The organism is Isoptericola sp. NPDC056605, assembly GCF_042792795.1.
In the GTDB taxonomy this organism is placed as follows: domain Bacteria; phylum Actinomycetota; class Actinomycetes; order Actinomycetales; family Cellulomonadaceae; genus Isoptericola.
This window is the reverse complement of record NZ_JBHTVT010000001.1, coordinates 260,938-317,710: the sequence shown is the minus strand read 5'-3', so window position 1 is coordinate 317,710 and position 56,773 is coordinate 260,938. Positions and strand designations below refer to the sequence as shown.

Genomic DNA, 56,773 nt, shown 5'->3' with positions numbered 1-56,773 from the left:
CCCTCCCACGGTCGCGTACGCCATGCCCTCCGGGATGGAGAACAGGCCGGTCACGAAGCCGGAGACGACGTCACGCGGGGTGGGCCTCGACACTCGCACCCCAGCACAGTGCCCCACGGCCCGGGGCACCGCGACCCGGCCGCGCGGCTGCTCAGCCGCAGTCCAGGTCCTCCCGCACCGACGCCGTCGCGTCGACGACGCCCTGGGCCTCGTCCCTGAGCGAGTCGGCGGCCTCCGCGAGGGTGGCGTCGTCGTCGACCTGGCCGAACGCGGTCACGAGGGCGTCCCAGGCCTGCTCGACGTCGTCCGTGCGGTCGTCCGACACCTCGGCGAGGCTCTCGTGCAGCGTGCGCTGCGCCTCCGCGGCCTGGTCGCGCGCGGCCTGCACGTCCTCGACGGAGGAGTCCGGGCCCAGCGTGCCCGCGAGGTTCCGCAGCGCGTCCGTGTAGGCGGAGAGGTCCTCGCACGTCTGCGTCGTGTCGTCGCCCATGGCGTCGGTGCTGGACTCGCCGCACCCCGCGAGCAGCAGCGCCGTCGCGCCCAGCGCCGTCGTACCCAGCACCGCGTGACCGTGTCGTGCCTTCGTCCGGCTCATGGTCGACTCCCTCGTCGCGCTCCGACGCCCTCACCTCGACCTTCGTCGTCCTCGGCCGCGCTCGCGAGCGCACGGCGCGATCGTGGAGGTTTCCGGGCGTTCCCGATCATTCGGATGTACCGCCGTTCAGCAGGCCTAGTCCACCGATATCTGACACCTTCGGAGTGGTGTCCGCGCACAGCGTCGCGTGCGGGCGGTTTGCACCGATGTGTGGAGGGGCACTGATGGTGGATGGTCGTAGGTCAGCGGGGGAACGACAGCGCCGCAGCGCGCGCTTGCGCGCGCGACGGCGCGTGCGTCGTGCCGCCTCGGTGCTCGGCGCCGTCGTGCTCGCGCTCGCGGGCGCGGTGATCCCGGCGACGACGGCGTCGGCCGCGACGTGGAGCATCAGCAAGGAGGCCACCACGCCCGGGCCGTACTCGCCCGGCCAGCTGGTCACCTACGAGGTCCAGATCTCCTGCTCCGACGCGAGCACGCCCTGCCAGAACACGGTGTTCACCGACGCGCTGCCCGACGGGCTCGAGCTCGTCACCGCGGAGATCATCAGCCAGCCCGCCGGGACGGCCGGAGAGCTCACGGTCGACCCCGACGGCAACGTCGTGACGGCGGTCTGGCCGAGCTTCACCAACGGCGAGCAGGCCACGATCGACATCACGGTGCGGATCGACCCCGACCTGCCGTACAGCGAGAACGGCGTTCCGATCGTCAACACGGCGAGCATCGTCGCCGACAACGCCCCCGAGAACACGGCCGACGAGTCGATCACGCCGGAGGTCGAGCTGGTGCTCGACTCCGAGACCACCAAGACGATCGACCCGGAGGGTGCCCTCGCAGCCCCGGGCACTGCGGCGACGATGACGATCGGCGCCACGAACACGTCGAACGACCCGGTCGACACGCTGGTGATCCAGGACCCGGTGGACCCGACGGCCGACCCGAACCCGTTCACGTACCTCGAGTACACGGGGACGGGTGACATCACGCTGCCGCCGAACGCCGACACGGTGGAGGAGGAGTACTGGGACGGCACGCAGTGGCTGCCGCTCGACGACTCCGTCGACCCGGCGACGGTGCAGGGCGTGCGGTACACGTTCAGCGGCGACATCCAGCCGGGCGCGACGGCGAGCATCCCCGTGGAGGTGCAGCAGAGCGAGGCCGTCACCGAGCTCACCTCGGCCACGACGGTCACCAACGACACGTCGTCGTACGTGACGCACGGGGACGACGAGTCCGACCCGACGACGGCCGACGACACGTACGTCATCACGCCGCCGAACAACAGCGTCGAGGCCTCGAAGTCGTTCGACCCGGCCACGGTGAGCGCGGGCGACCCCACCACCGTCACGATCGGCGCCACCAATACGGGCACCGCCGTGGACACGATGTCCATCACCGAGCCGACCGAGGGGGGCCCGAACCCGTTCACCGGCGACAACCCGCTGACGTTCACCGGCTTCGGCCCCGACGGCGACGGCACGGGGGTGCAGTGGCCCAACGGCGCCGACGCGGCGAGCGTGACCTTCACCTGCGCCGACGGGACGACGCCGACGCTGGACGCGACGGCCCCGGACACCCTGCCGAACCCGCCCACCGGCTGCGTGGTCGTGGGCTTCACCGTGACCTTCACCGGAGACCTGCCCACGGGCGCCGAGGCGTCGATCCCGTTCACGGCGGACACGGATCCCGACCAGGAGATCGACGACGTCACCCATCCCAACGAGATCACGGCGACCGTGCCGAACGCGGAGGGCGAGGCCTCCGCCGACCTCGTCACCCTGGTGGACCGGCTGGCGACGAACACGAACAAGCTCATCTCGCCGTCGGAGATCCCGGCGATCCCCGGCCAGAGCGTCATCGTGCAGCTCCCGACGCAGCTGCTGCCGTTCGGGCCGGACGGCTCGACCACCAATGCGGACCAGGTGGTGATCCAGGACCCGACGGACCCGGAGAACCCGGACGCGTTCTGGGATCACTTCGCGGCGACGTCGGTGCGCTCGACCAGCGTGCCCGCGAACTCGACGCTGACGATCAACTACTGGGACGGCGACGAGTGGGTCGAGGCCCCCGACTGCGGCAGCCCGATCGCCGGGGTGGCGACCGTGAGCTGTGACCTGCCGCCGGGCGCGCAGGGCGTGCAGTTCGTCTACGACTCGACCGGCAACGGGTTCCCGCCCGGGGCGGAGTTCCAGCCGAACTTCGTCGCCGAGTTCACCGGGCCGGAGGGCTGGGACGACCCGGTCGACAACTGCGGCGCCTCGAGCGCGTCCTCCGGCTCGGTGTCCCCGACCGAGCCTTCCGAGGGGTGCGCCCCCGTCGACCCGTTCCCGGTGGACGGTACGGGTGACCTCGACTTCATCACCAAGGAGTTCCTCGACGCCCCTGCGACGGTCCGAGCGCGGACCGACGACGAGGCGACGGCGCGCATCACGTGGTCGACGAACGGCTTCTCGGGCGTCGACCCGATGGTGATCTCGGACATCCAGGACCCGGAGACCACTGCGGTCGCCGACTCGTTCTACGACGCGTTCAACCTGGTGAGCATCCCCGCGATCGACGGCGATCTCGACCCGCTGATCGAGTACGACGCGATCGCCGGGGTGGAGCTCTACGACGGCACGAGCTGGGTCCAGGCGACCAACTCGACGTGCACCGCGGCGTCACCGTGCGCCGGCGGCATGCCCGAGGTGACGCTCACGCCCGAGGAGCAGGAGTCCACGATCTCGGTGCGGATCGTGTACACGGAGAACCCGAACCGCAGCACGGACGACCCGCTCGCTCCGCAGCCGGGCGACGGCGTTGCTCGCTCGACCCTGGCGGACGACCGTCACCTGGACCTCACGTTCCAGGTGCGCGACTACAAGCGCAGCGACGGCGACGTCCCCGTGCTGGGCACCGCTCACGACATCGAGTACAACGTGGACGGGGACCCGGGGGTCGTCGACGACACCGCACGTGCGACGGGCACCTTCGACGGCCAGGACTACACGGACACCGACGACGACATCGTGACGATCCTGGACGAACCGCTGAACGTCACGGTCGACAAGACCTGGTCGGGCGGCCCGATCTCCGTGCCCCCGACGGGCACCCCGCCCCAGTTCTACCCGAGCACGACCGTGACGATCACCGGGACGAACGCCTCGGCGGCGAAGGTCGAGGAGCTGCGGCTGGCCGACCCGGTGGTCCAGGGCTCGGGCGACGTGGTCACGGCCGACGGCACCCAGCCGTTCGACGCGTTCACCCTGACCGCCATCGCCCTCACGCCGCCGGAGGGCGCGACGAGCACCACGGTGACGCTGCACTACGACGACGACACCACCGCGACGTTCGACGAGGCGGGGGCCGAGGCGCTCACCCCGGCCGACCTCGTGGACGTGGTGGGCGTGGAGGTCGCGTACGACGGGCTGGTGGAGCCCGGCGCGAGCGGCACGATGAACCTCACGCTCCAGCTGCGCGCGACCGACCGCTACACGGGCGACCCCGTGACGGTCGCCTACAGCGAGGTGCCCAACCGTGCCGCGGCGACGATCGACGACCCCGGCGGCGTCACCGACCAGGACGTCCGCGAGGCCGACGACCCGGCGTCGATGGTGCTGCAGGACGCCGCGATCGACATCGCGGTGGGCAAGGAGTTCAGCCCCGACACGATCGTCGAGCCGGGCACCGGCCCGGTGACGATGACGCTCACGGGCCAGCCGCTCGGGCCCTCGCGCAGCGTCGAGATGGTGCTCACCGACGACGACCCGCAGTTCTGGAACCAGTACGACTTCGTCGGGTTCGACGGCGCGGCGCTGACGGCGCCGATCCAGCAGGTGCGCGTGGACGCGTACGTGGGCGGCACGTTCTCCGGCGACCCCGGCTCGCCCGACCCGGTGACCGTCACGGGCGGCGACTGGGTTCTGGGCGACACGTTGTCGACCTTCACCCTGCCCGACGGCGTGGCCCCCGAGGACGTGCAGGGCCTGCGGTTCACGTTCAGCCGCACGGACGGCTCCGTCTGGGAGAACCCGGCGACGCCGGTGCAGAGCGTCCCGATCTCGGTGGAGCGCCGCGAGGAGATGCGGTCGGGCGGCCCGGTGCTGCCGGACCTGGCGGCCAACCCGCCCGGGCCCGGCGAGACCGACCCGGGCGTGGCGAGCAACACGGTGCAGGGCACCACGACCGGCGCCGACCAGGTCGTCGACCCCGACACCGGCGAGCTCGGTCCGGTGACTGCCGAGGACTCCGACGACGCGTCGATCCTGTACGAGCACGCGACGAACGGCGTGCAGATCGTCAAGGACTTCGACGGCGTGGTGTCCGGCAGCGTCAAGCCGCCGAACGCGGTGTTCCCGATGAACATCACGATCACCAACACGGGGGACCGCCCGATCGTCGACCCGACGATCGTGGACGACCCGATGCCGACCGACGCCCTGGGCCCGCAGCTGCGGCTGGCCGACGTGGCCGAACCGTTCTCGTACGCGCTGACCGGTGAGGACACCGACCCGAGCACGCCGGACCTGCCCACGGACGCCGCCCAGGTGACGGTGGACCAGACGGGCGACATCGCGAGCCTCGGGTTCTCGTTCCCGGACGGGTCGGTGCTCGAGCCGGACCAGACGTACACGATCACGGTGATGGTGCGGTTCCGGGTCGGCATCGCGCCGGACACGCTGGTCGCCAACACGGCCGGCGTCGCCGGCGACCGGCCGTGGGACGAGTGCGAGACCCGGCTGAACGAGGAGACGGGGGCCTGCGAGGCGGACTCGGACGTGCGCCCGACGGAGACCGCGGTGCTGAGCCAGTCGAAGTTCGTCAAGGCGACGGACGACGACGAGCTCGACGTCATGATCGACCCGGACTACACGGGGCCGGACGTCGAGTGCACGCCGAACGCCGCCGGCTTCTACGCCTATCCGTGCGTGCCGGTCATCGCGCCGGGGCACGACCAGACCTGGCGCGTCCGCATCGACAACGTCGGGAACAACCCGTTCACCAAGGTGGTCGGGTACGACCGGTTCCCCACGCCCGGGGACACGGGCTCGTACGACACGTCGGAGCGCGGGTCGGCGTGGGCGCCGATCCTCACGGCCGACCCGCCGCCGCAGCTCGTGAACGCCCCGCCCGGCACGCAGGTCGCGTTCTCCTACACGACGGCGGACGACCTGTGCCGCGACGACATCGAGGACCCGCTCAACGAGCCGATCTGCCCGGCGGACCCGGAGACGGGGTGGGAGCCGTTCGTGCCTGGGCTGCCCGAATCGGTCTTCGAGGACATCACCGCGATCAAGTTCGTCCTCACCTTCCCGGAGGACCAGCCCTTCGAGCCCGGCGAGTTCGTGGCCATCGAGGCCACGTCGACCACCCCGCCGGAGGTCCCCGCGGCCGGCGACCGCTCGATCGCGTGGAACTCGGCCGCGGTGTCGGCGGCGTACGAGCGGTCGGACGGGACGATGCACAGCCTCCTGCCCACCGAGGGCCAGAAGGTCGGCGTCGCGACGGCGTCCGGGCCCCTCGAGGTGGACAAGTTCGTCACGGGCGACGGGCAGCAGTACGCGCCGGACTCGTTCGAGGTGCAGGTGCAGTGCACGTCCGCGGTGGGGACGTGGGTCGAGAAGGAGCTCGACCCGGTCACGGTCACCGTCAGTCCGGGCGAACCCGTGACCGTGCCGAACCTGCCGTACGGCGCGGAGTGCACGCTCACCGAGGACGCGTCGGTGAACGGGCAGACGAGCTTCACGGTCACGCCCGAGTCGGTGACGATCGGCGAGGAACCGGACCTCTCCCGGATCGCGATCACGAACGCGTACGACCTCGGTGGGCTGGTCCTGTCGAAGTCGGTGGAGAGTGACGCCGTCGACCAGGACGGGAACCCGGTCTCCTACGGCCCGTTCGAGGCGACTGTGGAGTGCACCTTCCTCGGCGAGCCGGTCTTCGCCGACGGGTACGACGCGGACACCCCGATGGTCGTGGAGCTGACCGAGGACGGCACGCCCGTCACCCTGACCGGCCTGCCCGTGAACTCCGAGTGCACCGTCACCGAGACCAACGCCGCGAACGCGGCGGGCACCACCATCACGGTCACGACGCCGGGCGAGGACCCGGTCGAGACCGACGGCACGTCGGCCGACGTCACGATCGTGCCCGACGCGGACGGTACTGCCGGCGCCCAGGTCGCGCTGGAGAACACGTTCGACGTCGGCGCGATCAACCTGCAGAAGGTGGTCGACGGCGAGGGCGGGCCCGCGTACGGCGCCGGCCCGTTCACGATCCAGGTGGTGTGCACCTACGACGCCGACGGCGACGGCCCGGGCGGCACCACCACGGTCTACGACGGCACGGTCGTGCTGGGCGGCGCCGGGCCGCTCGACGCGCAGATCGCCGACCTGCCGGTGGGCGCGGAGTGCACCGTCACGGAGACCGACGACAGCGGCGCGACCGATGCCGTCGTCGTGCCGGACACGGTGACCGTGGACGCCGACGAGCCCGCCGAGGTGGTCATCACCAACACGTTCGACGTCGGCACGATCCAGGTGGACAAGGAGCTCGCGGGCCTCGGCGCCCTCTACGGTCCCGGGCCGTTCGAGGTGACCCTGCAGTGCTTCTACCAGGACGTGGAGCTGACCATCCCGGGCGGCGCGGTGCGGGAGTTCACGGTCCTCGAGCCCGCGATCTACGAGGGTCTGCCCGTCGGAGCGCAGTGCACCGTGACCGAGACGGACGACTTCGGCGCCTCGTCGACGACGGTGAGCGTGGACGGCGGTGACCCGGTCGACGGGAACAGCGTCGACGTGGTCGTGCCTCCGGCGGACGACGGCGACCCCACGACCGTCACCGTGACGGTGACGAACACGTTCCGCACGGCCCCGCTGCTGGTGCAGAAGGTGGTCGACGGGGACGGTGCGGCCTTCGCGCCGCCGATGCCGGACCTGCCGCCGTTCCCGGAGATCCCGGACCCGCTGCCCACCGACCCGGACGAGCTCCTGGCGCTCCTGCAGCAGGTGCTGGAGTACCTCGACCAGGTGCCGTTCGACGAGTTCCCGTACCAGGTCTCGCTGGAGTGCACCACGTCGCAGGGAGCCCCGGTGGACGTCATCCTCGGCGGGCCGGAGCGCCGGTTCGGCCCGGGCTTCCCGGGGGTCTACTTCGGGCTCCAGGACGGCGACACGTGCACCGTCACGGAGACGGACATCGCCGGCGCGACGAACGTGACGGTCGATCCGGACCCTGTCGTCATCGACGCCGCCGGGACGGAGGTCCAGACGGTCACCGTGACCAACACCTACGACGTGGGCTCGATCCAGGTCGAGAAGGTGGTGGACGGCGACGGCGCGGGCTTCGTCACGGCGCCGTTCGAGGTCTCCCTGGCCTGCACGTTCCAGGGGCAGGAGATCGAGGTGCCCGGCGGGGCGACCCGCACGGTGACGCCGGACGAGCCGGCGACCTACGACGGGCTGCCCGTCGGCGCGGAGTGCGTGGTCACCGAGACGGACGCCGCGGGCGCGGCGTCGTCGACGGTCTCCACGACCGTCGAGGGCGGCGACCCGGGCCAGGTGGTCGTGCCGGGCGCGGACGCCGACCCCGCGGTGGTCACCGTGACCAACACGTTCGACGTGGGGTCGGTCGCGGTGGAGAAGGTGGTCGACTTCGAGGGCAGCTCCTACGACGTGGGCCCGTTCGAGGTGACCCTCGCCTGCACGTTCCAGGGCGAGGACATCGAGATCCCGGGCGGCGCGGCACGCGAGATCGCGGCGGACGACACCGTCACGTACGACGGGCTCCCGATCGGCGCGGAGTGCGTCGTGACGGAGACGGACGACGGGGGCGCGGCGTCCTCCACGGTCTCGACCGTGGGCGACGGCGACCCGGGCGCGGTCACCGTCGCGGCGGACCCGGCGTCGGTCACGGTGACGAACACGTTCGCTCCGCCCCCGCCGCCCGCGGGCGGCGACGGGACCGATACCGGCGGGGGCGGCTGGCTCCCGACCACCGGCGCGGACATCGGCCTCTGGGTCGGCATCGCCGTCCTGCTGATCGCGGCGGGCGTGATCGCCATCGGGATCCGGAGGCGTCACCAGTCCTGACGGCGCCCACGGCGGCGCCGACCCTGGTCACACGGGTCGGCGCCGTCGGCGTCCAGGGGGCGTGCAGCGGGAGTCCGCCGTACGTTCGTTGCGGGCGCGACCTGCGCCGTCGTCGAGGAGGGGAGCAGCACCGTGACCGCCACGGGAATCATCACCGCGATCATCATCGGCGCGATCATCGGGGCCCTCGGGCGCCTGGTCGTCCGGGGCAAGCAGAACATCTCGATCCTCGTGACGATCATCGTCGGGATCGTCGCGGCTCTGCTCGGCACCTGGATCGCGAACCTGCTGAACGTCAACGACACGAACGGGTTCGACTGGCTCGAGCTGATCTTCCAGGTCGTGCTGGCCGCGATCGGCGTCTCGATCGTCGCCGGGATGGGCGGTCGCAAGCAGACGACCCCCTGACCCAGCCCGAGCATCATCCCGCGCGGGTACCGCCACCGGGAGCGCGAACGGGCCGGCCGTCCCTGGACGGCCGGCCCGTTCGCGAACGGTCTATCGCTTACGCGCCTTGACGGTGGTCTCGGCAGTTCTCTCGCGCTTCTGCGCGCGCTTCTCCTTGAGGGTGAGCGCCGGCTGCTTCTTCGAGTTCTTGGTCACGGGAGTTCACCTCCACTCGCCTCCAGGTGGGTCGATGAACCGGCCACCATAGCAACGTCCCGCCGGGGCCGGGCGAGGCCGGTCGGCGGGACGTCGGGGTGTCGTGAGAGATGCCGTGCGCGGGGTCAGGCGGCCGTGCCGAAGTCCTTCCGGCGGCGTTCGCCGTGGGCCGTCTCGCCGTCGGGCACGATCGCGTCGGGCGGCACGACGACGCCGGACGGCACACGGCTGTCGGTGCCGAGGCGGGAGCCGGACCCGACCCGGGCGTCGTCGCCGACGACGCCGCGGACGCCGACGTGCACGTTCTCGTCCACGCGGGCTCCGCGCCCGACGACGGCGTCGACGTCGACCCAGCTGAACCGGCCGACCTTGGCGTGCGCGCCCACGCGGGCGCCGGCCTCGACGTACGCGCCGGGCCTGATGGTGGCGTCGGGGTGGACGCTCGCGTGCGGCGAGACGAAGCCCTCGCCGTTGTCGTGCCGGAGGTACCGGGTGAACTTCCCCGGCTCGTGCTCGACCTCGACCTTTCGGGGGATGCGTCGCAAGAGTGCTCCTCATGGTGCGGGTGAATCTTGTGACATAACGCGCAAGCGGCGTCTGGTGTTCCCGACGGCCGGGCGACGCGGGGTGTCGCGGCCTCAGCGGCGCGACGACCGGGCGGCCGCGACCAGCTCGCGCGCGTGCACGTCGGGCAGGTAGCACCGCACGAGGGCGAGCCCCACCAGGGGGAGGGTCGCGGGCTCGGTCACCACGAGGTAGAGCGGCGCGTCCCGCGGCTGGAACTTCATCTTGAAGCGGTGCAGCGACTCGAAGCCGTACAGGGGCTCGAGCCGCTCCGCGAGGCGGTCGAGGACGGCGTCGAGACCCCCGGGAGAGGGGTGCTCGCCGCGGGCGAGCGGGCTGCCGGACAGCGAGGCCTCCAGGGCGCCCTCGTCCCGGAACGTCGTGAGGGCGGACGCGATGAGCAGCTCCATCGTGTAGCGGAACGAGTCCGGCCCGCGCCGCATGACGTCGAGGGTCCACCCGACGACCTGCCCGTCCGGGGCGTGCACGGGGAGCCAGCTCGTCACCCCGTGCACCCGCCCGTCGCCGTCCACCGCGAGGCCCACGCGCACCTCCGGGTCGAGGGCCTCGCGGACCCCGCCCAGCGTGAAGGCCATCTCCGGCAGGTCGCTGTCGCCGAGCCACGCCTCGGAGATCGCCCGCACCTGTGCGAGCGTCTCGGGCGGTTCGTCGACCAGCCGCACCAGCCGGTGCTCCATGCCCTGCTTCGCGGCCTGGTTGAGCGCCGTGCGCACGTCCTGCCACTTCTTGCCCCGGAACTCCAGCCCCGGCAGGTCGATCACGGCCTCCTGCGCCACCGGCACGAGGGTCCAGCCGCGCGCCCGCCCGATCGACGCGACCTCCTCGCTCGCGGAGAAGAAGCACGACCCGGCGCCCGCCGTCGACGCCGCCCCGACGAAGGCGTCCACCAGCTCCGCGCGGCCGTCCGGTCCGTCGCCGACCGGGTCCGTGAGGACGACGACGACGCCGGCGTGCGCCTGGTAGGCGACGTACCCGTCCTGGCCCTCGGGCGCCCACCGTTCGAGGCCGTCCCAGGTCGTCATCCAGGCCAGCCGCTGCCCCGCCCCGAGCCGGCGGAGCGTCGCGCGCGCGTCGTCCTGGTCCAGCCGGGCCCCGGTCGACGGCCTCGCGTGGCGGCGAGCGCGGAACGACGACCGCCGGACGACCAGCAGGGCCAGCGCACCGAGGTCGAGCAGGAGCATGAGGAGCACGAGCGGCAGCTCGTCCGGCAGCACGAGGGACGCGGCCAGCGCGAAGAGCGCCTCGCCGACCACCCCGAGCAGCGTGAGCACCACGGCCAGCCGCCACCAGGAGCGCCTGCCCCGCAGGAGGCCGACGGCGAGGACCAGGTCGACCGCGACGGCGAGGACACCCGTCGGCCAGCTGCCGCTGCCGACCTCGCCCAGCGGCCCCTCGCGGGGACCGGCGGCGAAGCTCGTGAGCACCACGAGCAGGGCCGAGATCGCGAAGTACCCCGCGGCCGTCGCCCGGTCGCGCTGCAGACGCCCGGCGCGCGTGCGGCGTCCCAGCCTCGCGCCCAGCACGGGACGGGCGACGACGAGGCCGGCGATCCACCCGACGACGTGCTCGACGTCCGCGATGCCGCCCCAGATCACGAGCGCGGCCAGGACGTAGATCGCGATCAGGGCGCTCGCCCGGAACCGCCACGGTGGCGCCAGGCTCAGCGCCGTCACGGTCACCGCCCCGACGACCCCCGCGCTGAAGCCGACGTCGAGCACCCGGGCCAGGTGCTCCGCCCAGTCCCAGCCCGTCCGGGCCAGGAGGGCGAGGCCGCCAGCGGTCCCGACGACGCCGACGAGCTGGCAGGTCACCGCCGTGACCACCGCGCGCCGGGTCCCGAGCCGGAGCTCCGTCCAGCCGACGAGCAGGAGGAAGACCCCGGCGACGGACACGTACTCCCACGGCTCGAGGGCGAAGAGCGAGCCCGTGGCGGGCGTCCACCACCGTCCGTCGGCGAACGCCGGGGCGCCGAACGCGACGTCGTCGAACCACGGGTGGTCCTCGAACGGGGACCACAGCGCGCCGGTGACGACGCCGAGCACGAGCATCAGCGCGACGACCCCGAGCGTGAACGGGACACGCCTCGCCGTGCGGAGCAGCCGCAGCGTCGGAGAGGCGGTCGAGGGGGTCGCTGCCTCGTCGGTGGCGCCGGTCACGCGTGACTCCTCACCTCGGTTGAGGGAATCATTCCGCGGGCGGCGCCCCGGCGCGCGCCGTCCGGTCGCCGCGGTGGTGGCCCGGAGCGGGGGCGATCGGGGATCATCGGCGGGATGAGCGGCGAGCGGGCAGGACGAGGCCGGCGTCGGCGTGCGCTGGCGGTGGTCGCCGGGGCCGTCGTCGTGCTGCTGGGCGTGCTGGCGCTGCTGGTGTGGAACGGGGTGCTCTGGCCCAACCGCCTGGCCGCCGACCGGTACGCCGTGCACGGCGTCGACGTGTCCGCCTACCAGGGCACGATCGACTGGCCCGTGCTGGCGGCGCAGGACCTGGACTTCGCGTTCGTCAAGGCCACGGAGGGCTCCGCCCACGTGGACGAGCGGTTCGCGGCCAACTGGGAGGGCGCCCGGTCCACCGACCTGCTGGTCGGCGCCTACCACTTCCTCAGCTTCGAGAGCCCCGGGGCGGACCAGGCGGCACACCTGATCGACGTGGTGCCCGCCGAGAGCGGCACCCTGCCGCCCGTCGTCGACGTCGAGCACTACGGCGAGTTCGCCGCCGACCCGCCGACCGTCGACGAGCTGCGGGGCATCCTCGACCCGATGCTCCACGCGCTCGAGGAGCACTACGGCGTGCCGCCGATCCTCTACACGACCCAGCAGATCCGGGCGGACTACCTGGGCGACGACTACGACCGGTACCCGCTGTGGATCCGGTCGGTCGCCTCCACCCCTGACCTGCCGCGCCGCGACTGGGAGTTCTGGCAGTACTCCGACCGCGACACGCTCCCCGGCTACGTCGGCGAGGAGGATCACATCGACATGAACGTGTTCGACGGCACGATCGGCGACCTGAGCGCGCTGACCCAGCCATAGCCGCATACCGTCGGCGGCGTGATCGATCGATGGACATGGCCGGCCGTGGTGGGCGTCGGCTTCGGGGTGCTGGTCTTCCTCGGGGTGCTGATCCCCGTGCTGCTGGTGCAGCAGCGGCGGTACGGGCGGCTCGACGCGCGGCGGGTGCTCGGCGCCGCGGCGCTCGCGGTGTACGTCGTGACGCTGCTCGCGTACACGCTGCTGCCCCTGCCCTCGGGGGACCTGACCGCGTGGTGCGCCGCGCACGGGGTGTCCGGCGCGGAGCTGGTGCCGCTGCACTCGCTGGACGACATCCGCCGGGACGCCGCCGGCCTCGGCACCCTCGCCACGCTGCGCAGCGCCGCCGTCCTCCAGGTGGCGTTCAACGTGCTGCTCTTCGTGCCCTGGGGCGTGCTGGCGCGGCGGTACCTCGGATGGGGCGTGGCCGCGTCCACCCTGAGCGCGCTCGTCGCGTCGGTCGCGATCGAGACCGTGCAGTACACGGGCATCCTCGGGCTCGTCCCGTGCTCCTACCGCGTGGCCGACGTCGACGACGTCCTCACCAACACCCTCGGCGGTCTCCTCGGCGCGCTCGTCGCGCCGGTGGTGCTGCGCTGGATGCCGCAGGCGCGCGAGCTCGCCGCCGCGCGCCTGGAGCCGCGGCCGGTGACGTTCTGGCGCCGCTTCCTGGGGATGGTCACCGACCTGCTCGCCGCGTTCGTCCTGGGGGCGGCGCTGCAGCTCGCCTACCGGGTGGCCGTGCTGGCGTCGGGCCACGACGTCCCGTCGGTGACGACCTGGCCGGACGTGCTGCTGGGCACGGTGGTGCCGGCCGTCGTCGTGTTCCTCCTGCCGCCGTGGGTCCGCTCGGGCGCGTCGCTGGGGCAGCGGGCGGTGTGGCTGGAGCCGCGCTGGCCCGACGGCGCGGGCGTCCTACGACGCGGTTCGCTCGCGCGCCGTCTCGCCCGCGGGTACCTCCTGCTCGGTCTGTACGGGGTGCTGGGGATCGTGGAGGCGGTGCCGCCCGGCGACGCGTCGAACGCGTGGGCGGGGGCGCTGCAGAACGTGGTGGCGCTCGCGGCCCTGGTCGGCGTCGTCGCGACCGGCGACCGGCGCGGCCTCGCCTGCGTGCTGACGGGCGCGCGGATGGTCGACTCCCGCGCGCCCGCCGAGCCCGTCAGACGTGCGTCGTCACCGGCCGGTCGGTGAACGCCTGCTTCGGCACGACGACCAGGAGCGCCGCCGCGACCAGGGCCGTCCCGCCGCACACCACCCACACGGTGACGTAGCCGGCGAACGAGCCCGCGGTGCTCTCCGCGGCCCCGGCCGTGCCGGCCCCCGCGGCACCGAGCAGCGCGATCCCGAAGACGCACGACGCGACCGCCCCGCCGAGCGTCTTCACCGAGTTGGTGAGCCCGGTCGCGACGCCCGTCTGCTGGGGCGGGGCCGCCGCGGCGGCGGCCGACGGGAGCGCCGCCACGAGGGCGCCGGACCCGATGCCGACGACCACCATGTTCACCACGACCTGCAGGTACGTGGCGTGGAGCGGCACGAACAGCAGGAACCCGATCCCCACGCACGTGGCGGCCCCGACCAGCGTGATGCGCGGCGTCACGAGGCGTGCCACGCGGGGGAAGGTGAGCGCGCCGACGATCATCGCGACCAGGTAGACGCCGATGAGCAACGACGTCTGGAATCCCGTGGTGCCGAGGCCGTAGCCGTGCAGCGCCGGGTCGGTGCGGGCGAACGTCGACAGCGGCGCCTGGGCGCCGAGCACGGACACCCCGAACAGACCCGCCGTGAGGAACACCGGGCCGAGCGCGGGGGAGCGGAACATCCGCACGTCGACGAGGGGGTCGGGGTGGCGCAGCTCCCAGCGGGCGAACGGCCACAGGAGCAGGAGCCCGAGGGCGACCATCGCCCACGCGAGCGTGGACCCGACGCCGTTCAGCCGGAGCATGCTCAGCCCGCCGGTGAAGGCGAGCAGCGCGAGGGACAGCAGCACGAGGCCGCGCAGGTCGAGGCGCCCGCCCGCGGGCCGGGGGGTCTCGGCGACGCCGAACCAGACGACGACGAAGCACGCCGCCACGAGGACGCCGGGGACGAGCAGCACCACCTGGAGCGGGAGCGCGTCGACGAGCGCACCCCCGGCGAGGGCGCCCGTGATGGCGCCGACCTCGAGCGCGGCGACCAGGATCCCGGCGGCCTGCGCCGTGAGCGCCGCGCTGTTCGGGAGCCCGCGCGAGCGGCTCCACACCAGGGCGATCTCGAGCGGCAGCCACGCCGAGTAGAAGCCCTGGACCGCCCAGGCGGCGAGGAACAGCCCGAACGAGGGCATGAACGGCAGCGCGAGCGTCGCGACGGCCGTGACCCCCGACGACACGAGGAGCATGCGCCGGTGGCCGACCATGTCGCCGAGCTTGGCCAGCACGGGGACGACGAGAGCGGACACCATGAGCTGCGTGCCCTCGAGCCAGTTCACGTCGGCGTCGTGCACGCCGAGGTGGCGGGCGATGTCGGTGAGCATGGGCGTGTAGTAGCCCTGGATGACGCCGCTGGTGAGCTCGACGAAGGCGAGGAAGCCGACGACGGCCGCCATCGTCCCGCCGGCCGCGCTCACGGCCCGGGGCGCACGGCGCAGGCTGGTCACGGCAGACGCTCCAGCAGGGTGCGGTGGAACAGCTCGCCGCGCGCGAGCTCGCCGACCTCGACCCGCTCGTCGACGCCGTGGATGGACTTGCGCTGCGCGGTGGACATCGCGAGCGGGGCGAAGCGGTAGACGGCCGGCGAGAACTCGTGGAAGTACCGGGAGTCCGTCGCGGCCATGACGACGTACGGCACGGTGAGCGCGTCCGGGTGGGAGACGCCGACGGCTTCGGCCAGCAGGGCGAACCGGTCGTCGTCGGTGGGCGACTCGGGCGACGGCTCGCTGGACTCGATGACCTCGATCTCGACGAGAGGGTCGCGGATGCGCCGTCGCAGGCGTTCGACGGTCGAGGCGACGGTCTCGCCGAGGGCGATGCGCAGGTTGACGGTGGCCGACGCCTGCGACGGCAGGACGTTCGCCGCGGTGCCGCCCGCGAGCATCGTGGGTGCGACGGTGGTGCGCACGAGCGCCGCCGTCTCGCCGCCACGGGCGACGAAGGCCTGGGCCGTCGCCGCGGGGACGCCGGCCATGGTGGTCAGGGCGGCCCTGGCGGGCCCCTCGGCGCGGCCGGCGAAGATGCGCAGCATCTGCGAGATGGCACGCGGGGTGCGGGCGGGGAACGTGCGGGGGCCGATCCGGTCCACGGCGCGCGCGACCCGGCGCACCGCCGTGGTGGTCGGCGGCATGGACGCGTGGCCGCCGTCGCCGCGGGCCTTGAGCCGCACGTTCATGACGCCCTTCTCGCCGACGCCGACCATGGCGGCCCTGCCGGGCACGAACGGGAGAGGGGAGTCGACGACGGCGCCGCCCTCGTCCACCACCATCCAGGGCACGACGCCGCGCTCGCGGAACGTGGCGGCGATCGCGGCGGCGGCGGCGCCGTGCGACTCCTCGTTCCCGCCGAAGGAGAGGTAGACGTCGCGGGCCGGGGTGAAGCCGGCGGCCAGCAGGTTCTCGGCGGCCTCGAGCACGACGACCAGCGGTCCCTTGTCGTCGAGGGCCCCGCGGCCGTAGACCCAGCCGTCCTCCACCCGGCCCTCGAAGGGCGGGTACGTCCAGGCGTCGGACTCGTCGACGGGGACGACGTCGAAGTGCGCCATGAGGACCAGGGGACCGTCGGGGGCCTCGGTCCGGCCCCGCCACCGGTACACGAGCCCGAGGTCGCCGTGGCGCTCGAGCTCGAGCCGCTCGTGCACGAGCGGGTACAGCTCGGGGAGCAGGGCGACGAGCTCCTGGAAGGGGCCGAGACCACGGGTCTCGAGCTCGGCGGACACCGTGGGCAGCTGGATCAGGCGCGACAGGCGCTCGTCAGCACCCGGGCGGGGAGTGACCGGGGTCACGACGGGCTGATTCATGGGCACACCGTAGAGCCTCCGTGTCACGAGCAGGGACCAGGTCTGCGACGCGGTCTCACCCTCCCTCGACACCGGTGCTCATCTGTGCCGCGATGCCTGCTCGTTTGCTACGTTGGTGGCTCTCGCACCCGACGGAGCAAGGACCCACCATGACCGCACTCAGCGCAGAGACCGTGTCGTCGCTGGCGGGCGGCGACCTGCCGCTCGCCGTGCCCTCCTACGACCGCACCCGGCTGCGCGCCGGCATCGTGCACCTGGGCGTCGGCGGGTTCCACCGGGCGCACCAGGCGATGTACCTGGACCGGCTGATGAACGCCGGCGAGGCGCTCGACTGGGCGATCTGCGGCGTCGGCGTGCTGCCGCACGACGCCCGCATGCGCGACGCGCTCACCGCGCAGGACGGGCTGTACACGCTGGTGCTCAAGCACCCCGACGGCACGCTCGAGGGCCGGGTGATCGGCTCGATCGTGGAGTTCCTGCTGGCCCCGGACGACCCGGAGGCGGTGCTGGAGAGGATGGCGTCGCCGGAGATCCGGATCGTGTCGCTGACCGTCACGGAGGGCGGCTACAACGTCAACCCGGTCACGGGGGAGTTCGACGCCGAGGACCCGGCCGTGCGCGCCGACCTGGAGCCCGGCGCCGTGCCCGCCACGACGTTCGGCCTGGTCACGGAGGCGCTGCGCCGCCGTCGCGACCGGGGCGTGCCGCCGTTCACCGTGCAGAGCTGCGACAACATCCAGGGCAACGGCGACGTCGCGCACCGGATGTTCACCGCGTTCGCCCGGCTCAAGGACCCGGAGCTCGCGGCGTGGATCGAGGAGCACGTCCCGTTCCCCAACTCGATGGTCGACCGCATCACGCCCGTCACCACGGAGGACGACCGCGCCATGGTGGCCGAGCGGTTCGGGGTCGACGACGCGTGGCCGGTCGTGGCGGAGCCGTTCACGCAGTGGGTGGTCGAGGACCGGTTCGCCGACGGGCGCCCGCCGTACGAGAAGGTGGGCGCGCAGCTCGTCGACGACGTCGAGCCGTACGAGCTGATGAAGCTGCGCCTGCTCAACGCCAGCCACCAGGCCCTGTGCTACCTGGGCTACCTCGCCGGGTACCGGTACGCCCACGAGGTCTGCGCGGACGAGACGTTCGTGCGCTTCCTGCGCGACTACATGGCCCGCGAGGGCGCCCCGACGCTGCTGCCCGTGCCGGGCGTGGACCTCGAGGAGTACCAGGCCACGCTGATCGAGCGGTTCGCCAACCCGCACGTGCGCGACACCCTCGCCCGCCTGTGCGCGGAGTCCTCCGACCGCATCCCGAAGTGGCTGGTCCCCGTGATCCGGGCGAACCTCGCCGCCGGCGGCGAGGTGCACCGCTCGGCCGCCGTCGTCGCGGCCTGGGCGCGGTACGACGAGGCCGTGGACGAGCAGGGCGAGCCCATCGCGATCGTCGACCGCCTCGCGGACCGCCTGAAGGCCGCGGCGGCGCGGAACCGGGAGGACCCGCTGGTGTTCGTCCGCGACGAGGAGCTGTTCGGCGACCTGGCGTCCGAGCCGCGGTTCGTCGAGGCCTACACCGCCGCGCTGGACTCGCTGCACACGCTCGGCGCCCGGGCGACGGTGGAGTCGCTGGTCGCCGGATAAGCCGTCACGCGTCGTCGCGGGCCGCGGCCTCCCGGATCTTGCGGGCCTCGGCGACGGCGTCGCGCCGCTTGCCGGCCTTCTTGTCGCTGGCCTTGGTGTCGCGCGGCGGGAGCTGGATGTTCTCCTCCGCGGCGATGCCGCCCTGCAGCTGCCGGCTGCGCTCGAGCTCGGCGTCCAGCTCCGCGCCGAACAGCAGCGCCAGGTTGGTGATCCACAGCCACAGCAGGAACACGATGACGGTGCCGAGCGTGCCGTACGTGGAGCCGTAGCTGCCGAACTCCGCCACGTAGAAGCCGAACGCCGCGGAGGCGATGACCCACACCACGATCGCGAGCAGGGCCCCGATGCTGATCCAGCGGAACTTGGGCTGCTTCACGTTGGGCGTCAGGTGGTACAGCAGCGCGACGACGACCACCACGAGGAACAGCGCGACGGGCCACTTGGCGATGCTCCACACGGTCAGGGCGACGTCGCCCAGGCCGATCGCCTCGCCGACCGCCCGTGCCACCGGCCCGGACAGCACGAGGCTCGCGACGACGACGGCCGCGAGCACGACCACCACCAGGGTGACGAGCAGCATCATCGGGCGCAGCTTCCAGACCGGGCGCCCCTCCTCGACCTCGTACACCCGGTTCATGGCCCGGCCGAACGCGTTGACGTACCCCGACGCGGACCACAGGGCGATGACGAGGCCGACGACCAGGGCCAGGCCCGCACCCGTGGACCCGACGGCATTGGTGACCAAGGGCTCGACGATGGTCAGCGTCTCCTCGGGGAGGAAGCCCTCCACCGTCGACATGATCGAGTCGATCGCCGCCTCGGCGTCGCCGACGAAGCCGAGCAGCGACACGAGCGCCAGCAGGGCGGGCGCGGACGCCATCACCGCGTAGTAGGTCAGGCCGGCCGCGAGGTCGGTGCAGTCGTCGTCGGAGAACTCCCGCACGGTGCTCTTGAAGGCCAGCTTCCACGACGGCTTCTTGAGGTCCGGCGGAGACTCGGGCTTGCGCGGGTCGTCGGGAGCCGGCTCGGTGCGGGGCTCGTGCGTGTCGGTCACGGGACCTCCTCGGGCGCGGCGGCGGGTTCCGCCAGGGTCACCACCAGGCTCGATGCGTCCGCGGATGCCCGCAATCGGGCGTCACGTGGTCGCGGCGTCCAGCAGCTCCTCGAGCGCGCCCGCGGCGGCGTCGTCGCACACGACGGTCGTGGCGATGCCGCCCGCGACGGCGGCGCGCAGGCCCGGCGCGGCCTCGCGCCCGTAGCCGGCGGTGACGACCTCGGGGGTGCGTACCAGCTGGTCGAAGGTCACGCCCACGACGCGGGCGTCGAGCGGCGTGACGACGCGGCGGCCCTCGGCGTCGAAGAGCCGTCCGGAGCACTCGGCGACGGTGCCCGCGGCGGTGGCGGCGCGCCGCTCGTCGCCCGTGACCCGGGGGAACACGGTGGACCCGGTGGCCGTCCACGCGCCGATCGCGACGACGGCGAGGTCGAGGTCGTCGGCGCGGTCGAGGGCGGCGGCGATCTCCGGCTGCCGCCGCATGCCGGCGGCGGTGCCGGGGTCGGCCACGAGCAAGGGTGACCAGACCGGCCAGGTGCGCACGCCCGGCATCCGGCGGAAGCCCTGGATCATGTCGAGCGAGTCGCCCGACCCGTCCACCGGCAGGGCGCCGACCAGCTGGACGACGTCGCACGCGGGCAGAGGGGCGAGGTGGCGCACCGCGATCTCGATGGTGCGCGACCAGGAGACGCCGAGGGTGGCGCCCTCGCGCACGTGCGCGGAGACGACGCCGGCGAGCGCGCGGGCGACCGACTCCCGCGTCGCGGCGGGGGTGCCGGCCGCGCCGGCGATCACGACCTCGCGTGCGCCGAGCCGCTCCGCCAGGCGTCGGGCGCGGCCGGTGTCCAGGTGGGCGGGCGGGGAGATCTCGATCCGCACGACGCCGCTCTCGCGCGCCTCGGCGAGCAGCCGGGCCACCTGGAAGCGGGAGATCCCGCGGGCGGAGGCGATGTCCACCTTGGAACGGTTGTCGAGGTAGTAGTCGCGGCTCACCTCGACGAGGAGGCGGGCGTGCTCGGCGTCGGTCACGGGATCATCCTCCTCGCTGGTCGGGCCGCCGCGCCACTCTGAGCGCTCGGGCCTTGCTCGCCTGAGCATCACCCACTACTGTCCAAACAGATGAGCGCAGCGCCGCATCTCATCTGTGCGCGCCGGGGCTCGTCGAGACACCCACCGATCGAACCGACGACGTGAGGACAGCGATGTTCCGACCACGAACCCGGAGGCTCGCCGCCGCGGGCGGTGCCGCCGTCCTCGGGCTCTCCCTGGCCGCGTGCGCGGGGGCGGGAGCCGTCGGCGGGGGAGACGGCGAACAGATCGTCGTCGCGATCGTCTCCAACCCGCAGATGCAGGACGCGATCTCCCTCCAGGACGAGTTCCGCAAGGAGCACCCCGGGATCGACGTGCGCTTCGTGTCCCTGCCGGAGAACGAGGCCCGCGCCAAGATCACCGCGTCCGTCGCCACCGGCGGCGGGGAGTTCGACGTCGTGATGATCTCCAACTACGAGACGCCGATGTGGGCCGAGAACGGCTGGATCGAGAACCTGCAGCCGTACGCCGACGCCACCGAGGGGTACGACCCGGACGACTTCGTGCCCAGCGTGCGGGAGGCGCTGTCGGTGGACGGCGACCTCTACTCGGTGCCGTTCTACGGCGAGTCCTCGTTCCTCGCCTACCGCAAGGACCTCTTCCAGCAGGCCGGCCTCACCATGCCGGACCGCCCCACCTGGGACGACGTCCGCGAGCTGGCCGCCGAGCTGAACGACCCGTCGCAGGACTTCGCGGGCATCTGCCTGCGCGGCCTGGCCGGGTGGGGCGAGGTCATGGCCCCCATGACGACCGTGCTGAACACCTACGGCGGGCAGTGGTTCGACGAGGGCTGGAACGCCCGCCTCGACTCGCCCGAGGTGCGCGAGGCCGTCGAGACGTACGTCGACACCGTGCAGCGGTACGGGCAGCCGGGCGCCGCGACCTCCGGCTTCGGCGACTGCCTCACCCGGTTCGCGCAGGGCCAGGCGGCCATGTGGTACGACGCGACCTCGATGGTCTCCTCGGTCGAGGACCCGGCGTCGTCGACCGTGGCCGGCAAGACCGGCTACGTGCCCGCGCCGGTGAGCGAGACCGACGCGGCGGGCTGGCTGTACTCCTGGTCGCTCGCCATCCCGTCCACCAGCGAGCACAAGGACGCCGCCTGGGACTTCGTCTCCTGGATGACCGACAAGGACTACATCGAGCTCGTCGGCGAGCGGCTCTCCTGGGAGCGGGTGCCGCCCGGCAGCCGGCTGTCCACCTACGAGCTGCCGCAGTACGCGGAGGTCTCGGAGGCGTACGCCGACGCGACCCTCACGGCGATGAGCGAGGCGACGCAGGAGAAGACGATGGTGGCGCCCGTGCCGTACCCGGGCATCCAGTTCGTCGGCATCCCCGAGTTCCAGGACCTCGGCACCCGCGTGGGGCAGCAGATGTCGGCCGCGATCGCGGGCCAGAAGTCCGTGGACGCCGCGCTCGAGCAGTCGCAGCAGTACGCCGAGACCGTCGCCGAGACGTACCGCAAGGAGAACGAGCGATGACCGCCGTCACCACGCAGGCCGGGAACCTGCGGCGCGCGCAGGCCCAGCGCGCCGCCCGCGCCGACAAGCACCGGTACCCGCGCGCCGAGCGGTGGCGCCGTCGCGGGCCGCTGCTGCCCGCGCTGATCTTCACGATCGTCGTCACGCAGATCCCGTTCCTGGTGACGATCTGGTACTCGCTGCACTCGCGGAACCTCCTGCGCCCCGACTCCGACCTCTTCGTCGGGCTGGCCAACTACGTCGACATCGCGCGCGACTCGGTGTTCCGCCAGACGGCGCTCAACTCGGTGATCATCACGCTGGGCTGCGTGCTCGTCGCGATGGTGCTGGGCATCGTGCTCGCCATCCTGCTCGACCGGCCGTTCCGCGGCCGCGGCGTGGCCCGCACGCTGCTCATCACGCCGTTCCTCATCATGCCGGTGGCCAGCTCGGTGCTGTGGTCGATGGCGATGCTCAACCCCACGTACGGGCTGTTCAACTGGACGCTCGGGCTGGTCGGCATCGACCCCGTCGACTGGACCTCGACGTACCCGATCGTCGCGATCCTCATGGCCCTCGTGTGGCAGTGGACGCCGTTCATGATGCTGCTCGTGCTCGCCGGGCTCCAGGCGCAGCCGAAGGACGTGCTCGAGGCCGCCGCGATGGACGGCGCCGGCTGGTGGCGCACGTTCGGGTCGATCACGCTGCCGCAGCTGCGCCGGTACATCGAGCTGGGCGTGCTGCTCGGGATCATCTACGTGGTCAACACGTTCGACCAGATCTACCTCATGACCGCCGGCGGCCCCGGGACGGCGAGCGCGAACCTGCCGTTCTACATCTACCAGCGCGCCTTCCTCGGCTTCGACGTCGGGCAGGCCGCCGCGATGGGCGTCGTCGTCGTCATCGCCACGATCATCGTCGCCTCCGCCGCGCTGCGGCTCATCTTCCGCAGCTTCGACGTCAAGGAGTGAGCATGACCGCCACCACCACGGCCCCGCGCACGACGGCGGCCCCGCCCGTCCGCCGCGAGGCCCGCCGCGGCCGCGTCACGGACGGCCTGCTCACCACGCTGACCTGGATCCTCGCCCTCGGGTTCTTCTTCCCCGTGGCGTGGATGGCGATGACCGCCTTCAAGCAGGAGAACCAGGCGTCGTCCGACCCGCCCACGTGGTTCTTCAGCCCGACGCTCGACCAGTTCCGGGCCGTGATCGGGGAGTCCGGGACGTACGTGGCGAACTCGGCGATCGCCACCGGCGTCTCGACCGTCCTCGTGCTGCTGCTCGGCATCCCGGCGGCGTACGCGCTGTCGATCCGGCCGGTGGAGAAGGTCAGCGACGTGCTGTTCTTCTTCATCTCCACCAAGATGCTGCCCGTCGTGGCCGTCATCGTGCCGATCTACGTCATCGCCGGGCAGCTCAAGGTGCTCGACAACATCTGGACGCTCGTCGTCCTGTACACGGCGATGAACCTGCCGATCGCGGTGTGGATGATGCGGTCGTTCTTCCAGGAGATCCCGGCCGAGGTGCTGGAGGCCGCGGCGGTCGACGGCGCGGGGCTGATGAAGACGCTGCGCTCCGTGCTCATCCCGATGGTCGCGCCCGGCATCGCCGCGACGGCGCTCATCTGCGTGATCTTCGCGTGGAACGAGTTCTTCTTCGCCCTCAACCTCACGGCGTCGCGCGCCGCCACCGTGCCGATCTTCATCGTGTCGACGATGACGAGCGAGGGCCTGTTCCTCGCACGGCTCTGCGCGGCGGCGCTGCTCGCGTCGCTGCCGGTGATCCTCGCCGGGTGGATCGCGCAGAAGCAGCTGGTGCGCGGGCTGTCGATGGGCGCCATCAAGTAGCGCCGGGCATCCTGGGGCGCATGGCACCGGAGGGGGCGCTGACCGCGCCGGACGACGGGACCGAGCCGCCTCGGCCCGGCTCGTCGCGCCGTCGCCTCCTCGCCGCCGCCCTGCCGGCGGTGGCCCCGGTCGTCGTCCTCGCCGTGGTCGCCCCCGACTACGCCATGCCGTACTACCTCGGGATGCTCCCCGCCACGACGGCGGCGCTGGCGTCACCGCGCCGCCCGCTGGTGCTCGCCGTCCTCACCGCCCTGCTCTGCCTCGTCGCTCCCCTCGCCGGGAGCGGGGTGTGGACGGCGGTGCTGCTGATCGCCGTCACCTCGGCCGCGCTGGGGCTGGCGGCGGCGAAGGGGTGGACCTCGGGCGGGGCCCCGGCCGCGACCACGGTCGCGATCCTCACGGTGGCGCCGGTCGCGCTCACCGACGCCGACCCGCGCACCCTCGCGGGGTCGTGGCCGGTGGCCCTCACGGTGCTGGCGGGCGGGCTGTGGACGGCCGTGCTCGTCGCGACGCTGACCGGCGGGGTGCGCCGCAAGCCGCACGTACCCGCCGCGCGGCTGGAGACCGCGTTCTACACCGCGGCGCTCGTGCTCCTGACCGGCGTCGGCACGTGGTGGGCCATGACCTACTACCCGGACACGCACTCGTGGTGGCTGCTGCTGACGTTCTACGCGGTGCTCGTGCCCCGCACCGGCGAGATCTCCTCGCGCGCGCTGGCCCGCGCCGGAGGGACGGTGCTCGGCGGGTGCGTCGCGGCGGGGCTGGCGCTGCTGCAGCCGCCCGACGTCGTCGTCACCGTCGTCGTGGCCGTCGGCGCCGTCGCGACGGTGGTCGCCTACCTCGCCGCCCCGCTGTGGGTGTTCGCCGCGCTGCTCACCGTCACGGTGATCGCGGTGGCGCCCGGCGGCCCGGCCGTCGCGGGGGCGGGGGAGCGGATCCTCCTCACCCTCGTGGGCGCGGGCGCGGCCGCCGGGGTGCTCGTGCTGGCGCGCGCCGTCCGCGCCGCGGCGGTCAGTCCTCGGGGGTGACGGCCGCCGGTGGGGCGGCGCTCCCCGGGGTGTGGAGCAGGTCGCGTGCCTGCTCGGCCGCACGGGTGATGCTGTCGGCGACGAAGTCGATGAAGCGCGCCATGTTCTCCAGGCGCGCGCCCGCGGCCGAGTCGCGGCCCAGGACGTCGACCCCCTGCCGGGCGGTGGCGGCGAGCGCGGCGTTGGCGCGCGCGGCGGCGATCATCGACTGGTACCAGGCGTCGCCGTCGGCGGCGTAGCGCTCGCGGCGGCCGTCCTCGCGCTCGCGGCGGATCAGCCCCAGGCTCTCCAGGAGCGCGACCGCCTTGGACACCGACGCCGGGCTCACCCGGAGCCTCTCGACCAGCTCCGCCGCCGTGAGGCTGCCCGAGTCCGCCACGTACAGCCTTGTGAGCACCGCCGCGGCCATGCGGGGGAGGCCCGACTGCATGAGCAGCGTCGTGAAGGTCTCCTCGTACTCCCGCAGGGCCGCGTCGTCGGGCGTGGCCCCCGTGCCGGACGGCGCGCGCGGCGTGGCGGGACGACGACGGTGCGCGCGCTGCTGGGTGGCGCGCTGCGCGAGGTCGGCGCGGTAGCCGCCCGGGCCGCCGTTGCGCATCACCTCGCGCGTGACGGTCGACGTCGGGCGGTCGAGGCGGCGGGCGATCTCGGCGTACGCGAGGTCGTCGGCGAGCCCCAGCGCGATCTGCTGGCGCTCCTGGGCGGTGAGCCGGCCTCCCGGCATGGCGTCCTCCTGGGTCGGACCTGGGTCGGTCGCGCCCACGTTACGTTCACTTCCGACCGGGTGCAACGAGCCCACAGCGCGCGATTGCGTTGATGTTCCTCTCTGATGCAACGATTTGTGTATCGTGACCTGCGTAAACGTATTTCTGATGCAACATTGCCATTGCCGAACCTGCGAACGCAACGTAGCGTTTCTCATGTCAGAAACCACCGCACCGACCACCGCAGGAGCTGAGCACGATGCAGAACTTCACCACCCCCGCCCCCGTCTCCGCCGTCGTCGACGTCCCGGCCGGGCGCCTCACCTTCGTCGCCGCCGACCGGTCCGACACCACGGTCGAGGTGCGGCCCGCCGACGCCTCGAAGCGCCGCGACGTCGAGGCCGCCGAGCAGACCACCGTCGAGTACGCCGACGGCGTCCTGCGCGTCACGGCACCCGACGGGCACCGGGCCTTCGGGCCCTCCGGCTCCGTCGAGGTCACGGTCCAGCTGCCCGCCGGGTCCGCGGTCGAGGTCACGGCCGCGAGCGCCCCGCTGCGCGGCGTCGGGCGCCTCGGCGCCGTCGTCGTCGAGACCGCGCACGGCGACATCAAGGTCGACGAGGCCGCGAGCGCCCGCCTCGCCACGCAGGCCGGCGACATCACCGTCGGTCGGCTGACCGGCCCCGGCTCGCTGAGCACCGCGAAGGGCGACCTCCGCGTGGAGGAGGCCGTGCAGGGCGCGCTCGACCTGCGCACCCAGGCCGGCGACGTGACCGTGGGCGTCGCGTCCGGCGTCACGGCGTCGCTCGACGCCGGCACGACGCTCGGCCGGATCAGCAACGCGATCACCAGCAGCGGCGGCGACGTCCAGGTGGAGATCCGCGCCACCACCACGCTGGGCGACGTGTCGGCGCACAGCCGCTGAGCCGCCCGCACCCGCAGATCCCGGGCCCGCCGGGCCGACGAGTTCCGTCGGCCCGGCGGGTCTGCCCTCTCATGACACCCTCCGGAACGCTCGACGCCCGCTTCAGCGAGGCCACCGATCCCACGCCCTGGCCCGAGGTCGAGGCCGCTCTGACGGCCGCGACCGTCTACCAGCTCGTCACCATCCGGGCGGACGGCCGCCCGCACGTCACGCCCCTCGTCGGGCTGTGGACCGACGACGGCTTCGTCTTCTGCACCGGTCCCGGCGAGCAGAAGGCCCACAACCTCGCGCACAGCCCGCACGTCGCCGTGACGATCGGGACCCCGGAGTGGGACGCCGGCCTCGACGTCGTCGTGGAGGGCGTCGTCGTCCGCGCCACCGGCGGCCCCGAGCTGCGTCGGCTGGCCGACGGCTTCCGCGCCAAGTACGGCGACGCCTGGGACTTCGAGAACGACGACGAGTCCTTCGACCCGCAGGGCCAGCGCGCGCTCGTCTACCGCGTGGTGGTCGACAAGGTGCTCGCGTTCGCCAAGTCGCCGCACGGACAGACGACCTTCCGGCCCTGACGTCGTTCAGTCGAACAGGCTCGCGGGGTCGGCGTCGATGGTCGGGACGGGAGCGGAGCACTCCGCCACGACCGCGCCGCCGTCCAACAGCTCCGCGCGCGCCGACCAGCCCGTGGGCTCCACGGGCACGGTGACCACGGTGGACGCGACCTCGTCGGCGGGGGAGAACCATGCGGCGTCGGCGGCCTCGTCGATCCCGTCGCCGGCCTCGTCGGGGCCGGTCGTGCCCGGGGACTCGGCCCAGTACAGGTACCTCCCGTCCGGCGAGGTCACGGTGAGGCGGGCGTCGAGGTCGCCGACCTCCGGGTTGTCGCTCGAGTCCACGCTGAGCCCGGTGGTCCACGCGACCGCGACCTGCCAGCGTGTGACGTCGACGCGTGTGATGCCGAGCCGGGAGTCCATGTCGAACGACCGGGCGCTGCCGATCATTGCCGTCGCGGCGAAGTCCCCGGTGCTCATGCACGACGACTGCTGCTCGGACATCTGCTGCCCGCCGCCGGAGGTCGCGGTGACGCTCGCCGCCGCGGCCGCCGCGCACAGCACGAGTGCGACGCCGCCGGTGACGGGTCGCGGCCAGCGCAGCCAGGGCGCGTGCCGGTCGCGGGAGGCCCGCAGCCGGGCCACGAGCGGATGCGCCGGGGGCGCCGTGGTGCGGACGGCGACGGTGCCGAGCAGCGAGTCGGCGAAGGTGCGGCCGTCCTTCCGGAACGCGGAGCGCAGGTAGCCGATCAGCAGGATCGCGTCGAGCATGTGCGCGAACCAGCGCAGCACCGTTCCGAGCAGCCCGATCGGGCGGCCGGTGCGGTCGTCGACCACCGCGACGTGCGCCACCCGCTTGCCCGGCGTCGCGCCGGTGTATGCCTGGAGCACCGCGAGCGCGAGCAGCGTGCCGGCCGTCCAGGCCGCGCCGCCGGTCCCGCCGGGCTTGCCCAGGCCGGGGAGCGCGGCGAGCGTCGGCGCGGCGCCCGTCGCGAGGAAGACCACCGCCGCCACCATCGCGGAGTCGAGCAGCGTCGCCAGCACGCGCAGTCCCCACGCCGCCGGCGGGCGGTCGGGCGGGAACTGGCCGAGGGCGTGCTCGACGGGCCGCCCTGCCCCCGTGGAGGTGCCCCGAGGGGACGCCGTCGTCGTCATGGCCGGATGCTTCCACGAGCGGGCGAGCGCGTCCACGGGGCGTCCAGCCCGTGTCCAGGTCAGGGGGTCGCGACCGTGCCCGTGTCGCCGTCGACCGTCACCGTCGGGGCATCGCGCAGGACATCGGTCGCGGCGGGCACGCCGAGCACGGCGGGCAGCCGCAGCTCGCGCGCGACGATCGCCGCGTGCGACAGCAGCCCGCCCGTCTCCGTGACGACGGCGGCGACGACGCCGAACAGGGGCGTCCACGCGGGGTCCGTCTCGCGGCACACGAGCACGTCGCCGGGCCGCACGGCGGCGAAGCCGTCCGGTCCGTGCACCACCCGCGCCGGCCCGCTCGCCCGGCCGCCGCTGGCCCCCGTGCCCCGCAGCACGTCTGCGCGCCCACCACGCTCCGCGGGCGGGTCGGGGAGGGCCGCGGTGACGGGTCGGGCCTGGAGGAGCCAGACCGTGCCCGCGTCGTCCACCGCCCACTCGACGTCCTGCGGCCCGCCGCGCAGGTCGGCGACCCGCTGTCCGAGCGCGGCGAGGCGCAGCACGGTGTCGTCGTCGAGGCAGGGGCGGTCACGCTCCGACGCCGGGACGTCGCGGGTGGTCGTGCCGGCGCCCGGTCCGGTACGCGCGCGGTCGACGCGGGTGCGCTTGTCGCCGGTGCGGTGCTCGACGACGCGGCCGTCGGCGACGGTCCAGCGGTCGGGGCCGACGGCGCCCTGCACCACGCTCTCGCCCAGCCCCCACGAGGCCTCGACGACGGCGCGCCCGTCGCCCGTGAACAGCACGCCCGCCACACGCGCGTCGACCAGCCGCTGCACGACGACCGAGACGTCGGCAGGGGTGTGCAGGCCGGACGTCGCGGACCGGTAGGCCATGGCGCGCGGGCCCGCCGCCGACGCGCGACAGGCTCGGACCGCCTCGACGACGCGGTCCGTGCCGACGGCGCCGAGCACCGTGGCGTACTGCCCGGCAGCCGACGCGCGGGCGCCGTCCTCGTCCGACGCCGACGACCGCACCGCCACGGGCGCGTGTCGCCCGAGCGTGTCGAGCGCACCGTCGACGGCGGCGACGAGGCCGTCACCGTCGAGGGAGGCCGGGACGACGAAGCCGTCCGGCACCGGCAGCCCGGCCCGCCGGAGCACGCCGAGCGCGGCGGCCTTGCCGCCGTGCGCCGGGGCCGCGTCGTCGAGCGGCACGACAGGCTCCATGCCGCACCTCCGTCCCTGGACGTCGTTCGCGAGCTCGCCGACGGCGGCACGCAGGGACCGACGTCGGCGCTGCTCAACATGTCGTTGACAACAGTTCGTTGATGGTGCACGGTCTCCGCATGGACCGCAAGCCTCACGACGCCGACGAGGGCGCCGCGCGCGCCGAGGCCGGCGCCCGCCGCGTGCTGCTCGACCTGGGTGCCGACGCGCTCGCGCCGCGGCCGTGGCAGCCGGCGTCCGTGCCGCCGTCGGCGACGGACCTCGTGCGCCACTACCTGTGGCGGTCCGCGCGCGGGGAGCTCACGCCCGAGCAGGACGCCGCCGGGGCGCTCGCCGCCCTGGCGCTCGTGCCCGCCGCGCGCGCCGAGGCGGAACAGCTCGAGACGGCGGCGCTCTTCTCCGCCCGCGCCGCCGGGCACACGTGGGGGCGGATGGCGTCGGCGCTGGGTCTCGGCTCCCCGCAGGCCGTGCAGCAGCGGCTCGACCGGCTCGTCGCACGGTCCGCCGGTGCGGGGGAGTCGCCGTGAGCCGTGCGTCGGAGCCCGAGCTCCTCGTGCTGCACGCCATCCGCGTGCGGGGCACGGCGGACGACGGGGCCGTGGCCGAGCGGTCGGGGCTCGCGGCGGAGGTCGCCCGCGAGCTGCTGCTGGACCTCGAGGCGTTCGGGCACGTGACCTGGGCGGAGTTCGCCGGGACCGGCGGCTGGTCCCTCACCGGGCGCGGGCGGGCCGAGGACGAGCGCCGCCTCGCCGCCGAGCTGGCCGCCGACCCGACCGGCCGTGCCGCCGCCGTCGTGCGCGAGGCGGTCGCCGCGTTCGACCCGCTGAACGCCCGGCTGCTCAGGGCGTGCACCGACTGGCAGCTGCGGCCCGCGGACGGCGGCCGGCTCGACGTCAACGACCACCGGGACGCGTCGTGGGACGACCGCGTGCTCGCCGAGCTCGCCGACGTCGTCGACGGCGTGCGCCCGGTGCTCGCCGGGCTCGCGGGCGAGCTCGCCCGCTTCGCCGGCTACGACCTGCGGCTCGGCGACGCCCTGGCCGCGGCGCGGGCCGGCGAAGGCGCGCGCGTGGCCGGCCTGGGCACGGCCTCCGTCCACGGGGTGTGGATGGAGCTGCACGAGGACCTGCTCGCCACCGCGGGACTCCCGCGCGGCGCCTGAGATCGCTGTCGGTCCCTGCTGGCACCCTGGGCGGGTGACGGGACGGGCAGTGATCAGCGAGGCGAGCGGTGACCTGCTCGCGGCGGACGTCGACGCGCTGGTCAACGCGGTGAACACGGTCGGCGTGATGGGCAAGGGGCTCGCCCTGCAGTTCCGCCGCGCCTACCCGGCGATGTTCGACGACTACCGCGAGGCCTGCCGCTCCGGTGAGGTGCGTGTGGGGCGGATGCACGTGTGGGAGACCGGCGCGGACTCCGGCCCGCGGTTCGTCGTGAGCTTCCCGACCAAGGAGCACTGGCGCTCCGCGTCGCGCCTGGCCTTCGTCGACGACGGCCTCGTCGACCTCGCCGCGGTGATCCGGCGGCACGGGATCCGGTCGGTCGCTGTGCCCGCCCTCGGTGCCGGGCTCGGCGGACTCGACTGGGGCGTGGTGCGCCCGCGGATCGTGGCCGCGCTCGGGGAGCTCGACGGCGTCGACGTGCGGCTGTACGGGCCGCAGGGCTGACGCCCGGGCCGTGGGCCATCAGACCGCGGCGACCTCGTGCAGCGACGACGCGAGCGGCGCGATCTCCGGGATGTTCTCGGCGCGCGTGAGGGCGTCCTCGAGCGCGCGGTCGTGCGTGGGCCGGGCCTTTGTCAGCAGGGCCCGGCCGGCGGGCGTGAGCTCGGTGTAGATGCCGCGGCGGTCGTCGGCGCACAGGATGCGCGTGAGCAGGCCGCGGTCCTCGAGGCGGGTGACGAGGCGCGTCGTGGCGCTGCTGGACAGCGCGGCGGCACGCGCGAGCTGCTGCATGCGCATGTGCCAGCCGTCCTGGCGGCTCAGCGCGTCGAGCACGGTGAACTCCACGACGGAGAGCTGGTGCTCCTTCTGCAGCGCGCGCTCCAGGTCCGTCTCGATCAGCCCGTGCAGCGCGGCGAGCGTGCGCCAGCCGCGCGCGCGGATCTCGACGGCGTCGTCGGCGATTCCCATGTCGGCCTCCTCGCGGGCCCGTGGCGGCCCGTCGTCCGGGTCACAGCATAGCGCCTTGCGCCGATATAGCGCGTGTGCAACTATCTAGAACGTTGCGCGTGCAACTAGTGCACGCGCAACGTTCCCCGCTCCCCACCCTGGAGGCCTCGATGCCTGCCGCGCTGTACGCCCTCGCCCTCGGGGGCTTCGGCATCGGACTCACCGAGTTCGTCATCATGGGCCTGCTGCCGGAGGTGTCCGCCGACTTCGGCGTCACCGAGCCGGTGGCCGGCTACCTCATCTCCGGCTACGCCCTGTCCGTCGCCGTCGGAGCCATCGCCATGACCGCGGCGCTGTCCCGCATGCCGCGCAAGCGGGCCCTCCTGCTGCTCATGGTCCTGTTCATCGTCGGCAACCTGCTGTGCGCCGTCGCCCCCACGTACGGCATGACGATGGTCGGCCGGGTCGTCGCGGCACTGTGCCACGGCGCGTTCTTCGGGATCGGCGCGGTCGTCGCGGCCGACCTCGTGCCCGCGAACCGTCGCGCGGCCGCCATCTCGATCATGTTCGCCGGTCTGACTGTCGCGAACGTCGCCGGGGTGCCGCTCGGCACGTTCCTCGGCCAGGCGGCGGGCTGGCGCGCCACGTTCTGGGCCGTCACCGCCGTCGGCGTGCTCGGTCTGATCGGCATCGCCGTGCTCGTGCCGCGCACGGAGCACCGCTCCACCGGGTCGGTCCTCACGGAGTTCCGCATCTTCCGCGGCCGCCAGGTCTGGCTGTCCATGGCGGTGACCGTGCTCGGCTACGGCGGCATGTTCGGCGCCTTCAGCTACATCGCGTTCACGCTCACCGAGGTGAGCGGCTTCAGCAGCGCCGCCGTCCCGTGGCTCCTCGTCGTCTTCGGCGTCGGCACCGTCACGGGCAACGTGCTGGGCGGCCGGGCCGCCGACCGCAACCTCGTCCGGTCGCTCGTCACCGTGATCGCCGTGCTGGCCGTCGTCCTCGTCCTCTTCGCGCTCACGGCGCAGAGCCAGGTCGCGACCGTCGTCGGCCTGCTGCTCATGGGCGGCTTCGGCTTCGCCACCGTGCCCGCGCTGCAGACGCGCATCATGCGGTACACGGACGCGGCGCCGACGCTCGGCTCCGGCGCCAACATCGCCGCGTTCAACGTCGGCAACGCGTTCGGCGCGTGGGCCGCGGGCCTCGCCCTCGCCGCCGGCGCCGGCTACACCTCGCCCCTCTGGGTGGGCGCGGTCGTCACGGTCGCCGGGCTCGGCGTCCTCCTGGTCGCCGTGCGCACCCGGGGCGGCGAGCTCGCCCCGGCGCGCGACGCCGACCGCGAGCTCGCGCCCGCCGCCGTCTGACCCACTCTCCTGAACCTCAGCCCCGCACCACCGGAAGGACCTCTCCCATGACCGCGAACGTCCCCACCGTCACGCTCTCCGACGGCCGCACCATGCCCCAGCTCGGCTTCGGCGTCTTCCAGGTGCCCGACGCCGAGACCACGGCCGCGGTGAGCGCCGCGCTCCAGGCGGGCTACCGCAGCATCGACACGGCCGCCGTCTACGGCAACGAGCGCGGCGTGGGCCGCGCCCTGGCCGAGTCGGGCGTCGCCCGCGACGAGCTGTTCGTCACCACCAAGCTGTGGATCGACAGGCTGGGCCGCGCTGCGGCCCGCGAGGGCCTCGAGGAGAGCCTCGAGAAGCTCGGCCTCGACCACGTGGACCTGTACCTCGTCCACTGGCCCACCCCCGCCACGGACGACTACCTCGACGCCTGGCAGGGCCTGGAGGACCTGCGCGACGCCGGCCTCGCGACGTCGATCGGCGTCTCCAACTTCCTGCCCGAGCACCTCGACCGCGTGGCCGCGCTGGGCGGCAGCACCCCGGTCGTCAACCAGGTGGAGCTGCACCCCGCGCTGCAGAACCGCGCGACCGTCGCCGCGAACGCCCGCCACGGCGCGGTGACCGAGGCGTGGAGTCCGCTGGCGCAGGGCGCCGTCCTGGGCGACGCGCCCGTGGTCGACGCCGCCCGCGCGCACGGCGTGACGCCCGCCCAGGTGGTGCTGCGCTGGCACCTGCAGCAGGGGCGCGTCGTCATCCCCAAGTCCGTGACACCCGCGCGCATCGCCGCGAACCTCGACGTCTTCGGCTTCGACCTGACGGACGCCGAGCTCGCCGCCATCGACGGGCTGGAGCGCGACGGCCGCACCGGGCCGCACCCGGGCGCGTTCAACGGCTGAGACGTCCGCTCGCGGCACGGAACGGCACGGCGTCGGCCACTACGATCGGGAGAGCCCGAGGTCGACGCCGTGCCGACCGGCATCCCCGCTCCGAGGAGACTCCCTCATGCCTGTCCCCACCCGCGTCGCCGTCGTCACCGGAGCCAGCAGCGGGATCGGCGCCGCCAGCGCCCGCGCCCTCGCGGCGGCGGGCTTCCACGTGGTCCTCGGCGCCCGCCGCATGGACCGGCTCGAGCAGGTGGCGGCCGAGACCGGCGGCACGGCGATCCCGCTCGACGTGACGGACGACGCGTCCGTCGCGGCGTTCGCCGCCGCCGTCGACGAGCGCCTCGGACGTTGCGACCTGCTCGTCAACAACGCGGGCGGCGCGCTGGGGACGGAGTCGGTGGCCGACGCCGACCTCGCCGACTGGCAGCGCATGTACGACATCAACGTGCTCGGCACGGTCCGCGTCACGAAGGCGCTGCTGCCGAGCCTGGTCGCCAGCGGCGACGGGCAGGTCATCACCATCGGCTCCATCGCGGGGCGCGAGCCCTACAAGGGCGGCGCCGGGTACAACGCGGCCAAGCACGCCGAGGCCGCGCTGACCCGGGTGCTGCGCCTGGAGCTGCTGGGCCAGCCGGTGCGCGTCAGCGAGATCGACCCCGGCATGGTGCACACCGACTTCTCCCTGGTCCGCTTCAAGGGCGACCAGGAGAAGGCCGACGCCGTCTACGCCGGGGTCGAGCCGCTCACGGCCGAGGACGTCGCCGAGACGGTGGCGTGGATCGCCACCCGCCCGGCGCACGTCAACGTCGACCAGGTGCTGCTCATGCCCCGCGACCAGGCCGCGGCTCAGGTGGTCCACCGGCGCTGACCTCGCGCTCCTCCGCGCCCTCGTCGTCGTGCCCGACCACCTTGAGGCCGATGGCGCAGCCGATGATGCCGACGAGGAACAGCGCCTTGAGCAGCGACGCGGTCTCGGTGCCGCTGACCATCGCCCACGCGACCGTCAGCGCGGCGCCGACGCCCGTCCAGATGGCGTAGGCGGTGCCGATCGGGATGTGCTTCGCGGCGTAGCCCAGGCCGAGCATGCTCAGCGACAGGGCGACGACGAAGACGATCGTGTCGGCGGGCACGGTGAACCCGCGGCTCGCGTGCAGGGCGGTGGCCCAGACCGCCTCGAGGACGGCGCTGGCCAGCAGCACGCCCCAGGCGATGGTGCTCGTGTTCTTCGCGCTCATGTCAGCTCACCACCTTGAGTCCCACGACCGACCCGACCAGGCCGACCAGCAGCAGGGCGCGCGCGACCGTCAGCCGCTCGTCGCCGCGCACGATGGCGACCAGCACGGTGAGCACCGCGCCGATGCCCACCCACACCGCGTAGGCGGTGCCCACCGGGATCGTGAGCATCGCGTGCGCGAGGCCCCACATGCTCAGGGCCAGTCCGACGACGAACACCGTCGTCGGCACCGGGCGCTTGAAGCCGCGCGACGCGGCCAGCGCGGTCGCCCACACGGCCTCCATCACGCCGGCGGCGATGAGGATCAGCCAGTCCACGGCTCTCACTTCCCCTCGGTCGGGATCTGCTGGAAGGTTGTCGCACGATCGTGCGAAGATAGTTCTAGCACACTTCGCACGACTGTGCGAACATGGGCGGGTGCCCCAGAAGCTCGACCGTGACGAACGCCGCCGCCAGGTGTCCGAGGCCGCGTGGCGCGTCCTCGTGCGCGACGGCCTCGAGGCCCTCTCCGTCCGCAACGTGGCCGCCGAGGCCGGCCTGCCGCAGAGCTCCCTGCGCTACACGTTCCCCACCGTGGCCAGCGTGCGCGAGCGCGCCGTCGCGCTGGTGCTGGAACGGTTGCAGGAGCGGGTGGACGCCGTCGAGGAGGGCGACGGCTGGTCGCGCGCGGTGCTCGCGCAGCTCCTCCCGCTCGACGCCGAGCGGCGCACCGAGATGGAGGCCTACCTGGCCCTCGGGACCGCGGCCATGACCGACCCCGCCCTGCGCGACGGGCACCGCGCCGCGCAGGACGCCATCCGCGACGTGTGCGCGCGGGCGCTCGCCACCCTCGCCGGGGGCCCGCCGTCCGACGTCGAGGTGCGCGGGCTGCACGCGCTCGTCGACGGCCTCGCGCTGCACGTCGTGCGCCAGGAGCCCGACGCCGACGCCGGCTGGGCGCTCGACGTGCTCGACGCGCACCTGGCGCGCGTGACCGGCTGAGGCTCAGGAGGTCGCGGCGCCGCCGTGCCCGTGCCGGGCGACGAACGGCGTCAGGAGCTCCTCGACGCTGCCCCAGACCTCGTCGAACGGGGCGCCGGACTCGAGCATCCGCGACGCGGCGTTGACGACGGCGTTGACCAGCTCGGCGGTGCGGCCGGGGTGCGGCACCTCGAGCGCGTGCAGGGTGTCGACCAGGGGGCGCAGGAGCTCGCCGTGCATGGCCTTCGTGCCCTGCGCCACCGCGGGGGCGGGGCCGGCGCTCGCCAGGGCGGTCGCGAGCGCGTGCTCGCCCTCGGCCACGAGCTCGAGGTTGGTCCGCGCGTAGGCGAGGACCCGGCCGGCGTCGTCGTCGGCGTCGTCCATGGCCCTCGCGACCGTCGCCGCCCAGCGGGGGAAGACGTCCTCGACCATCGCGCGCAGGAGGTCGTCGGCGGAGCGGAAGTACTGGTAGATGCTCGGCCGCGCGAGGCCGGAGCGCTCGGCGAGCGCCGCGAACGTGGGCGGGCGGCCGGTCTCGGCGAGGAGGGCACGCGCGGCGTCGAGGAGCGCCCGCTGCTGCGCCGCGCGGTGCTCGACGACGGTGGGGGCGCTGATGCGCGGCACGGGCACTCCTCCTCGCGGGTGCCCCGGGCCCGCGGGCCCGGGGCGTGACGGTCAGTCGACCAGTCTCCCATCCTCCATCCGCACCACCCGGTCGCAGTGCTCCAGGACGTCGTGGTCGTGGGTGACCATCACGGTCGCGACGCCGTGGTCGTGCGTCTCGGCCGCGAGGAGCTCGACGACGTCGTGGCTGCGCGCCCGGTCGAGCGCCGCGGTCGGCTCGTCGACGAGGAGGAGGGCCGGGGCCGTCACCAGCGCGCGGGCGATGCCGACGCGCTGGCGCTCGCCGCCGGACAGCTCGTGCGGCCGGCGGCCGGCCTTGTGCGCCATGCCGACCTGCTCCAGGAGCTCGAGCGGCGACCGCGCAGAGCCTGCGACCTTGCGCCCCGTGGCGTGCAGGGCGAACCGCAGCTGGTCGACGGCGGTGAGCGCGGGCAGGAGGTTGCCGGACTGGAACACGAAGCCGATCCGCTCGCGCCGCAGCCGGGCCTGACCGGAGCCGGAGAGGGGGCCGACGTCCACGCCGTCCACCTGGACGGTGCCGGAGTCGGGCCGGGTCAGCGCCCCGGCGACGGCGAGCAGGCTCGACTTCCCGGCGCCGGACGGGCCGACGACGGCGAGCAGCTCGCCCGCCGGGACGGCGAGGTCGACGTGGTCGAGCGCGACGACGGTGGTGTCACCGTCGCCGAGGGTGAGCTCGACGTCGGTCAGGCGGAGGCCGTCGCCTGCGGCGGAGGGCCGCGCGGTGGCGGTGGTCGTCGTGGTGGGTGCGGGCTGGGTCATCGCTGTCCTCCGAGGGCGGTGAGCGGGTCGACGCGGGCGATGCGGCCGACGGCGGCGGCCGCGCCGAGGAGGCCGAGCACGACCAGCAGCGCGGCGGCGGCCGCCACCGGCACGGGCTCGAGCGAGAACGGCATGGGGGTGGACGTCAGGAGCGCGCCGAACCCGACGCCGACGGCGACGCCCACCGCGGTCGAGCCGACGAGGACGACCGCGGCCTGCCCCAGGGCGTCGCGGACCAGGTAGCCCGAGCGGGCGCCCATGGCGCGCGCGACGGCGATCTCGTGCCGGCGCTGGATGGTCCACACCGTGAAGAACGCGCCGACCACGAGGGCGGAGATGGCGTACAGGAACGTCTGGATGAGGTCGAGCGTGAGGGTCTCGGCCGCGTACCCCGGCGAGCCCTCGAACGAGTCCTCGAGGGGCACGGCGGCGGTCCCGGTGCCGGCACCGGCGGCCGCGAGGTCGAGGTCCGCCCCGTCGGACTCCGCGAGCGCGACGGCGGTCGCCTCGTCGTAGGCCTCGGGGCGCACCTCGTCGCCGGGTCCGGCGCCGGCGTGGATCTCCTGCCAGGTGGCGAGGGGGACGTACGCGACGTCCACGTGCCCGTAGGTGTGCTGGCCGTCGAGCACGCCGACGATCGTCAGCTCGGTGCCGAGCCGGTCGACCGTCACCGTGTCGCCGACCCCGAGCCCGAGGTCGGTGACGGTCTCGCTGACGACGATCCCGTCGTCCTGCGCGAGACCCTCGCCCTGCGCGACGAGGTCGGGCGCGGGCGCGAGGAACGAGTCGGGGTCGACGCCGAAGAGGGCCAGGTCGACCGCCTCGCCGTCCGGGCCCTCCGCGTTGACGAGCTGGTTGCCGAACAGCGCGGCGTCGGCGACGCCGTCCTCCTCGGCCCATCGTGCGGCCTGGTCCCGCTCCACCGTGCTGCGGGAGAACGCCGAGTCGACGGGGGTGCCCTCGTCGAAGGCGAACGCCGTCACGGGCAGCTTCTTGAGCCCGGAGACGCCGTCGTTCACCAGCCCCGAGGAGAGCCCCGAGAGGATGACGACGAGGATCGCGACGAGGGCGACGACACCCCCCATCAGGCCGAACCGTGCCCGCGCGAACACCAGCTCGCGCCACGCCAGAAACATCGTGCTCCCTTCCGCGCCGGCACCAGTTGCCGACGTCATGTCGGGAACGATACCAACGCGGCGTCGGGAAACTGTCGGGATGTGGGAGCTCAGGCTGTGGGGTGGGTCACCGGGCCTCGCGGCCGCCGCCCGCCAGGGCGTCGCCCACCTCGGAGCGCAGGTACAGCACGGAGCGGCCGGCGCGGGCCGACGTCAGCAGGCCGGCGTCGCGCAGGACGCGCAGGTGCTGGTTGACGGCGCTGGTCGTCACGTCGAGGCGGCGGGCCAGCTCGGTGGACGACGCCGGGTGCTCCAGCGCGGTGAGCAGGCCCGCCCGCGCGCGGCCCAGGACGGCGACGAGGGCGCGGTCCGCCACGTGCCGCTCCGCCTGCCACAGCGTGCCCGTGCCGCGCGCGCCGTACATGATCATCGGCGGCTCGGCCGGCGAGATCGGGGCGGACGCCGCCCGGGTGAACAGCGTGGGCACGAGCGTGAGCCCCGCCCCGGTGGTGGAGCGGCGGCACTCGCCGCTGAGCGTCCCCAGGCGGACGCTCACCACGCCCTCGGCGAACGAGACCCGAGGGGAGAGGTCGGCGAACATCGCGCCCGCGCCGCGCGCCGAGATCACGGTGCCGCGGTGCACGACGTCGGCCTGCAGCACGGCACGCATCCGCGGCCAGACGGGCGCGAAGCAGGCGTCCCAGTAGCCGGTGAGCGCGTCGAGCATCCGGCGCCGCACGCGGGGGAGCGGGCCGCGCAGCGGAGCGGGCAGGCCGCCCGGGTGCACCGCGGCGAGGTCGTGCGCGACCACGGCGTCGTCGACGCCGGCCACGCCGGCGAGCTCGTCGTCGAGGCGGGTGAGCGGGCTGCCCGGGCGCGGCGTGAGGAAGTCCGGCGTCCACATCACCTCGTTGGTCAGCGCGAGCAGCATCTCGCCGTCGAGGGCCGGCCGGGCCTCCTGCACGCGGCGCAGCCACGGCAGGTGCACGGGGAAGCGGCCGGGGTCGCGCCACGCGCGCAGCGACAGCACCAGCTCGTTCAGCGGGGAGACGGCGAACCGGACGTCGGCGAGGTCCATGCCCGCCAGCTCGTAGTGCATCCAGCCCATCAGCGGCTCCGTCCCACGGTGTGAGCATAGATGTAGGCCAGCGCTACATCCGTTCCGGGTACGGCCGGACGGGTCCCTACTGGTGCCGTGATCCAGACCCTCCTGCCGCGGGACCCCGTGGCGCGCGCCCTCACCGTCTCGACCATGGCGTTCGCCGCGTCGACGGGGATCTTCTACACCGTCTCCGTCCTGTACTTCACGCGCGTGGTCGGGCTGCCCGCGACCACCGTCGGGCTGGGCCTCGGCATCGCCGGCGGCGCGGGGGTGCTCGGGTCGTACCTCGCCGGGCGCTGGTCGGACCGGCGCGGCGCGCACCGCGTGCAGGTGTGGGGCCTGCTCGCACAGGCGCTGGCGCTGGCGGCGTACTCGTTCACCTCCGACGCGGTGAGCTTCACCGCCGTCGCCGTCGTCGTCAGCGCCGGACGCGGGGTGCAGTCCACCGCCCGGCAGGCGCTGCTGGCCCGGTGGTTCACCGGCCCCGAGCGCGTCGACGTCCGCGCGCGGCTGCGCGTCGTGACGAACGTGCTCATCGGGCTCGGCACGCTCGCCGCCGCCGTCGCGCTCCTGGTGGACACCGCGGCCGCGTACCGCACCGCGATGGTCGCGACGGCGGTGCTGCTGCTCGGCGCCGTCGTGCCGCTCGTCCGGCTGCCGCGCCGCGTGCCCGAGCTGGCCGCGCGGATGCTCGCCGACCCGCCCGTCGCCGGCACCCCGGACGCCGCCGCGGCCGCCGACCCCGTGCACCGGTCCGCGCCCGGGATGCACCCGCTGCGCGACCGCACGTACGTCGCCGGCGTCGTGCTCAACGCCGTCGTGGCCATGCAGTTCGGCGTCATGACCGTGGGCGTGCCGCTGTGGGTCGCGACCACCGACGCCCCGACCGCCGTCGTGTCCGCGCTGCTGGTGGTCAACACGGCGCTGGTGGCCCTGCTGCAGGTCCGCGCGTCCCGCGGCACGCACGAGGTGCGGGCGGCCGGCCGGGCCGTGCGTCGCGGCACCCTCCTGCTGGCCGGCGCCTGCGTGCTGTACGCGGTGGCCGGGCACGGCAGCCTCGTCGCCGCGACCGCGCTGCTGCTGCTCGCCGCCGTCGCGCACTCGCTCGGCGAGGTGCTGTCCGAGGCCGGCGGCTGGGGCATGGCGTTCGAGCTCGCCGACCCGCGCCGCGCCGGCGCCTACCAGGGCCTGTCGCAGACCGGCTACGCGCTCGCCGGCATGGCCGCGCCCGTCGTCGTCACCGCGCTGCCCATCCGGTTCGGCACCCCCGGCTGGCTCGCGCTGGGTGCGATCTTCGTCGCCGCCGGAGCCGGCGCGGCGCTCGTCGCGTCGCGAGCCGCTGCCGCCCGTCCGGTCGACGACGGGGTCCCCGCCGCCGCCTGACGCTCGGGTCGGCGGCCCGTGGATCGCCCCGGGCACGCGCCCACCGCGCCCTTCGGGCAGGTTCGTCCGAGAATGCGGGTGTGACGGACGAGGGGACGCGGGCGGGCGAGTGGTTCGTCGGGACGCACGGCGCGCCGGTGACGACCGCGGACGACGACCACCCGGCGCGCTGGCTGCACGTCACGGACAAGGAGGCGTTCCTCGCCGCGGCGCAGGAGATCGACCCGGCGCTGCGGGAGCGGCTCGCGCAGGTGCACGTGGTCGCGAGGGACGTGTCGAAGCGGCCGGCGGCCGCGGTGCGCTGGCTCGACGACGACTGGGTGGCGGTGCTGACCCCGACGGTCTGGTTCACGGAGGACGACCGGCAGGTGCACACGGGCGAGCTGGGCGTGCTCGCCGGCCCGGACGCGGTGCTGACGTTCGAGGCGGGTGGCGCGGGCGTGCGCGAGCACGCGATGGACCGGCTCCGCGGGCCGGGCCCCACGCACGGGTCGGGCGCGCAGCGGGTGGCGCTCGCCGTCGTGCTGGGCCTGGTGGGCGTGGCGTCCGAGGTGGAGGTGGCGCTCGGGGACGCCGTCGCGGACACCGAGCGCGTCGTCTTCGACCGCACGACGGCGGACCCGGTGCAGCGCCTCTACGACCTCAAGCGGGAGATCACCGAGGCGCGGCGGGCGCTGCTGCCCGTGTCGGCGGAGCTGCCGGAGCTCACCACCGACGAGCGCCGCGTCGTCGCCGACCGGCGCACGCTGGAGCGGGTGGCGTCGACGGTCGAGCGCATCGACCGGCACCTCGACGCGCACGACGACCTGCTCTCCGACATGCTGCAGGTGCACCTGTCCCAGGTGTCGGTGCGGCAGAACGAGGACATGCGCAAGATCTCGGCGTGGGCGGCGATCCTCGTGTACCCCACGGTGGTCGCCGGGATCTACGGCATGAACTTCCGCCACATGCCGGAGCTGCACTGGCTGCTCGGCTACCCGTTCGCGCTCGTGCTCATGGCCGTCGGTTGCGTGGTGCTCTACCGCGTCTTCCGTCGCGTGGGCTGGCTCTGACCGACCGGCGGGTGCTCCGCTACCCTGTGCGCTCCAGGCGCCCGACGGAGGGACGGTCCCGTGCAGCTGCTCGTGGTCGAGGACGACGACCATGTCGCCGGCGCGCTCGTGTCCGTGCTCGGACGGCACGGCTACGAGGTGGTCCGCGCCCGCGACGGCGCCTCCGCCCTGCGCGAGCTGAGCCCGCGCACCGACATGGTGCTGCTCGACCTGTCGCTGCCCGACATCGACGGCTTCGAGGTCTGCCGCCGCATCCGCCGCGTCTCGGACACCCCGATCATCATGGTCACGGCGCGCACCCGGCTCGACGCGCGCATCCGCGGCCTCGAGCTCGGCGCGGACGACTACGTGACCAAGCCGTACGACGTGCGCGAGGTGCTCGCCCGCATCGACGCCGTCATGCGCCGCGGCCGCGGCCGCGAGTGGGACGGCGCCCGCGCCGAGGCCGCCGACGCGCGCGTGCGCGTCCGCGGCCTGGTGGTGGACCTCGCGCGGCGCGAGGTGCGGCGCACGGCCGGCGCGGTGGGCGACCGGGTGGGCGAGGCCGTGGGCACCGTCGTCGAGCTGACCCGCAAGGAGTTCGACCTGCTCGCGCTGCTGGTGCGCCAGCAGGGCTCGGTGCTCACGCGCGAACGGATCCTGCGCGACGTGTGGGGCTCCAGCTGGAAGGGCCTCGGCCGCACCCTCGAGGTGCACGTCGCGTCGCTGCGCCGCAAGCTCGGCGAGCCCGACGTCGTGGAGACCGTGCGCGGCGTGGGCTACCGGGTGGCGGCGCCCGACGGCGGTGGGCCCGCGGGCACGGGGGCGTAGAGGTCGATGCGGACCCGCCTGGCGATCATCCTGTTCGTGCCCTGCGTGCTGGTGCTGGCGCTGCTCGGCACCGCGTACGCGGGCAACGTCGCGCGGGCGAACCAGCAGGAGGTCTACCTCGACCGGCTCGCGGACGCGGGCTACCTGGTCATCACGGCCCGGCAGTCGCTGACCGCCGACGACCCGACGATCGTCGAGGGCGACCTGGACCGCTACCGCGAGGTGTACGGGGTGGCGGCCGCGGTCGTGGACCAGTCGGGCGCCACGTGGGCCAGCAACGGGCTCGACCCGCAGGAGGTGGACGAGCGGCAGGCGGCGCTCGCGGGCCGCCGCGGCGAGGCGGACCTCAGCTCGCTGCCGTGGAAGGCCGACCGGGTGGTGGTGGCCGAGCCCGTGTACGACGGCGGTGACCTCGTGGGCGCCGTCGTCACCGTGTCCGACGCGGAGGAGATCTCCCGCAGCATCTGGTCGAGCTGGGGCATCCTCGTCGCGGCCGGGCTGGCCATGTGCGTGCTGGCGGTCGTCATCGCGCACCGCACCGCGGGCTGGGTGCTGCGGCCGGTGCGCGCCGTCGACACCGCGATGGGCGAGATCGGCCGGGGGCGTCTCGACGCCCGCATCCCGCCGTCCACCGGGCCGCCCGAGCTGCGCGAGGTGATCACCCGGTTCAACGCGATGGCCGCCCAGGTGGAGCACTCCATGCACCGCCAGCAGGAGTTCGTCTCGAACGCGTCGCACGAGCTGCGCAACCCCCTCAACGCGCTGATGCTGCGCGTCGAGGACCTCGCCCTGTCCACGCCGCCCGAGCACGCCACCGAGGTGGCGCACGTGCGTGCGGAGGCGGTCCGCATGGCGCACATCCTCGACGCCCTGCTGCTCCTGGCCGACGACGCGAACCTGGCCGCGGGCGCCCACCCGCTGGACGTCGCCGACCTCGTCGCGCGGCGCGTGGACAGCTGGCGGCTGCTCGCCGTCGGGCGCGAGCTGACCTTCGACGACCCGGGTGACGGCGCGTGGGCCGAGCTGAACCCGATCGTGCTCGAGTGCGCGTTCGACGCCGTCCTGGACAACGCGGTGAAGTTCTCGCCCGACGGCGGCCGCGTCGAGGTCACGGTGACCGGTGGCGGGACGCCCGGCACCGGTGCCGTCGAGGTGGTGGTGCGCGACCACGGCGCGGGCGTGCCGCCCGAGGAGCTGGACCGGCTCGCGGAACGGTTCTGGCGCTCGCCCGGTCACAGCACGGTGCGCGGCTCGGGGCTGGGCCTCGCCATCGCGTCGGAGCTGCTCGCCACGGGCGGCGGCGGGCTGCGGCTGGGCCTGCCGGACGGTGGGGGCCTGGAGGTGCGGCTGCGCGTGCCCGCGCCGACGGCGGTCGGCGGCGCGCCCGTCGACGCGGAGGTGACGTCGTGAGGGCGGGGCGTTCCCCGGCGGCGCGCCTCGTGGCGCTGGTCGTCACGGCGCTGGCGGCGCTGCCGGTGCTCGCCGGGTGCGTGGGCGACGACACCGCCGGCGACCCCTGGGACGGGCAGCGCCCCGACGCGCTCACCGTGGCGACCGGCGGCTCGACCGGCATCTACCACGCGTACGGCACGGCGCTGGCGCAGGTGCTCGAGGACCGTTACGACGTGCCGGTCGCGGTCGACGAGTCGGGCGGGTCGGTGGAGAACCTCGAGAGCCTCGACGCCGGCACGGCGCAGGTGGCGTTCAGCGCCGCCGACGCCGCGCGGGACGCCGTCGCGGGCGGGGGCGAGTTCGACGAGCCGCTCGACGTCCGTGCCCTGGCCCGCGTGTACGACGACTTCCTGCACCTCGTGGTGCCGGCGAGCTCCCGGATCCGCAGCATCGACGACCTCCGGGGCAAGGACGTCTCCCTCGGGGCGCCGCAGTCGGGCACGGCCCTCATCGCCCACCGGCTGCTCGCGGCGGCGGACGTGCCCACCGAGGACCTCACCGACGCGAGGCTCGGCCTCGACGGCTCGATCGAGGCGCTGCGCGCGGGCGAGATCGACGCGTTCTTCTGGTCGGGCGGGCTGCGGACCCCGGGCCTGACGGCGCTCGCCGACGACGTGCCGGTGCGGCTCGTGCCTCTGGGCGACCTGGTCGAGGAGGTGCGCTCCCGGTACGGCAGCGGCTACCGGCACGGCATCGTCCCCGAGGGCATGTACGGATCGTCGCGGGTGGTCGAGACGCTCGCGGTGCCGAACTTCCTCATGGTGCGCGCCGACATGCCCGACGCCGAGGCGCAGACCCTGGTGTCCACGCTGTTCGACGCGCGGGCGCAGATCGCGGCGCAGGTGCCGTCGGCGGCGAACCTCGACCGGGTGCGGGCGATCTTCACCGACCCGGTCGAGCTGCACCCCGGCGCGCTGCGGTACTACCGCGACACGAAGGACTGACGGCTACCAGGCCGCGGCGGCGGGCACGGCGGAGACGAGCCGCAGGCGGTGTCCGACGCCGCCGCGCCACGGGGCGGACGGCGCGAGGGACGTCGGGTACCCGGTGGGGTTGCGCTGGTGCCACCGCCACAGGTCGAGGCAGATGTCCTCGACGCCGCGGGTGGCACGCCAGCCGAGCTCGGCCTCCGCGCGGGCGGGGTCGGCGTACGACACGGAGACGTCGCCCTCCCGGCGGGCGGCGACGCGGTTCGGCACGGTGCGCCCGGTGGCGGTCTCGAAGGCGCGGACCAGCTCGAGCACGCTGGTGGGGCGGCCGCTGCCGAGGTTCCAGGTGGACAGCTGCTCCTCGGCGTCGCCGAGCGCCGCCAGGGCGGCGACGTGCCCGGCGGCGAGGTCGTCCACGTGCACGTAGTCGCGCATGGCCGTGCCGTCGGGCGTCGGGTGGTCGACGCCGTGCACCTCGAGCCCGTCGCGCAGCCCGGCCGCGGCCTCCGCGACGGCGGTGAGCAGGCTCGCCGACGCCCCCGTCCGGTCGGGCCCGAGCGACCCCGAGGGGTGCGCGCCCGCCGCGGAGAAGTGCCGCACGACGCCCACCCGCAGGGCGGGGCCGGCGTCGGCCACGACGTCGCGCAGGATCTGCTCGTTCATCGCGTGGCTGCGGCCGACCGGGCCGGTGGGGGAGAGCGGCGCGTCCTCGGCGTGCGGCAGGTCGCGACCTTCGCCGTACACGGCGGCCGACGACGACACGACGAGGCGGTCGACGCCGTACCAGGCCATGCAGCGCAGCAGCGTGAAGGTGGTGCCGAGGTTGGTCTCGTAGCTGTCCAGCGGGCGGACGCCGCGGGCGCTCGGGCTCTTGATGCCCGCGAGGTGCAGCACGGCGTCGAAGCCCTCGGTGTCGAAGAGGCGCTCGAGGGCGTCGATGTCCGCCCCGTCGAAGACGTGCACCGGCACGGGCCGGCCCGCCAGGATCTCGACCCGCTCCAGCGCCGCCGGGACACCCCGGGAGAAGTCGTCCACCACGACGACGTCGTGCCCGGCCCCGAGCAGCCGGAGCACCGTGTGAGACCCGACGTACCCGGCGCCTCCGGTCACCAGGACGCGCATGGGGGTTCCTCGCTTCACGGCTCACGGCGGTTGATGTCGCGTCGTCATCCTCGTGGCCGGGCGCGGGCGCACGCAGGCGATTTGAGGAAGGTCAGAGGGTGCAAACCGGCATCGAACCGTCACAGCACGGCGATCTGGCCCAGCTCCTGCGTGCACCGGGTGAGCGCCACGTAGAGCCCGTTCCAGCCGCGCGGCTCGGCCGTGATGCCGTCCGGGTCGACCACGACGGCGGCGTCCCACTCGAGGCCCTTCGCGTCGGTCGCGGACAGCACGGGCACGCCGTCCGGCAGCGTGTCGCGCAGCGCGGCGAGCCGGGTCGTGGGCGCGACGACGCCGACCGTGCCGCCCGCGTAGCGCCCGGCCATCCCGGCGACGGCGTCGGAGACAACCGCCGGCCACGTGCGCTCGTCGGTCTCGGCCCGCCAGGGCGCGACCGGGGCGGAGCGGACGGCGCGCGGCGGGGCGTTGCGGCTCCCCGCGCGGCGCAGCACCGGGACGGTCAGCTCCATGACCTCGCGCGGGGTGCGGTAGCAGATCGTCAGGTCGGCCCGCCGCCAGCGGTCGCCGAGGGCGTCTCCGACGGCCTCGGCCCAGTCGGTCTGCCGGTGCGCGGACGAGGCCTGGTCGATGTCGCCGACGGCGGTGACGGACCGGGTGGGGCAGCGGCGCACCACCATGTGCCACTGCATGCCGGACAGCTCCTGCGCCTCGTCCACCACCACGTGGCCGTACGCCCAGTCGCGGCGGGCGGCGGCGCGCGCGGCGACGAACACGCCGTCGCGGGTGTCCTCGCCGGTCTCGTCGCCGGCGCCGTCGAGCGGGTCGCCGAGCAGGTCGGCGAGGGCGTCGAGGAGCGGCACGTCGCTGCTCGACCAGCCGTCCTCGCCGCCGGCCGGCTCGGCGACCACGCGGGCGACGTCCGCGGCGGTGAGGTCGGTGGCGTGCGCGGCCAGGAGGTCGGCGTCGTGCAGCAGGCGGGCGAGCTCGGCGGCCGGGTCGCGGCGCGGCCACCACGCGTCGAGCGCCGCGGCGACGCCGCGGTCGGCCGCGACGCGCACCCGCAGCGCCTCGAGGTCGGACTCGGACAGCACGCCGTCGACGTCGGAACCGGACGCGCCGGTGGGCACGGCCCGGTCGTCGGCGGCGGCCAGGCGAGCGTCGAGCTGGCCCAGCACGTCCTCGAAGCCCTCCTCGGCGCGGGCGAGCAGCTCGGCCTGGCGGTCGGCGACGGCGTCGACGAGGAGCTCGTGCACCCGCTCGGTCACGCGCTCGCGGGCCTGGTGGTACGAGCCCGCACCCACCGCACCGCGGCGCGCGGCCGCCAGCTGCGCCGCGGACAGCACGTGCTCCTCGCCGTCGAGCGCCAGCGCGAGCGGCCCGTCGTCCGGCTCGAGCGACGCGACGAACCGGCGCAACGCGGGGAGCCACGACGACCGACCCTTGAGCTCCGCGACGTCGCGCCCCTCGGCGCGCGTGGGCCGCACGCCCGGCACCAGCGTGTCGCACGTGGCGGAGACGACCGCCGTCTCCCCGAGCGCCGGGAGCACCTGGGCGATGTAGTCGAGGAAGCGCGTCGACGGCCCCAGCACGAGCACGCCGCGCTCCGCCAGGTGCGGCTGCGCGAACAGCAGGTAGGCGACGCGGTGCAGCGCCACGACCGTCTTGCCCGTGCCCGGGCCGCCCTGCACCACCAGCGGGGTGCGGGCGTCGGCGCGCACGACGTCGTCCTGCTCGCGCTGCAGGGTGGCGACGGCGGTGCCCATCCGGCCGGTGCGCCGCTCGTCCAGCGCGGCGAGCAGCGCTCCCTCGCCGACCAGGCCGGAGTCGTCCAGCCCGCCGTCGAGCGGCTCGTCGTCGACGCCGACCACCTCCGGCCCGCGCGTGCGCACGTGCCGGCGGCGGCGCACGCCCTGCGGGTCCACCGGCGTCGCCGTGTAGAACGGCCGGGCGACGGCGGCGCGCCAGTCCACGACCAGCGGCTCGTCGTCCTCGGTGGCGCCGGGCAGCCCGACGCGGCCGAGCCGCCGCACCGAGCCGTCGTCGCCGTCGAGCCGGCCGAAGACCAGGCCGTGGTCCGCCGCCCGGAGCTCCGCGCGCCGCGCCCGCAGCCGCGCGACCCGGGCGCGGGCGGCGGCGTCCTCGGGGCGCGCGGCCGTCAGCGTGATCTCCAGCTCGTCGAGCACCGTGGCGCGCCGTGACCATGCGGCGTCGAGGGCGGCCTGCTCCTCCTCGAGCGCGCCCGCGACGGCGTCGTCGACGGCGTCGTCGACGGCGGCGTCGGAAGTCGTGGCGGAGGTCGTGTCGGAGCTGGCACCGACGGTGGTGACGGAGGGGTACGGGGTGGCGGGCTGGGGCACGAGACCTCTTTCGTACGGTGTACGGGGCCCTGCCCCAACGCGCCGCCTCCCGCGATTGTTCCCCGCGCGCCCGAACCGCCTGTTCGGCGCGGGTGGGCGGCGCTGTCAGTAGACGTACGGCCACCCGGCGTCGTCGTAGCCGAGCAGGTTGATGCCGAGGAACGACGCTCCCGAGTCGGCGTAGTAGTGGTACATCAGCACGTCGGCGTCGACGTCGGAGAAGACGGTCTGGTGGCCGGGCCCGTGGATCGACCCGTGCCCGGCGAGCACCTGCGTGCCGCCACCCTGGGTCATGGGGACGCCGGCGCGGTCGACGTACGGGCCGGTGACCGACGTCGAGCGCCCGACCATGACGCGGTAGGTGGAGTCGGCGCCCTGGCAGCACGCGTCGAACGACACGTAGAGGTAGTAGTGGTCGCCGCGGCGGTGGATGGTGGGCGCCTCGATCGCGCCGCCGCCGCGTCCGGCGAGCGCGTGGAACGCGGAGCCCGAGCGCAGGCCCGACCCCGGGTCGAGGCGGATCATCTTGATACCCGACCAGAACGAGCCGAAGCTCAGCCACCACCGGCCGTCGCCGTCCACGACGAGCGCGGGGTCGATCGCGTTGAAGTCGTCGGAGGTGCTCGACTCGACGACCTTGCCGCGGTGCGTCCACGTGCCCGGGTCGCCGGTGGGGCTCGTGGCCAGGAAGATCGCGGACCGGTTCACGCCGAACGACGACGCCGAGTACCAGAGGTAGTACTGCCCGTTCGCGTGGTGGATCTCCGGCGCCCACAGGTGCGTGCCGCCGCCGGTGTACGCGTCGGCCCAGGGCGTGCCGCCGGGGAACGCGGCGCCGACCTCAGTCCAGCGCGTGCGGTCCGTGGACGTCTTGAGGCGGACGCCCTCGCCGGTGCCGGCGACGAGGTAGGTGCCGTCGGGCTTCCGCACGACGTCGGGGTCGTGCACCCCGGTGTCGCCGGTGACGACGCCGGGGCCGGGATAGTCGGCGGCGGCGGCGGTCGTGGTGACGGCGGCGGAGCCGACCACCAGCGCGGCCGCGGTGACGGCGGTGGTCGCGCTGGCGGCGAGCCTGGTCCAGGCGGTGCGGGCGTTCATGGTGCTCCTCTTCGTCGAGGGATCTCAGTGAGCGTTCGCGTGCCCGGGGAATGTTTCCATCGTTGTAGAAGCGCCGCAAGGGTGACGGTGCAGGTCGGAGGGGCGACGTCGGCTCGTCAGGGGTCGCGGAATACGGGCGGGGGGTATATGGTTGGCGGCAGGACGGTACCCCTAGGGGGTATCAGTCGAGATCGCGAACCCGTCCGTCCGAGGCAAGGATCGAGCTGTGGACCACTCCTCTCACGACCCGCACACGGGGCACCGGGGCCCCGACGCCGCACGCGTCCTGGAGCACGACCACCACGCGCACGAGGGCCACGACATGTCCGGCCACGACATGTCCGGCCACGACATGTCCGGCCACGACATGTCCGGCCATGACATGTCCGGCCACGACATGTCCAGCCACGACATGTCTGGCCATGACATGTCCGGCCACGGCGGCCACGCGGGCCACGGCGATCACGTGGGCCAGTTCCGCCGGCTGTTCTGGATCATGCTGGCGCTGGCGGTGCCGACCGTCGCCCTGTCGCCGATGTTCGCGATGGTGCTCGGCTACGAGCTCCCGGACGCGGCGTGGGTCGACTGGGTCTCGCCGGTGCTCGGCACGGTGATCTACGTGTGGGGCGGTCGGCCGTTCCTCACGGGCGCGGTGTCGGAGCTCAGGGCCCGCAAGCCCGGGATGATGCTGCTCATCGGCCTGGCGATCACGGTCGCCTTCGTCGCGTCGCTGGGCGCCAGCGTCGGCGTGCTCGACCACCAGCTCGACTTCTGGTGGGAGCTCGCGCTGCTGGTCGTCATCATGCTGCTGGGCCACTGGATCGAGATGCGGTCCCTGGCGCAGACCACCTCCGCGCTCGACTCGCTGGCGGCGCTGCTGCCGGACGAGGCGGAGCGCGTCGAGCAGGGCACGGCGGGCGAGCAGGTCGTCACGGTGTCGCCGTCGGACCTCCGCGTGGGCGACGTCGTCCTGGTGCGGCCGGGCGGCAGCGTCCCCGCCGACGGTCGCGTGGTCGACGGCCGCGCCGAGATGGACGAGTCGATGGTGACGGGCGAGTCGCGCACCGTGGGCCGCACCGTGGGCGACGCCGTCACCGCCGGCACGGTCGCGACCGACTCCAGCCTGCGCGTCGAGGTCACGGCGACCGGCGACGACACCGCGCTCGCCGGCATCCAGCGGCTGGTGGCCGAGGCGCAGGCGTCGTCGTCGCGGGCCCAGCGGCTCGCCGACCGCGCGGCGGGGTGGCTCTTCTGGTTCGCGCTGGGCGCCGCGGTCGTCACCGCCCTCGCCTGGACGGCCCTCGGGCTGCCGGACGACGCCGTGGTCCGCACCGTCACCGTCCTCGTCATCGCCTGCCCCCACGCGCTGGGCCTGGCCATCCCGCTGGTGGTCTCCATCGCGACCGAGCGGGCCGCCCGCGGGGGCGTGCTCGTCAAGGACCGCCTGGCGCTGGAGAGCATGCGCACCGTGGACGCCGTCCTGTTCGACAAGACCGGCACGCTGACCAAGGGCGAGCCGACGGTCGCGGACGTCGCGGCGGTCGGCGACGTGGACGCCGACACGGTCCTCGCGCTCGCCGCGTCCGCCGAGGCGGACAGCGAGCACCCGCTCGCCCGGGCGATCGTCCGGGCGGCCGGGGCCCGCGGCCTCGACGTCCCGCGCGCGACGGACTTCGCGTCGTCGCCCGCCGTCGGCGTGGTCGCGACGGTCGACGGGCACGAGGTGCGCGTCGGGGGCCCGCGCCTCCTCGAGGAGCAGCTCGGGGAGCAGGGCGCGGGCGAGGTCCCGCAGGCGGACGCCTGGCGCGCGGACGGCGCGATCATCCTGCACGTGCTGCGCGACGGCGCCGTCGTCGGCGGGCTGAAGCTCGCGGACGAGGTGCGGCCGGAGTCCGCCGAGGCGGTCGCGGCCCTGCACCGGCGGGGCGTGCAGGTCGTGATGATCACGGGAGATGCCGAGGCGGTGGCCCGCTCGGTCGCCGACGAGCTCGGCGTCGACCGGTACTTCGCCGGCGTGCGGCCGGAGGACAAGTCGGCGCGCGTGGCCGGGCTGCAGGCCGAGGGCCACCGGGTCGCGATGGTCGGCGACGGCGTCAACGACGCCCCCGCGCTCGCGCAGGCGGACGTCGGCATCGCGATCGGCGCCGGCACGGACGTCGCCATCGCGTCGGCGGGCGTCATCCTCGCCAGCGACGACCCCCGGTCCGTGCTGTCCGTGATCGAGCTGTCGCGGGCCAGCTACCGCAAGATGAAGCAGAACCTGTGGTGGGCGGCGGGCTACAACCTGCTGTCCGTGCCGCTGGCGGCGGGCGTGCTCGCCCCCGTCGGGTTCGTGCTGCCGATGTCCGTCGGCGCGCTGCTGATGTCGCTGTCCACCGTGGTGGTGGCGCTCAACGCGCAGCTGTTGCGACGGCTGGACCTGCGGCCCGACGTCGCCACCCGGGGGGTGCTGGACCGCTGACGGCGGGGCCCTGAGCTCGGTCCTCCGGTGCGAGATTGGTCGACGTCCCGACCGAGCTCGCACCGGAGGACCGCACTCGGCTCAGGCGATCTCGAGCCGGACGGCGTCGTAGGCCGCCTCGTTCCACAGGTGCTCGGCGCCGGCGTTGATCTGCAGCGTGATCTCGTTCCCGGCCGGCTTGAGCAGGGCCGCGTCGAAGGCGATCTCGCGGGTGTAGCTCCGCCCGCCGCGTGCGCTGCGGTACGTGGCCCCCTTCGCGTCCTCGGGCCCGAAGGTCCAGACGAACGGCTTTCCGTTGACCCTGATCGTGAGGTTGCTGTTCTCCGGCGGCACGGGCAGCGCGGAGCCCATGGCCCACGCCGCCAGCGCGACCGTCAGGGTGGCCCGCGCGCCCGCCGCCGGCGCGCGACCGAGGTCGAACAGGATGCGCCACGGGCTCTCCTGCCGGGTGACGTGCAGCCGGTACGTCGTCGGCGCCGTCGACCCGCCGTCGTCGTCGCTCACCACGACCTCGAGCACGGTGCGCTGCGCGTGCAGGGGCACGGCGAGCCCGGCCTCGGGCACGTCGTCGCCCCCGATCGTCACGCGTGCGCCGCCCCGGCCGGTGGCCCGGACCGTCACCGACTCCTGGTCCCAGGGCAGGTCGGCGGCGAAGTCGGAGCGGAACGTGCTGAAGCCCGGGACCAGGTCGGCCCCGTCGACCTCGAGGCTCCCGAGCATGGGGAGCGCGGCGTCCGCCGCGAGGATCTCGACGGCGTTGAGGCGGCCGTCGCCGCCGGCGAGCAGGTCGAGCCGGCCCCCGGTGACGGTCACCGTCGCGGTGTGCACGGCGTACTCGCCCCGGCCCGAGTCGAGGGCCACCGGCGCGCCGCCGCCGAACGAGACCTGCGTCTTGTTGGCCGCGATGTCGTCGCCCGAGAGCACGGTGACCTCGTACTCCCCGTCGGGCAGGTCCACCGCGAACGCGTAGCCGGAGCCGACGACGAAGTCGCGCTGCAGGTCTCCGTCCGACCCGCGGTCCCGGGAGTCGACCGTACGGTCGAGGCCGAAGCCCGCGCCGGCGGAGTACAGCGTGTTCTGCGCGACCCGCTGGTACCCGGCGGCAACGGGGCTGGACGCGGTGCCGAAGTCGAACAGCCAGACGCCGTCGGCGTCCTCGGGGAGCACCGTGCCCTCGGGCGCCTGCACCGGGTACGACCGCTGGTACTGGATGTAGTTCCAGTCCTGCGGGGTGCTCTTGCCGACCGTGAAGGTGACGCCGTCGGGGAAGTCGTCGTGGAACGACTCGAACAGGCCGTAGCGCCGGAACTCCCGGCCGTGGCGGAACTCGCCCGAGTCGCGGCTGGGCGTGCCGAGCTGGAACACCGTCCGGCCGTGGCTCGTGGGCTCCCACAGCATGCGGCCCAGCGTGACCTCCTGGCCGGCGCCCACCTCGACGTCGTCGATCACGTACTCGCCCCACAGGCCGCCGCCGTAGACGGTGAGGCGGTAGGTGCCGGGGCGCACGTGGTCGAGTGCGAACTGCCCGCCCGGCCCGAGGTCGGCCCAGTAGTTGTGCCCGAGCACGGAGTCCTGCATGGGCGTGCCGTTGTCCGACAGCACGACGACGGCGCCGTCCAGCCTCGGCACCCCGGGGACCCGGACCGTGCCGCGCACGCGCGACCGCTCGGTGGTGGGCGTCCAGCCCTCGATCGCCAGCCGGTCGTAGAAGTCCGCGTGCGTCTCGAACCGCGCCTGGCGGGCGGCGTCGCGGCGCAGGGCCTGCGGGTCGTCGCCCTTGTTGAGGTAGACGAAGTACGGGCCGTAGGTCTTCTGCCAGGCCTGCCCGGCGGCGACGCGCACCGGCGGCGCGCCGTAGTGGGTGGCCTGCGGCTCCACGAGCAGCACGGGGGTGTCGCCGGTCTGGTGCAGGATCAGGTCCTGGCGCACCGGGCCGCCGCTGAACCCCTCGAGGTTCGGCAGGGCGGCCCACATGCCGTAGCCGCTGCCGTACAGCCCGTGCAGGCTGTGGTCCTTCATGGACACGGCCCAGTCGTACTTCGTGTAGTAGCGGCGGGGGTAGGCGGAGCCGGTGCCCTCGAGGTCGTAGGTCGCGTCCATCACCATCTCGGCGCGCGAGATCTCGGCCCCGGTGGGCATGCGCGCCGCGGCCTCGCGCCACGGGACCGCGTCGGCCTCGTCGGGCACGGAGGCGTGCGTGAAGACGCCGCCCGCGGTGTAGAAGACGTACCGGTGCTGGTCGGTGCGGAAGCCGTGCAGCTCCGCCGGGTGGTCGTAGCTGTAGGCCAGGTGGATGCCGGCCTCGCCGGAGCGCACGACGTGGTGCCGCACGAGCCAGCACGGCATGTCGCCCGACGGGCTGTGGTGGTAGGCGACGTCGACGAAGTCCTGCTCGACCCGGACGGTGAGGTGGTTGTCCGCCGGCGGGAGCGGCAGGCCCCCGCCCTCGCGGACGGTGTTCATGTCGTAGTTCCCGCGGCCGACCAGGTTCACGCCGTCGTAGACGAGCGAGGTGGTCCGACCATTCGACTTGTCCACGGTGAGGCGGACGAGGCCGTTGTCCACCACGACGTGCGTGTCCGTCTCGACGACCTCAGGCGGGCCCGAGGCGGCGGCGCGTGGGGCCTGCGCCCACGGCAGCAGCGCTGTTGCGGTGATCCCGGCCAGCTTCCCGAACGTGCGCCGCGTCATTGCGGCCGATGTGGTCATGCCACGGGAAATTAGCACGATTCAATCGTCGATTGGAAGGATTCATCGGACGACTCGAGTGTCGAGTTCAGACCGCGGGCGGGAGCGCGGCGGTCAGGTCCACCTCGACGAGCTGGCCGGAAAAGCCGAGCTGGGCCACCCCGAGCAGCGTGCTGGCGGTGGTGAACGCGGGGGCCAGCGGCGAGTCGAGCAGGCGCTGCCAGGCCGCCGCGAGATCCGCCCGGTCGGCGCTGCGGACGTAGACGACGGACCGCACGACGTCGTCGGGCGCGGCGCCCGCGCCGTCGAGCGCGAGGAGCGCGTTGGCGACCACCTGGCCGACCTGGGCCGCCAGGTCGCCGGGCCCCACCAGCCGGCCGTCGGCGTCCAGCGGGCACTGGCCCGACAGGTACGCCGTCCGCCCCGCCTCGACGACCGTGACGTGGTGGTAGCCCGGGGTCGCGTGCAGGCCGGCGGGGTCGAGCCGCGTGATCGTCATGACCCGAGTGTCACGGCCTCCCGCGCCTCGGTCGACGGATTTCGCGCGCCGCGGCGCAGCACGACGAGGTTGAGCGCCGCCGCGGCGAGCAGGACGACGGCGGTGGCGACGAAGACGGCGCGCAGGCCGGCCTGGGCGGCCACCAGGCCGCCGAGCACGGGCCCCGCGACCTGCCCCACGTACTGCGCGGAGACGCCGAGCCCCAGCACCCGGCCGACGGCGTCCGGCGGGGCGAGGTGGCGCACCGCCGCCGTGATCGACGGCAGCAGGCCGCCGAGGCTGAGGCCGAGCAGCACGCGCAGCACGCCGAGCTGCCAGACGTTCGTCACGAGCGCCTGCGCCAGCGCCAGCACGCCCGCTGCGGCGAGACAGGCGACGACCACGCGCGTGTGCCCGACCCGGTCGGCGAGCCGGCCGACCCGCGGCGCCGCGACGACGCTGCCCAGGGCGGTCAGCGCGACGAGGATCCCCGCGACGCCCGCGGCGTGCGAGAGCTGGCCCAGGTCCTCCACGTACACCGTGACGACCGGCTCGATCGACATCGTCGAGAACAGCAGCAGGCTCGACGTCGCCAGCAGGGCGACGACCGCGCCCGGGCGCTGCACCTGCGACCACACGCCGCGACGCCGTGCGGCGGCCCGGGGCGGCCGCGGCCCGGTCCGCGGCTCGCGGAGCAGGAGCGTCGTGGCGAGGAACGCCAGGAAGATCACCGCCCCGCACACGACGAACGTCGCCCGGATGCCCACCCAGGCGGGCACGAAGCCACCCACCAGCGGCCCGACGACGTTGCCCGCGAGGATGCCGGACGACAGCACCCCGAGCGCCCACGCGCTGCGGTCCTTCGGCGTCTGCGCGGCCACGAGGATGGTCGCCCCCGAGGAGTAGCCGCCGAGCAGGCCCACCAGCAGCCGGACCGCGACGAGCTGCTCGACGCTCTGCACGAACCCGAGCAGCGTCATCGCGACCGCCATCCCCAGGCTGGCGCGCACCAGCATCGACTTGCGGCCGAACCGGTCGCCGAGCGCTCCCCACAGCGGCGCGGTGAGCGCCGCCGTGAGGAACGTGGCCCCGTACGCGACCCCCGACCAGCGCACGACGGCGGCCGGGTCGTCCACGCCGAGCTGCCGCACGTACTCCGGCAGGAACGGCACCAGCAGGGTCATCGCCACGAGCGTGGTGAACGACCCGACCGTGCCGACGGCGAGGTTGCGCCGCCAGTACCGGTGCTCGGGGTCGGCGACGGCGGGGTCCTCGACGTCAGGGCT

The 56,773-nt window shown here is 74.2% G+C and carries 48 protein-coding genes (2 of these 48 running past the window's edge); 24 read left to right on the top strand and 24 right to left on the bottom strand.

What is annotated here, in order from left to right; all coding sequences use genetic code 11:
* Both ACFQ8Y_RS01380 and ACFQ8Y_RS01375 read right to left on the bottom strand, forming a co-directional pair.
* Window positions 1–99, bottom strand: partial view of a SulP family inorganic anion transporter gene (locus tag ACFQ8Y_RS01380; protein ID WP_430584358.1) — the 5' end (the start) only. It extends 1,566 nt beyond the left edge of the window; only the first 99 of its 1,665 coding nucleotides appear in the window; its start codon is at window positions 97–99; the stop codon falls past the left edge of the window.
* Window positions 100–151: 52 nt separating this feature from the next.
* Entirely contained in the window at window positions 152–595 is a 444-nt protein-coding gene (locus ACFQ8Y_RS01375) for a hypothetical protein (protein ID WP_430584357.1), read from the bottom strand.
* Window positions 596–888: 293 nt separating this feature from the next.
* Between ACFQ8Y_RS01375 and ACFQ8Y_RS01370 the strand changes: the two genes are divergently transcribed.
* Window positions 889–8,661 (top strand): DUF5979 domain-containing protein, encoded by a 7,773-nt coding sequence (locus ACFQ8Y_RS01370; protein ID WP_430584356.1) that lies wholly within the window; start codon window positions 889–891, stop codon window positions 8,659–8,661.
* Window positions 8,662–8,793: 132 nt separating this feature from the next.
* A complete protein-coding gene (locus tag ACFQ8Y_RS01365; protein ID WP_430584355.1) occupies window positions 8,794–9,069 on the top strand; it encodes a GlsB/YeaQ/YmgE family stress response membrane protein in 276 nt (91 codons plus the stop codon).
* Window positions 9,070–9,389: 320 nt separating this feature from the next.
* Here ACFQ8Y_RS01365 and ACFQ8Y_RS01360 read toward each other — a convergent pair whose 3' ends face one another.
* Both ACFQ8Y_RS01360 and ACFQ8Y_RS01355 read right to left on the bottom strand, forming a co-directional pair.
* Window positions 9,390–9,809 carry a transferase gene (locus ACFQ8Y_RS01360; RefSeq protein ID WP_430564660.1) on the bottom strand — a complete coding sequence of 140 codons (420 nt, stop codon included), beginning with the start codon at window positions 9,807–9,809 and terminating at the stop codon, window positions 9,390–9,392.
* Window positions 9,810–9,902: 93 nt separating this feature from the next.
* A complete protein-coding gene (locus ACFQ8Y_RS01355) occupies window positions 9,903–12,005 on the bottom strand; it encodes a bifunctional lysylphosphatidylglycerol flippase/synthetase MprF (RefSeq protein WP_430584354.1) in 2,103 nt (700 codons plus the stop codon).
* Between the two features lie 114 nt (window positions 12,006–12,119).
* Here ACFQ8Y_RS01355 and ACFQ8Y_RS01350 point away from each other — a divergent pair, with 114 nt between their 5' ends.
* Window positions 12,120–12,878: a GH25 family lysozyme gene (locus tag ACFQ8Y_RS01350; protein WP_430584353.1), complete on the top strand. Its 759-nt coding sequence runs from the start codon at window positions 12,120–12,122 to the stop codon at window positions 12,876–12,878.
* An 18-nt stretch (window positions 12,879–12,896) separates the two neighbouring features.
* Window positions 12,897–14,066, top strand: coding sequence for a VanZ family protein (locus ACFQ8Y_RS01345; RefSeq protein ID WP_430584352.1), 1,170 nt, complete (start codon window positions 12,897–12,899; stop codon window positions 14,064–14,066).
* On the opposite strand, the gene ACFQ8Y_RS01340 is transcribed toward ACFQ8Y_RS01345, so the two are convergent.
* Both ACFQ8Y_RS01340 and ACFQ8Y_RS01335 read right to left on the bottom strand, forming a co-directional pair.
* Entirely contained in the window at window positions 14,035–15,456 is a 1,422-nt protein-coding gene (locus ACFQ8Y_RS01340) for an MFS transporter (RefSeq protein WP_430549497.1), read from the bottom strand. The two genes, ACFQ8Y_RS01345 and ACFQ8Y_RS01340, sit on opposite strands and share 32 nt — an antisense overlap.
* A 47-nt stretch (window positions 15,457–15,503) precedes the next feature.
* The gene (locus ACFQ8Y_RS01335; RefSeq protein WP_430584351.1) at window positions 15,504–16,859 is read right to left on the bottom strand and encodes a M20/M25/M40 family metallo-hydrolase; all 1,356 of its coding nucleotides are present in this window, start codon (window positions 16,857–16,859) and stop codon (window positions 15,504–15,506) included.
* A gap of 149 nt (window positions 16,860–17,008) precedes the next feature.
* Between ACFQ8Y_RS01335 and ACFQ8Y_RS01330 the strand changes: the two genes are divergently transcribed.
* Window positions 17,009–18,493, top strand: a complete 1,485-nt coding sequence (locus tag ACFQ8Y_RS01330) for a mannitol dehydrogenase family protein (RefSeq protein ID WP_430584350.1) — start codon at window positions 17,009–17,011, stop codon at window positions 18,491–18,493.
* A gap of 4 nt (window positions 18,494–18,497) precedes the next feature.
* On the opposite strand, the gene ACFQ8Y_RS01325 is transcribed toward ACFQ8Y_RS01330, so the two are convergent.
* Window positions 18,498–19,547, bottom strand: a complete 1,050-nt coding sequence (locus ACFQ8Y_RS01325) for a YihY/virulence factor BrkB family protein (protein WP_430549242.1) — start codon at window positions 19,545–19,547, stop codon at window positions 18,498–18,500.
* An 81-nt stretch (window positions 19,548–19,628) separates the two neighbouring features.
* Entirely contained in the window at window positions 19,629–20,576 is a 948-nt protein-coding gene (locus tag ACFQ8Y_RS01320; protein WP_430549241.1) for a sugar-binding transcriptional regulator, read from the bottom strand.
* A 173-nt stretch (window positions 20,577–20,749) separates the two neighbouring features.
* Here ACFQ8Y_RS01320 and ACFQ8Y_RS01315 point away from each other — a divergent pair, with 173 nt between their 5' ends.
* Genes ACFQ8Y_RS01315 through ACFQ8Y_RS01300 form a run of 4 tightly spaced genes read left to right on the top strand, consistent with a single transcriptional unit; the run spans window position 20,750 to window position 24,970 of the window.
* Window positions 20,750–22,117: an ABC transporter substrate-binding protein gene (locus ACFQ8Y_RS01315; RefSeq protein ID WP_430549240.1), complete on the top strand. Its 1,368-nt coding sequence runs from the start codon at window positions 20,750–20,752 to the stop codon at window positions 22,115–22,117.
* Window positions 22,114–23,067, top strand: coding sequence for a carbohydrate ABC transporter permease (locus ACFQ8Y_RS01310; RefSeq protein ID WP_430549239.1), 954 nt, complete (start codon window positions 22,114–22,116; stop codon window positions 23,065–23,067). The genes ACFQ8Y_RS01315 and ACFQ8Y_RS01310 overlap by 4 nt, the downstream gene beginning before the upstream one ends.
* Before the next feature lie 2 nt (window positions 23,068–23,069).
* Window positions 23,070–23,942, top strand: a complete 873-nt coding sequence (locus ACFQ8Y_RS01305; protein WP_430584349.1) for a carbohydrate ABC transporter permease — start codon at window positions 23,070–23,072, stop codon at window positions 23,940–23,942.
* Window positions 23,943–23,962: 20 nt separating this feature from the next.
* Window positions 23,963–24,970: an FUSC family protein gene (locus ACFQ8Y_RS01300; RefSeq protein WP_430584348.1), complete on the top strand. Its 1,008-nt coding sequence runs from the start codon at window positions 23,963–23,965 to the stop codon at window positions 24,968–24,970.
* Here ACFQ8Y_RS01300 and ACFQ8Y_RS01295 read toward each other — a convergent pair.
* Window positions 24,954–25,694 carry a MarR family transcriptional regulator gene (locus ACFQ8Y_RS01295; protein ID WP_430549236.1) on the bottom strand — a complete coding sequence of 247 codons (741 nt, stop codon included), beginning with the start codon at window positions 25,692–25,694 and terminating at the stop codon, window positions 24,954–24,956. The genes ACFQ8Y_RS01300 and ACFQ8Y_RS01295 overlap by 17 nt on opposite strands.
* Window positions 25,695–25,933: 239 nt before the next feature.
* Here ACFQ8Y_RS01295 and ACFQ8Y_RS01290 point away from each other — a divergent pair, with 239 nt between their 5' ends.
* On the top strand, window positions 25,934–26,599 hold the full coding sequence (locus tag ACFQ8Y_RS01290) for a DUF4097 family beta strand repeat-containing protein (RefSeq protein ID WP_430564647.1): 666 nt from the start codon (window positions 25,934–25,936) through the stop codon (window positions 26,597–26,599).
* A 71-nt stretch (window positions 26,600–26,670) separates the two neighbouring features.
* Complete coding sequence (locus tag ACFQ8Y_RS01285) at window positions 26,671–27,165, top strand: pyridoxamine 5'-phosphate oxidase family protein (protein WP_430584347.1); 495 nt, start codon at window positions 26,671–26,673, stop codon at window positions 27,163–27,165.
* Between the two features lie 6 nt (window positions 27,166–27,171).
* On the opposite strand, the gene ACFQ8Y_RS01280 is transcribed toward ACFQ8Y_RS01285, so the two are convergent.
* Window positions 27,172–28,299 carry an RDD family protein gene (locus ACFQ8Y_RS01280; RefSeq protein ID WP_430584346.1) on the bottom strand — a complete coding sequence of 376 codons (1,128 nt, stop codon included), beginning with the start codon at window positions 28,297–28,299 and terminating at the stop codon, window positions 27,172–27,174.
* Window positions 28,300–28,358: 59 nt separating this feature from the next.
* The gene (locus ACFQ8Y_RS01275) at window positions 28,359–29,501 is read right to left on the bottom strand and encodes a PEP/pyruvate-binding domain-containing protein (protein ID WP_430584345.1); all 1,143 of its coding nucleotides are present in this window, start codon (window positions 29,499–29,501) and stop codon (window positions 28,359–28,361) included.
* A gap of 119 nt (window positions 29,502–29,620) precedes the next feature.
* Here ACFQ8Y_RS01275 and ACFQ8Y_RS01270 point away from each other — a divergent pair, with 119 nt between their 5' ends.
* Genes ACFQ8Y_RS01270 through ACFQ8Y_RS01260 form a run of 3 tightly spaced genes read left to right on the top strand, consistent with a single transcriptional unit; the run spans window position 29,621 to window position 31,168 of the window.
* Window positions 29,621–30,028: a DNA-binding protein gene (locus ACFQ8Y_RS01270; protein ID WP_430549231.1), complete on the top strand. Its 408-nt coding sequence runs from the start codon at window positions 29,621–29,623 to the stop codon at window positions 30,026–30,028.
* Window positions 30,025–30,663 (top strand): transcriptional regulator, encoded by a 639-nt coding sequence (locus ACFQ8Y_RS01265; protein ID WP_430584344.1) that lies wholly within the window; start codon window positions 30,025–30,027, stop codon window positions 30,661–30,663. Before ACFQ8Y_RS01270 ends, ACFQ8Y_RS01265 begins: the two co-directional genes overlap by 4 nt.
* Window positions 30,664–30,697: 34 nt before the next feature.
* Window positions 30,698–31,168 (top strand): macro domain-containing protein, encoded by a 471-nt coding sequence (locus ACFQ8Y_RS01260; protein WP_430564926.1) that lies wholly within the window; start codon window positions 30,698–30,700, stop codon window positions 31,166–31,168.
* Between the two features lie 18 nt (window positions 31,169–31,186).
* On the opposite strand, the gene ACFQ8Y_RS01255 is transcribed toward ACFQ8Y_RS01260, so the two are convergent.
* The gene (locus ACFQ8Y_RS01255; RefSeq protein WP_430564925.1) at window positions 31,187–31,633 is read right to left on the bottom strand and encodes a MarR family winged helix-turn-helix transcriptional regulator; all 447 of its coding nucleotides are present in this window, start codon (window positions 31,631–31,633) and stop codon (window positions 31,187–31,189) included.
* Window positions 31,634–31,782: 149 nt separating this feature from the next.
* Between ACFQ8Y_RS01255 and ACFQ8Y_RS01250 the strand changes: the two genes are divergently transcribed.
* From ACFQ8Y_RS01250 to ACFQ8Y_RS01240, 3 genes are all read left to right on the top strand, one after another.
* Window positions 31,783–32,976, top strand: a complete 1,194-nt coding sequence (locus ACFQ8Y_RS01250) for an MFS transporter (protein ID WP_430584343.1) — start codon at window positions 31,783–31,785, stop codon at window positions 32,974–32,976.
* Window positions 32,977–33,023: 47 nt separating this feature from the next.
* Window positions 33,024–33,854 (top strand): aldo/keto reductase, encoded by an 831-nt coding sequence (locus tag ACFQ8Y_RS01245; RefSeq protein ID WP_430584342.1) that lies wholly within the window; start codon window positions 33,024–33,026, stop codon window positions 33,852–33,854.
* 106 nt (window positions 33,855–33,960) lie between these two features.
* Entirely contained in the window at window positions 33,961–34,710 is a 750-nt protein-coding gene (locus ACFQ8Y_RS01240) for an SDR family NAD(P)-dependent oxidoreductase (protein ID WP_430564922.1), read from the top strand.
* On the opposite strand, the gene ACFQ8Y_RS01235 is transcribed toward ACFQ8Y_RS01240, so the two are convergent.
* Together ACFQ8Y_RS01235 and ACFQ8Y_RS01230 are read right to left on the bottom strand one after the other, a co-directional pair.
* Window positions 34,664–35,077: a DMT family transporter gene (locus ACFQ8Y_RS01235; protein ID WP_430549224.1), complete on the bottom strand. Its 414-nt coding sequence runs from the start codon at window positions 35,075–35,077 to the stop codon at window positions 34,664–34,666. The two genes, ACFQ8Y_RS01240 and ACFQ8Y_RS01235, sit on opposite strands and share 47 nt — an antisense overlap.
* A 1-nt stretch (window position 35,078) precedes the next feature.
* A complete protein-coding gene (locus ACFQ8Y_RS01230; protein ID WP_430549223.1) occupies window positions 35,079–35,393 on the bottom strand; it encodes a DMT family transporter in 315 nt (104 codons plus the stop codon).
* 100 nt (window positions 35,394–35,493) lie between these two features.
* Between ACFQ8Y_RS01230 and ACFQ8Y_RS01225 the strand changes: the two genes are divergently transcribed.
* Window positions 35,494–36,057 carry a TetR/AcrR family transcriptional regulator gene (locus ACFQ8Y_RS01225; protein WP_430584341.1) on the top strand — a complete coding sequence of 188 codons (564 nt, stop codon included), beginning with the start codon at window positions 35,494–35,496 and terminating at the stop codon, window positions 36,055–36,057.
* A 3-nt stretch (window positions 36,058–36,060) separates the two neighbouring features.
* Here ACFQ8Y_RS01225 and ACFQ8Y_RS01220 read toward each other — a convergent pair whose 3' ends face one another.
* The 4 genes from ACFQ8Y_RS01220 to ACFQ8Y_RS01205 form a co-directional block, all read right to left on the bottom strand.
* The gene (locus ACFQ8Y_RS01220; protein ID WP_430549221.1) at window positions 36,061–36,660 is read right to left on the bottom strand and encodes a TetR/AcrR family transcriptional regulator; all 600 of its coding nucleotides are present in this window, start codon (window positions 36,658–36,660) and stop codon (window positions 36,061–36,063) included.
* 51 nt (window positions 36,661–36,711) lie between these two features.
* A complete protein-coding gene (locus ACFQ8Y_RS01215) occupies window positions 36,712–37,440 on the bottom strand; it encodes an ABC transporter ATP-binding protein (RefSeq protein WP_430584340.1) in 729 nt (242 codons plus the stop codon).
* Window positions 37,437–38,615 (bottom strand): ABC transporter permease, encoded by a 1,179-nt coding sequence (locus tag ACFQ8Y_RS01210; protein ID WP_430584339.1) that lies wholly within the window; start codon window positions 38,613–38,615, stop codon window positions 37,437–37,439. The genes ACFQ8Y_RS01215 and ACFQ8Y_RS01210 overlap by 4 nt, the downstream gene beginning before the upstream one ends.
* A gap of 67 nt (window positions 38,616–38,682) precedes the next feature.
* A complete protein-coding gene (locus ACFQ8Y_RS01205) occupies window positions 38,683–39,663 on the bottom strand; it encodes a DUF5937 family protein (RefSeq protein WP_430584338.1) in 981 nt (326 codons plus the stop codon).
* 87 nt (window positions 39,664–39,750) lie between these two features.
* Here ACFQ8Y_RS01205 and ACFQ8Y_RS01200 point away from each other — a divergent pair, with 87 nt between their 5' ends.
* The 5 genes from ACFQ8Y_RS01200 to ACFQ8Y_RS01180 all read left to right on the top strand — a co-directional run bounded on the left by ACFQ8Y_RS01200 (window position 39,751) and on the right by ACFQ8Y_RS01180 (window position 45,298).
* On the top strand, window positions 39,751–41,040 hold the full coding sequence (locus ACFQ8Y_RS01200; RefSeq protein WP_430584337.1) for an MFS transporter: 1,290 nt from the start codon (window positions 39,751–39,753) through the stop codon (window positions 41,038–41,040).
* Window positions 41,041–41,120: 80 nt separating this feature from the next.
* Window positions 41,121–42,092, top strand: coding sequence for a CorA family divalent cation transporter (locus ACFQ8Y_RS01195; protein WP_430584336.1), 972 nt, complete (start codon window positions 41,121–41,123; stop codon window positions 42,090–42,092).
* Between the two features lie 60 nt (window positions 42,093–42,152).
* Entirely contained in the window at window positions 42,153–42,902 is a 750-nt protein-coding gene (locus tag ACFQ8Y_RS01190; RefSeq protein WP_430549215.1) for a response regulator transcription factor, read from the top strand.
* A 6-nt stretch (window positions 42,903–42,908) separates the two neighbouring features.
* Window positions 42,909–44,312, top strand: coding sequence for an ATP-binding protein (locus ACFQ8Y_RS01185; RefSeq protein ID WP_430584335.1), 1,404 nt, complete (start codon window positions 42,909–42,911; stop codon window positions 44,310–44,312).
* Window positions 44,309–45,298, top strand: a complete 990-nt coding sequence (locus ACFQ8Y_RS01180) for a TAXI family TRAP transporter solute-binding subunit (protein WP_430584334.1) — start codon at window positions 44,309–44,311, stop codon at window positions 45,296–45,298. Before ACFQ8Y_RS01185 ends, ACFQ8Y_RS01180 begins: the two co-directional genes overlap by 4 nt.
* A gap of 3 nt (window positions 45,299–45,301) precedes the next feature.
* Here ACFQ8Y_RS01180 and galE read toward each other — a convergent pair whose 3' ends face one another.
* From galE to ACFQ8Y_RS01165, 3 genes are all read right to left on the bottom strand, one after another.
* A complete protein-coding gene (gene galE / locus ACFQ8Y_RS01175) occupies window positions 45,302–46,405 on the bottom strand; it encodes a UDP-glucose 4-epimerase GalE (RefSeq protein ID WP_430584333.1) in 1,104 nt (367 codons plus the stop codon).
* 119 nt (window positions 46,406–46,524) lie between these two features.
* Complete coding sequence (locus ACFQ8Y_RS01170) at window positions 46,525–48,762, bottom strand: HelD family protein (RefSeq protein WP_430584332.1); 2,238 nt, start codon at window positions 48,760–48,762, stop codon at window positions 46,525–46,527.
* Window positions 48,763–48,867: 105 nt separating this feature from the next.
* Window positions 48,868–49,860 (bottom strand): arabinan endo-1,5-alpha-L-arabinosidase, encoded by a 993-nt coding sequence (locus ACFQ8Y_RS01165; RefSeq protein ID WP_430584331.1) that lies wholly within the window; start codon window positions 49,858–49,860, stop codon window positions 48,868–48,870.
* 382 nt (window positions 49,861–50,242) lie between these two features.
* Between ACFQ8Y_RS01165 and ACFQ8Y_RS01160 the strand changes: the two genes are divergently transcribed.
* Window positions 50,243–52,321: a heavy metal translocating P-type ATPase gene (locus ACFQ8Y_RS01160; RefSeq protein ID WP_430584539.1), complete on the top strand. Its 2,079-nt coding sequence runs from the start codon at window positions 50,243–50,245 to the stop codon at window positions 52,319–52,321.
* 81 nt (window positions 52,322–52,402) lie between these two features.
* On the opposite strand, the gene ACFQ8Y_RS01155 is transcribed toward ACFQ8Y_RS01160, so the two are convergent.
* From ACFQ8Y_RS01155 to ACFQ8Y_RS01145, 3 genes are all read right to left on the bottom strand, one after another.
* Window positions 52,403–55,030 (bottom strand): polysaccharide lyase family protein, encoded by a 2,628-nt coding sequence (locus tag ACFQ8Y_RS01155; protein ID WP_430584330.1) that lies wholly within the window; start codon window positions 55,028–55,030, stop codon window positions 52,403–52,405.
* A 67-nt stretch (window positions 55,031–55,097) separates the two neighbouring features.
* Window positions 55,098–55,508 (bottom strand): RidA family protein, encoded by a 411-nt coding sequence (locus ACFQ8Y_RS01150; RefSeq protein WP_430584329.1) that lies wholly within the window; start codon window positions 55,506–55,508, stop codon window positions 55,098–55,100.
* Window positions 55,505–56,773, bottom strand: the 3' portion of a protein-coding gene (locus ACFQ8Y_RS01145; protein WP_430584328.1) for an MFS transporter. Its footprint extends 6 nt past the window's final position; the window shows 1,269 of its 1,275 coding nt (coding positions 7–1,275); its start codon lies off the right edge, out of view — the gene reads right to left on this strand; the stop codon is at window positions 55,505–55,507. Before ACFQ8Y_RS01145 ends, ACFQ8Y_RS01150 begins: the two co-directional genes overlap by 4 nt.

Excerpts from the sequence above, each read along its gene's own strand:
- ACFQ8Y_RS01240 (WP_430564922.1), top strand. The coding sequence starts at position 33,961 with ATGCCTGTCCCCACCCGCGTCGCCGTCGTCACCGGAGCCAGCAGCGGG.
- ACFQ8Y_RS01300 (WP_430584348.1), top strand. The coding sequence starts at position 23,963 with ATGGCACCGGAGGGGGCGCTGACCGCGCCGGACGACGGGACCGAGCCG.
- ACFQ8Y_RS01235 (WP_430549224.1), bottom strand. The coding sequence starts at position 35,077 with ATGAGCGCGAAGAACACGAGCACCATCGCCTGGGGCGTGCTGCTGGCC.
- ACFQ8Y_RS01215 (WP_430584340.1), bottom strand. The coding sequence starts at position 37,440 with ATGACCCAGCCCGCACCCACCACGACGACCACCGCCACCGCGCGGCCC.
- ACFQ8Y_RS01335 (WP_430584351.1), bottom strand. The coding sequence starts at position 16,859 with ATGAATCAGCCCGTCGTGACCCCGGTCACTCCCCGCCCGGGTGCTGAC.
- ACFQ8Y_RS01205 (WP_430584338.1), bottom strand. The coding sequence starts at position 39,663 with ATGGGCTGGATGCACTACGAGCTGGCGGGCATGGACCTCGCCGACGTC.
- ACFQ8Y_RS01160 (WP_430584539.1), top strand. The coding sequence starts at position 50,243 with ATGTCCGGCCACGACATGTCCAGCCACGACATGTCTGGCCATGACATG.
- ACFQ8Y_RS01315 (WP_430549240.1), top strand. The coding sequence starts at position 20,750 with ATGTTCCGACCACGAACCCGGAGGCTCGCCGCCGCGGGCGGTGCCGCC.
- ACFQ8Y_RS01305 (WP_430584349.1), top strand. The coding sequence starts at position 23,070 with ATGACCGCCACCACCACGGCCCCGCGCACGACGGCGGCCCCGCCCGTC.
- ACFQ8Y_RS01165 (WP_430584331.1), bottom strand. The coding sequence starts at position 49,860 with ATGAACGCCCGCACCGCCTGGACCAGGCTCGCCGCCAGCGCGACCACC.
- ACFQ8Y_RS01255 (WP_430564925.1), bottom strand. The coding sequence starts at position 31,633 with ATGGGAATCGCCGACGACGCCGTCGAGATCCGCGCGCGCGGCTGGCGC.
- ACFQ8Y_RS01290 (WP_430564647.1), top strand. The coding sequence starts at position 25,934 with ATGCAGAACTTCACCACCCCCGCCCCCGTCTCCGCCGTCGTCGACGTC.
- ACFQ8Y_RS01295 (WP_430549236.1), bottom strand. The coding sequence starts at position 25,694 with ATGCCGGGAGGCCGGCTCACCGCCCAGGAGCGCCAGCAGATCGCGCTG.
- ACFQ8Y_RS01340 (WP_430549497.1), bottom strand. The coding sequence starts at position 15,456 with ATGGCGGCCGTCGTCGGCTTCCTCGCCTTCGTCGAGCTCACCAGCGGC.
- ACFQ8Y_RS01350 (WP_430584353.1), top strand. The coding sequence starts at position 12,120 with ATGAGCGGCGAGCGGGCAGGACGAGGCCGGCGTCGGCGTGCGCTGGCG.
- ACFQ8Y_RS01375 (WP_430584357.1), bottom strand. The coding sequence starts at position 595 with ATGAGCCGGACGAAGGCACGACACGGTCACGCGGTGCTGGGTACGACG.
- ACFQ8Y_RS01280 (WP_430584346.1), bottom strand. The coding sequence starts at position 28,299 with ATGACGACGACGGCGTCCCCTCGGGGCACCTCCACGGGGGCAGGGCGG.
- ACFQ8Y_RS01250 (WP_430584343.1), top strand. The coding sequence starts at position 31,783 with ATGCCTGCCGCGCTGTACGCCCTCGCCCTCGGGGGCTTCGGCATCGGA.
- ACFQ8Y_RS01185 (WP_430584335.1), top strand. The coding sequence starts at position 42,909 with ATGCGGACCCGCCTGGCGATCATCCTGTTCGTGCCCTGCGTGCTGGTG.
- ACFQ8Y_RS01155 (WP_430584330.1), bottom strand. The coding sequence starts at position 55,030 with ATGACCACATCGGCCGCAATGACGCGGCGCACGTTCGGGAAGCTGGCC.
- galE (WP_430584333.1), bottom strand. The coding sequence starts at position 46,405 with ATGCGCGTCCTGGTGACCGGAGGCGCCGGGTACGTCGGGTCTCACACG.
- ACFQ8Y_RS01245 (WP_430584342.1), top strand. The coding sequence starts at position 33,024 with ATGACCGCGAACGTCCCCACCGTCACGCTCTCCGACGGCCGCACCATG.
- ACFQ8Y_RS01285 (WP_430584347.1), top strand. The coding sequence starts at position 26,671 with ATGACACCCTCCGGAACGCTCGACGCCCGCTTCAGCGAGGCCACCGAT.
- ACFQ8Y_RS01275 (WP_430584345.1), bottom strand. The coding sequence starts at position 29,501 with ATGGAGCCTGTCGTGCCGCTCGACGACGCGGCCCCGGCGCACGGCGGC.
- ACFQ8Y_RS01150 (WP_430584329.1), bottom strand. The coding sequence starts at position 55,508 with ATGACGATCACGCGGCTCGACCCCGCCGGCCTGCACGCGACCCCGGGC.
- ACFQ8Y_RS01210 (WP_430584339.1), bottom strand. The coding sequence starts at position 38,615 with ATGACGTCGGCAACTGGTGCCGGCGCGGAAGGGAGCACGATGTTTCTG.
- ACFQ8Y_RS01330 (WP_430584350.1), top strand. The coding sequence starts at position 17,009 with ATGACCGCACTCAGCGCAGAGACCGTGTCGTCGCTGGCGGGCGGCGAC.
- ACFQ8Y_RS01270 (WP_430549231.1), top strand. The coding sequence starts at position 29,621 with ATGGACCGCAAGCCTCACGACGCCGACGAGGGCGCCGCGCGCGCCGAG.
- ACFQ8Y_RS01310 (WP_430549239.1), top strand. The coding sequence starts at position 22,114 with ATGACCGCCGTCACCACGCAGGCCGGGAACCTGCGGCGCGCGCAGGCC.